Annotated in this window: 56 protein-coding genes, 1 rRNA gene and 2 pseudogenes (2 of these 59 cut by a window edge); 44 read left to right on the forward strand and 15 right to left on the reverse strand. The window is 44.5% G+C overall.

Annotation, left to right across the window (positions count from 1 at the left end):
• On the reverse strand, window positions 1–1000 hold the 5' portion of the coding sequence (gene sstT / locus I872_RS01240; protein ID WP_015604362.1) for a serine/threonine transporter SstT. It extends 218 nt beyond the left edge of the window; the window shows 1000 of its 1218 coding nt (coding positions 1–1000); the start codon lies at window positions 998–1000; its stop codon lies beyond the left edge, outside the window.
• 163 nt (window positions 1001–1163) lie between these two features.
• On the opposite strand from sstT, the gene I872_RS01245 reads away from it, so the two are divergent.
• The 11 genes from I872_RS01245 (at window position 1164) to I872_RS01300 (ending at window position 11721) form a co-directional block, all read left to right on the forward strand.
• The gene (locus tag I872_RS01245; protein WP_015604363.1) at window positions 1164–2036 is read left to right on the forward strand and encodes a mechanosensitive ion channel family protein; all 873 of its coding nucleotides are present in this window, start codon (window positions 1164–1166) and stop codon (window positions 2034–2036) included.
• Between the two features lie 176 nt (window positions 2037–2212).
• Window positions 2213–3112, forward strand: coding sequence for a helix-turn-helix transcriptional regulator (locus I872_RS01255; protein WP_041826771.1), 900 nt, complete (start codon window positions 2213–2215; stop codon window positions 3110–3112).
• A gap of 60 nt (window positions 3113–3172) precedes the next feature.
• Complete coding sequence (locus I872_RS01260) at window positions 3173–3787, forward strand: GyrI-like domain-containing protein (protein ID WP_015604366.1); 615 nt, start codon at window positions 3173–3175, stop codon at window positions 3785–3787.
• A gap of 12 nt (window positions 3788–3799) precedes the next feature.
• Window positions 3800–4351: a ClbS/DfsB family four-helix bundle protein gene (locus I872_RS01265; RefSeq protein ID WP_015604367.1), complete on the forward strand. Its 552-nt coding sequence runs from the start codon at window positions 3800–3802 to the stop codon at window positions 4349–4351.
• A 192-nt stretch (window positions 4352–4543) separates the two neighbouring features.
• Window positions 4544–5578 (forward strand): heat-inducible transcriptional repressor HrcA, encoded by a 1035-nt coding sequence (hrcA, locus tag I872_RS01270; RefSeq protein WP_015604368.1) that lies wholly within the window; start codon window positions 4544–4546, stop codon window positions 5576–5578.
• 38 nt (window positions 5579–5616) lie between these two features.
• Window positions 5617–6141 (forward strand): nucleotide exchange factor GrpE, encoded by a 525-nt coding sequence (grpE, locus tag I872_RS01275; RefSeq protein WP_015604369.1) that lies wholly within the window; start codon window positions 5617–5619, stop codon window positions 6139–6141.
• A 260-nt stretch (window positions 6142–6401) separates the two neighbouring features.
• Window positions 6402–8231, forward strand: coding sequence for a molecular chaperone DnaK (gene dnaK, locus I872_RS01280; protein WP_015604370.1), 1830 nt, complete (start codon window positions 6402–6404; stop codon window positions 8229–8231).
• Window positions 8232–8588: 357 nt separating this feature from the next.
• Window positions 8589–9719, forward strand: coding sequence for a molecular chaperone DnaJ (dnaJ, locus tag I872_RS01285; protein WP_015604371.1), 1131 nt, complete (start codon window positions 8589–8591; stop codon window positions 9717–9719).
• A gap of 49 nt (window positions 9720–9768) precedes the next feature.
• Window positions 9769–10173, forward strand: a complete 405-nt coding sequence (locus tag I872_RS01290) for a GNAT family N-acetyltransferase (RefSeq protein ID WP_015604372.1) — start codon at window positions 9769–9771, stop codon at window positions 10171–10173.
• A 215-nt stretch (window positions 10174–10388) separates the two neighbouring features.
• Entirely contained in the window at window positions 10389–10976 is a 588-nt protein-coding gene (locus tag I872_RS01295) for a TetR/AcrR family transcriptional regulator (RefSeq protein WP_015604373.1), read from the forward strand.
• Window positions 10960–11721 carry a DNA alkylation repair protein gene (locus tag I872_RS01300; protein WP_015604374.1) on the forward strand — a complete coding sequence of 254 codons (762 nt, stop codon included), beginning with the start codon at window positions 10960–10962 and terminating at the stop codon, window positions 11719–11721. Before I872_RS01295 ends, I872_RS01300 begins: the two co-directional genes overlap by 17 nt.
• Before the next feature lie 12 nt (window positions 11722–11733).
• On the opposite strand, the gene rnjA is transcribed toward I872_RS01300, so the two are convergent.
• Complete coding sequence (rnjA, locus tag I872_RS01305; protein WP_015604375.1) at window positions 11734–13416, reverse strand: ribonuclease J1; 1683 nt, start codon at window positions 13414–13416, stop codon at window positions 11734–11736.
• Window positions 13417–13418: 2 nt separating this feature from the next.
• On the reverse strand, window positions 13419–13649 hold the full coding sequence (locus tag I872_RS01310; protein WP_015604376.1) for a DNA-dependent RNA polymerase subunit epsilon: 231 nt from the start codon (window positions 13647–13649) through the stop codon (window positions 13419–13421).
• Between the two features lie 286 nt (window positions 13650–13935).
• Here I872_RS01310 and tsaB point away from each other — a divergent pair, with 286 nt between their 5' ends.
• The 7 genes from tsaB (at window position 13936) to I872_RS01345 (ending at window position 18818) form a co-directional block, all read left to right on the forward strand.
• A complete protein-coding gene (gene tsaB, locus I872_RS01315) occupies window positions 13936–14622 on the forward strand; it encodes a tRNA (adenosine(37)-N6)-threonylcarbamoyltransferase complex dimerization subunit type 1 TsaB (RefSeq protein ID WP_015604377.1) in 687 nt (228 codons plus the stop codon).
• A complete protein-coding gene (gene rimI, locus I872_RS01320) occupies window positions 14619–15071 on the forward strand; it encodes a ribosomal protein S18-alanine N-acetyltransferase (RefSeq protein ID WP_041826772.1) in 453 nt (150 codons plus the stop codon). The genes tsaB and rimI overlap by 4 nt, the downstream gene beginning before the upstream one ends.
• Entirely contained in the window at window positions 15061–16071 is a 1011-nt protein-coding gene (gene tsaD / locus I872_RS01325) for a tRNA (adenosine(37)-N6)-threonylcarbamoyltransferase complex transferase subunit TsaD (protein WP_015604379.1), read from the forward strand. Before rimI ends, tsaD begins: the two co-directional genes overlap by 11 nt.
• A 9-nt stretch (window positions 16072–16080) precedes the next feature.
• On the forward strand, window positions 16081–16776 hold the full coding sequence (locus tag I872_RS01330; protein WP_015604380.1) for an AzlC family ABC transporter permease: 696 nt from the start codon (window positions 16081–16083) through the stop codon (window positions 16774–16776).
• A complete protein-coding gene (locus I872_RS01335; RefSeq protein WP_015604381.1) occupies window positions 16766–17104 on the forward strand; it encodes an AzlD domain-containing protein in 339 nt (112 codons plus the stop codon). Before I872_RS01330 ends, I872_RS01335 begins: the two co-directional genes overlap by 11 nt.
• Before the next feature lie 122 nt (window positions 17105–17226).
• On the forward strand, window positions 17227–17973 hold the full coding sequence (locus I872_RS01340) for a class I SAM-dependent methyltransferase (RefSeq protein WP_015604382.1): 747 nt from the start codon (window positions 17227–17229) through the stop codon (window positions 17971–17973).
• A gap of 104 nt (window positions 17974–18077) precedes the next feature.
• Entirely contained in the window at window positions 18078–18818 is a 741-nt protein-coding gene (locus I872_RS01345; protein ID WP_015604383.1) for a MerR family transcriptional regulator, read from the forward strand.
• Window positions 18819–19000: 182 nt separating this feature from the next.
• On the opposite strand, the gene I872_RS01350 is transcribed toward I872_RS01345, so the two are convergent.
• From I872_RS01350 to I872_RS01360, 3 genes are all read right to left on the reverse strand, one after another.
• Window positions 19001–19456: an 8-oxo-dGTP diphosphatase gene (locus I872_RS01350; RefSeq protein ID WP_015604384.1), complete on the reverse strand. Its 456-nt coding sequence runs from the start codon at window positions 19454–19456 to the stop codon at window positions 19001–19003.
• 19 nt (window positions 19457–19475) lie between these two features.
• The gene (gene aao / locus I872_RS01355) at window positions 19476–20651 is read right to left on the reverse strand and encodes an aminoacetone oxidase (protein WP_015604385.1); all 1176 of its coding nucleotides are present in this window, start codon (window positions 20649–20651) and stop codon (window positions 19476–19478) included.
• 161 nt (window positions 20652–20812) lie between these two features.
• Window positions 20813–21739, reverse strand: coding sequence for an aldo/keto reductase (locus I872_RS01360; protein ID WP_015604386.1), 927 nt, complete (start codon window positions 21737–21739; stop codon window positions 20813–20815).
• A 274-nt stretch (window positions 21740–22013) separates the two neighbouring features.
• Between I872_RS01360 and rpsO the strand changes: the two genes are divergently transcribed.
• The 3 genes from rpsO to I872_RS01380 all read left to right on the forward strand — a co-directional run bounded on the left by rpsO (window position 22014) and on the right by I872_RS01380 (window position 27157).
• A complete protein-coding gene (gene rpsO, locus I872_RS01370; protein ID WP_004193424.1) occupies window positions 22014–22283 on the forward strand; it encodes a 30S ribosomal protein S15 in 270 nt (89 codons plus the stop codon).
• A gap of 433 nt (window positions 22284–22716) precedes the next feature.
• Entirely contained in the window at window positions 22717–24528 is a 1812-nt protein-coding gene (gene glmS, locus I872_RS01375; protein ID WP_015604387.1) for a glutamine--fructose-6-phosphate transaminase (isomerizing), read from the forward strand.
• 517 nt (window positions 24529–25045) lie between these two features.
• Complete coding sequence (locus I872_RS01380) at window positions 25046–27157, forward strand: ATP-dependent Clp protease ATP-binding subunit (RefSeq protein WP_015604388.1); 2112 nt, start codon at window positions 25046–25048, stop codon at window positions 27155–27157.
• A gap of 307 nt (window positions 27158–27464) precedes the next feature.
• Here I872_RS01380 and I872_RS01385 read toward each other — a convergent pair whose 3' ends face one another.
• On the reverse strand, window positions 27465–28337 hold the full coding sequence (locus I872_RS01385) for an AraC family transcriptional regulator (RefSeq protein WP_015604389.1): 873 nt from the start codon (window positions 28335–28337) through the stop codon (window positions 27465–27467).
• Window positions 28338–28595: 258 nt separating this feature from the next.
• On the opposite strand from I872_RS01385, the gene I872_RS01390 reads away from it, so the two are divergent.
• On the forward strand, window positions 28596–28982 hold the full coding sequence (locus I872_RS01390) for a VOC family protein (RefSeq protein ID WP_015604390.1): 387 nt from the start codon (window positions 28596–28598) through the stop codon (window positions 28980–28982).
• A 99-nt stretch (window positions 28983–29081) separates the two neighbouring features.
• Here the strand turns inward: I872_RS01390 and I872_RS01395 are convergent, their stop codons facing one another.
• Window positions 29082–29432, reverse strand: a complete 351-nt coding sequence (locus tag I872_RS01395; protein WP_015604391.1) for a hypothetical protein — start codon at window positions 29430–29432, stop codon at window positions 29082–29084.
• A 288-nt stretch (window positions 29433–29720) separates the two neighbouring features.
• On the opposite strand from I872_RS01395, the gene I872_RS01400 reads away from it, so the two are divergent.
• The 9 genes and pseudogenes from I872_RS01400 (at window position 29721) to I872_RS01445 (ending at window position 38168) form a co-directional block, all read left to right on the forward strand.
• Window positions 29721–30179, forward strand: coding sequence for a CtsR family transcriptional regulator (locus I872_RS01400; protein ID WP_015604392.1), 459 nt, complete (start codon window positions 29721–29723; stop codon window positions 30177–30179).
• Between the two features lie 4 nt (window positions 30180–30183).
• Window positions 30184–32612 (forward strand): annotated as a pseudogene (locus I872_RS01410) (ATP-dependent Clp protease ATP-binding subunit).
• 15 nt (window positions 32613–32627) lie between these two features.
• Entirely contained in the window at window positions 32628–33068 is a 441-nt protein-coding gene (locus I872_RS01415) for a GNAT family N-acetyltransferase (protein ID WP_041826863.1), read from the forward strand.
• 85 nt (window positions 33069–33153) lie between these two features.
• Complete coding sequence (locus I872_RS01420; protein WP_015604394.1) at window positions 33154–33636, forward strand: hypothetical protein; 483 nt, start codon at window positions 33154–33156, stop codon at window positions 33634–33636.
• Entirely contained in the window at window positions 33620–34021 is a 402-nt protein-coding gene (locus I872_RS01425; protein ID WP_015604395.1) for a DUF4430 domain-containing protein, read from the forward strand. Before I872_RS01420 ends, I872_RS01425 begins: the two co-directional genes overlap by 17 nt.
• Before the next feature lie 409 nt (window positions 34022–34430).
• Window positions 34431–35489: an AAA family ATPase gene (locus tag I872_RS01430; RefSeq protein WP_015604396.1), complete on the forward strand. Its 1059-nt coding sequence runs from the start codon at window positions 34431–34433 to the stop codon at window positions 35487–35489.
• Window positions 35490–35509: 20 nt separating this feature from the next.
• Window positions 35510–36325 (forward strand): nicotinamide riboside transporter PnuC, encoded by an 816-nt coding sequence (gene pnuC / locus I872_RS01435; protein WP_015604397.1) that lies wholly within the window; start codon window positions 35510–35512, stop codon window positions 36323–36325.
• Window positions 36326–36382: 57 nt separating this feature from the next.
• Window positions 36383–37171 (forward strand): NUDIX domain-containing protein, encoded by a 789-nt coding sequence (locus tag I872_RS01440; protein WP_015604398.1) that lies wholly within the window; start codon window positions 36383–36385, stop codon window positions 37169–37171.
• Window positions 37172–37406: 235 nt separating this feature from the next.
• Entirely contained in the window at window positions 37407–38168 is a 762-nt protein-coding gene (locus tag I872_RS01445; RefSeq protein ID WP_015604399.1) for a hypothetical protein, read from the forward strand.
• 210 nt (window positions 38169–38378) lie between these two features.
• On the opposite strand, the gene dusB is transcribed toward I872_RS01445, so the two are convergent.
• Window positions 38379–39356 (reverse strand): tRNA dihydrouridine synthase DusB, encoded by a 978-nt coding sequence (dusB, locus tag I872_RS01450; protein ID WP_015604400.1) that lies wholly within the window; start codon window positions 39354–39356, stop codon window positions 38379–38381.
• Window positions 39343–40215: an Hsp33 family molecular chaperone HslO gene (hslO, locus tag I872_RS01455; RefSeq protein WP_015604401.1), complete on the reverse strand. Its 873-nt coding sequence runs from the start codon at window positions 40213–40215 to the stop codon at window positions 39343–39345. Before hslO ends, dusB begins: the two co-directional genes overlap by 14 nt.
• A 238-nt stretch (window positions 40216–40453) precedes the next feature.
• On the opposite strand from hslO, the gene I872_RS01460 reads away from it, so the two are divergent.
• Entirely contained in the window at window positions 40454–40675 is a 222-nt protein-coding gene (locus I872_RS01460; RefSeq protein ID WP_015604402.1) for a DUF4649 family protein, read from the forward strand.
• A 14-nt stretch (window positions 40676–40689) separates the two neighbouring features.
• Window positions 40690–41004, forward strand: a complete 315-nt coding sequence (gene trxA, locus I872_RS01465; RefSeq protein ID WP_001029581.1) for a thioredoxin — start codon at window positions 40690–40692, stop codon at window positions 41002–41004.
• A 95-nt stretch (window positions 41005–41099) separates the two neighbouring features.
• Here trxA and I872_RS01470 read toward each other — a convergent pair.
• Window positions 41100–41767, reverse strand: a pseudogene (locus I872_RS01470) (MIP/aquaporin family protein).
• 264 nt (window positions 41768–42031) lie between these two features.
• Between I872_RS01470 and I872_RS01475 the strand changes: the two are divergent.
• Window positions 42032–42376 (forward strand): hypothetical protein, encoded by a 345-nt coding sequence (locus I872_RS01475; RefSeq protein ID WP_080638468.1) that lies wholly within the window; start codon window positions 42032–42034, stop codon window positions 42374–42376.
• A gap of 127 nt (window positions 42377–42503) precedes the next feature.
• Here the strand turns inward: I872_RS01475 and I872_RS10655 are convergent, their stop codons facing one another.
• The 3 genes from I872_RS10655 to pepF all read right to left on the reverse strand — a co-directional run bounded on the left by I872_RS10655 (window position 42504) and on the right by pepF (window position 45323).
• Window positions 42504–42770, reverse strand: coding sequence for a hypothetical protein (locus tag I872_RS10655; RefSeq protein WP_015604406.1), 267 nt, complete (start codon window positions 42768–42770; stop codon window positions 42504–42506).
• 136 nt (window positions 42771–42906) lie between these two features.
• Window positions 42907–43359: a hypothetical protein gene (locus tag I872_RS10660; protein WP_015604407.1), complete on the reverse strand. Its 453-nt coding sequence runs from the start codon at window positions 43357–43359 to the stop codon at window positions 42907–42909.
• Window positions 43360–43526: 167 nt separating this feature from the next.
• Complete coding sequence (pepF, locus tag I872_RS01485) at window positions 43527–45323, reverse strand: oligoendopeptidase F (protein WP_015604408.1); 1797 nt, start codon at window positions 45321–45323, stop codon at window positions 43527–43529.
• 382 nt (window positions 45324–45705) lie between these two features.
• Between pepF and pnp the strand changes: the two genes are divergently transcribed.
• From pnp to I872_RS01520, 7 genes are all read left to right on the forward strand, one after another.
• A complete protein-coding gene (gene pnp, locus I872_RS01490) occupies window positions 45706–47904 on the forward strand; it encodes a polyribonucleotide nucleotidyltransferase (protein WP_015604409.1) in 2199 nt (732 codons plus the stop codon).
• A gap of 87 nt (window positions 47905–47991) precedes the next feature.
• Window positions 47992–48609, forward strand: coding sequence for a serine O-acetyltransferase (cysE, locus tag I872_RS01495; protein ID WP_015604410.1), 618 nt, complete (start codon window positions 47992–47994; stop codon window positions 48607–48609).
• 125 nt (window positions 48610–48734) lie between these two features.
• The gene (locus I872_RS01500) at window positions 48735–49502 is read left to right on the forward strand and encodes a nucleoside phosphorylase (RefSeq protein ID WP_015604411.1); all 768 of its coding nucleotides are present in this window, start codon (window positions 48735–48737) and stop codon (window positions 49500–49502) included.
• 26 nt (window positions 49503–49528) lie between these two features.
• Window positions 49529–50050, forward strand: coding sequence for a dihydrofolate reductase family protein (locus tag I872_RS01505; protein WP_000301974.1), 522 nt, complete (start codon window positions 49529–49531; stop codon window positions 50048–50050).
• Between the two features lie 17 nt (window positions 50051–50067).
• Window positions 50068–51411: a cysteine--tRNA ligase gene (gene cysS / locus I872_RS01510; RefSeq protein WP_015604412.1), complete on the forward strand. Its 1344-nt coding sequence runs from the start codon at window positions 50068–50070 to the stop codon at window positions 51409–51411.
• Window positions 51404–51796 (forward strand): Mini-ribonuclease 3, encoded by a 393-nt coding sequence (locus I872_RS01515; protein ID WP_015604413.1) that lies wholly within the window; start codon window positions 51404–51406, stop codon window positions 51794–51796. The genes cysS and I872_RS01515 overlap by 8 nt, the downstream gene beginning before the upstream one ends.
• A gap of 391 nt (window positions 51797–52187) precedes the next feature.
• Window positions 52188–54035: an APC family permease gene (locus I872_RS01520; protein ID WP_015604414.1), complete on the forward strand. Its 1848-nt coding sequence runs from the start codon at window positions 52188–52190 to the stop codon at window positions 54033–54035.
• 233 nt (window positions 54036–54268) lie between these two features.
• Here the strand turns inward: I872_RS01520 and I872_RS01525 are convergent, their stop codons facing one another.
• Complete coding sequence (locus tag I872_RS01525) at window positions 54269–55234, reverse strand: aromatic acid exporter family protein (protein WP_015604415.1); 966 nt, start codon at window positions 55232–55234, stop codon at window positions 54269–54271.
• Window positions 55235–55490: 256 nt separating this feature from the next.
• Here I872_RS01525 and rpoE point away from each other — a divergent pair, with 256 nt between their 5' ends.
• The 3 genes from rpoE to I872_RS01540 form a co-directional block, all read left to right on the forward strand.
• The gene (gene rpoE / locus I872_RS01530; protein WP_015604416.1) at window positions 55491–56081 is read left to right on the forward strand and encodes a DNA-directed RNA polymerase subunit delta; all 591 of its coding nucleotides are present in this window, start codon (window positions 55491–55493) and stop codon (window positions 56079–56081) included.
• A 189-nt stretch (window positions 56082–56270) separates the two neighbouring features.
• Complete coding sequence (locus I872_RS01535; protein ID WP_015604417.1) at window positions 56271–56753, forward strand: sigma-70 RNA polymerase sigma factor region 4 domain-containing protein; 483 nt, start codon at window positions 56271–56273, stop codon at window positions 56751–56753.
• Between the two features lie 304 nt (window positions 56754–57057).
• A 16S ribosomal RNA gene (locus tag I872_RS01540) occupies window positions 57058–57157 on the forward strand (it continues 1453 nt past the right edge of the window).

Consider the following 57157-nt stretch of genomic DNA (forward strand, 5'->3'; position numbering starts at 1 on the left):
AGGCGGAGATGGCCGCAACGATACTGAGCACAAAGGCTGTTCCGAAGTCCACCTGAATGCCTAGTGTATTGGCCGCTGCGAGGGTAAGCGTATTGATTGTCACCGCTGCTCCTGCCATGTTGATGGTTGAACCGAGTGGGATAGAGACCGAGTAGGTTTCAGGATTGAGGCCCAAATCTCGACAAAGTTTCATATTAACAGGGATATTGGCAGCAGAACTACGGGTGAAAAAGGCAGTGACGCCACTGACTTTTAAGCAGCGCCAAACCAGTGGATAAGGATTTTTTCGAAGAACGATGGAGACGATCAAGGGATTGACGGCCAGAGCGACAAGAGCCATGGAAGCTAATAGTAGGAGCAGGAGCATGCCGTAGCTCTTGAGCGCCTCAAATCCTTTGCCAGAAATGGTCGTGTAAACTAGTCCTAAAATACCAAAGGGAGCCAGATTGATAATCCATTCGACAATCTTTGAAGTAATATCTGCCAGTGTTTTAAAGAGTTCTTTACTTTGCTGACTGGCCTCTCGCATGGCCACCCCAAAAACAACTGCCCAAGACAGAATGCCGATATAATTGGCCTTGTTCAGGGCGTTGATTGGATTATCGACAAGGTTGAGAAGGAGATTGCTCAAAACTTGGCCGATGCCTTTCGGTGGACTAACTTCCGAGCTGGCTGCGGTTAGCTCAATGGTCACAGGATAGATATAGTTGGCGAGGACGGCGACAAGGGCAGCCGCAAAAGTTCCTATTAGATAGAGGATAGTGACGGTTTTCATATTGCTTTTCTGCCCTTTTTGGTGCTGAGAGAGGGCATTGGCAACGAGGGTGAAAACGAGCAATGGTGCGATAGCTTTTAGACCGCCGACAAAGATTTGTCCCAGTAGGCTAATGGCGCTGGCTTGTGGGAATATGAGAGCCAGCAGGGCGCCTGTGATAATCCCGATAGAAATCCGTTTGATAAGATTGGCACGATTCCAAGCAGAAAGAATTCGATGAAACATAGTAGATTCCTTTCTAAAATAAACTGCTTTCCATTACACGCTAGAGGTCGTATAAAATCAATGTTTTTTAGTATTCACTATGCGGAATAGGGATGCTTTAATGCCTATCTGTTGCCCTTTGTGGTATAATGAATAAGATTTTTGTATCTCATAGGAGGAAAGAATGACAGCTAATGGGAATGTTTTTACGCGCTATTTCCAGCAATTTGACTGGTCAGCTATTCTGGATGATGTGTTTTCGAAATTCGTCTCCTTGGTCTTTTTGTGTTTACTATTTTGGGTGGCTAAGAAAATTCTCCATCTCTTTGTGACTAGACTGATTGCGCCATCTTTGAAATTATCTCGGCAGGATGAGGCACGACAAAAGACCATTACACGTCTGATTGAGAATTTGCTCAATTATGCCCTTTATTTTCTTTTGTTCTACTGGATTTTATCCATTTTGGGCATGCCGGTCTCAAGTCTTTTGGCTGGGGCAGGGATTGCTGGTGTAGCCATTGGGATGGGGGCACAGGGCTTTCTGTCCGATCTGGTCAATGGTTTCTTTATTCTCTTAGAGCATCAGTTGGATGTAGGGGACAATGTTCGCTTGACCAATGGTGCTATCAAGATTGCAGGAACCGTTGTCAGTGTTGGGATTCGGACTACGCAGGTACGTGATGCGGACGGAACTCTTCACTTTGTGCCCAACCGAAATATCACCGTCGTCAGCAATCTTTCTCGTGGCGATATGCGAGTTCTGATTGATATTCCTATCTATGCTGAGACGGATTTGGATGAGATTTATCGGATTATCGCCGCTGTCAATCAGGAAGCTGTGCCACAACATCCAGAGATTATGAAGGAGCCTGATATTCTAGGTCCGCAGATGGCCGCTAACGGCCAGTTTAATTTTCGGGTCAGCTTGACAGTAGAGGGCGGCATGCAGACCAGTATCTATCATATTTTTTACAGGCTCTACCATGAAGCCCTGCTAAAAGAAGGAGTGGCGCTGCCAACCTTGGCTCCAGTTACAGGAAATAATGGCAAAGTTTAGCAGTGATCATGGAAACAAAAACAAACAACATCTATTGAAAATAAGATTTCTAATCACTAAAAGGATGAATGCTCAGCATTTATCCTTTTTCCTTTTAGCTTATCCGAGGTCTAATCTGCCTAAATATGACATGCTATGGCAAGTATTGTATAATAGGAAGAGGGGAAGGAGCAAGCATGCAGAATAATAGACTATTTCGGATATTGTACTACATTTTGGAGAGAGGGAAAGTGACTGCAACGGACCTAGCCGAGAAATTCGAAGTTTCGGTTCGGACCATTTATCGAGATGTAGACTCTCTAAGTAGCGCTGGGATTCCGATTTATACCACACAAGGAAAGGGTGGTGGCATAGAAATCGCAAAGGATTATGTCTTGCGAAAGTCCCTGCTGACAGCGGAGGAGAAAGAGCAGATCATGGCGGCCCTGCAAGGTCTGGAGAGCACCAGTCAGCTTTACCAGAGTGACCTACTTACAAAGCTTTCGGCGCTATTTCAAGTCAAAAATTCCAACTGGATCGAAATCGATTTTAATCACTGGCAAAATGATAAAGCATATGAAGAAACCTTTCATCAATTAAAAACTGCGATTCTAGGCAAGCACCTTGTTTCTTTTTCTTACTTGGCTAGCGATGGACAGGAGACAAATCGCTGTGTCAAGCCTGTACGTTTGTTCTTTAAAAGTCAGAATTGGTATCTCTATGCTTTCTGCCTCTTGCGACAGGAATTCAGGTATTTTAAGCTATCTCGGATGAAAAATCTAGAGCAGCTGGAGAAAAGGTTTGAGGACAGCTTTGAAGATGTCGTCTTGGAAAAAGAGCTGACCTACGAAAATACCATTAAGCTGGTAGTCAAGTTTGATCGCAAAGCGGCCTTCAGGGTTTATGACGAATTAGGCGGAGACATTCGGACAGATGCCGAAGGAAATTTATATACAGAAATTGAAATTCCCAATGACCAGCGTCTATATAGTTACATCCTGTCCTTTGGAGACGCTGTGGAGGTCTTAGATCCGCCCGAAATCCGAGTGAAAATGAAAGAAATGATTCATCAGCTGGCAGAAAAATATAAAACTTGACATAGGGTGTCAGGTATCTTCTTGTATACTAATGGTAAGAAGAGAAAAGGAGGCAGTAAGATGAAATATGAATGGAGAAAGAGTGAGAAAGGCCTTTATGGAGCCAAGCAAAAGCCAGAGCTGGTAGAGGTGCCAAGTCAACAGTTCATTGTGATCGAAGGAGAGGGCGACCCCAATGAAGCAGATTTCTCTGAGCGGGTATCTGCCCTTTATTCACTGGCCTATTCCATAAAAATGCTCTTTAAATCCATGATGAAAGATGAGGCGGAGGACAAGGTGACGGATTTCACAGTTTATCCTTTAGAAGGTATCTGGGAAAAAGCTGCTGGGGAAGGCTTCGATAAAAGTCAGCTGCGCTATCAGCTCATGATTCAGCAGCCCAATGTCATCACTCAGGATATGTTTGCGGCGGCGCTTGAGAATGTTCGCAAGAAAAAGCCCAATCCCCTCTACGATGACATCCGTTGGCAAAGCCTGCCAGAGGAGCGAGCCATTCAGGTCTTACACATAGGAAGTTATGACAGTGAGCCGGCCTCTTTTAAGAAAATGGACGAGCTGGCAAGCAGCTTGGGACTGGAGAGATGCGACCAAGTCCACAGAGAGATTTACTTGAGCAACAAAAATAGGACAGCTGAAGAAAAGTTGAAAACCATCTTAAGGTATTCCGTCAGATAGGAGGAATGTAACATGCCAAGACCTGCAACAAAAAACGATTTACTGGCTGCAGCTACAGAAAATTTCGAAAAACTCAATCTGCTCATTTCGAACATGACAGCAGAAGAGTTGGCAAGGCCCTTTGATTTTTCAAAGGATGAGAAAAAGAAAGAAGCTCACTGGAAGCGCGATCGGAATCTGAGGGATGTCTTAATACATCTTTATGAGTGGCACCAGCTGCTGCTCAACTGGGTGCAGGCCAATCAAAGGGGAGAAGAGAAGTCCTTCCTGCCTGCTCCCTACAATTGGAGAACTTATGGTGAGATGAATATCGCATTTTGGGAAAAGCACCAGCAAACCTCTCTTGAGGAGGCAAGTTCTTTGCTGGCTAGTTCATATAGAGCTGTCCTAGACCTAGCCGCAACCTTGACCAATGAAGAATTATTTTCTAAAGGAGTTTATAAATGGACGGGTGGAACGACCTTGGGCTCCTATTTTGTCAGCGCCACATCCAGCCACTATGATTGGGCTATGAAAAAGCTTAAAGCTCACCAAAAGAATTGTAAAGGGAATTCCGTCCAATAAAGTTTTCTAGGACTTGAGACTGATTTTTAGCACTCTTGCAAAAAGAGTGCTAATTTTTTGAGTTTTTGTCTTGACTTTCATTTTCAAGAGTGTATAATAGAATCATGGTTTAGCACTCGAGGTGTTAGAGTGCTAAATATAAAAAATAAAATCTCGCCAGTGGCTGGAATTTTCTAAAGAGAGGTGAAGTCCTTGGTAACAGAACGCCAAAATGAGATTTTAAATCTAATTATTGATATCTTTACCAAGACGCAGGAGCCTGTCGGTTCTAAAGCTTTACAAGAGTCTATCCAGTCTTCGAGTGCCACCATCCGTAATGACATGGCGGCCTTGGAAAAGGAAGGACTGCTGGAAAAGGCCCATACATCGAGTGGTCGCAAGCCCAGTGTCGCTGGTTTCCAGTATTTCGTCCGGAATTCCTTGTCCTTTGACCAGCTGGCGGAAAATGAGCTCTACGAGGTCGTCAAGGCCTTCGATCAAGAGTTTTTCAAGCTGGAGGATATCCTACAGCGGGCGGCAGATGTCTTGGCAGAGTTGAGTGATTGCACGGTTGTAGCCCTTGATGTCGAGCCTAGTCGGCAGCGACTGACAGCTTTTGATATCGTGGTTCTCAGTCAGCATGCAGCTTTAGCTGTCTTTACTTTGGATGAGTCCAATACCCTGACCAGTCAGTTCATGATTCCTAGGAATTTTCTCCAGGAAGACCTACTGCGCTTGAGGGATATGATTCAGGAGCGCTTTCTGGGACAGACGGTATTAGATATTCACTATAAGATTCGGACGGAGATCCCGCAGATTATCCAGCGTTACTTTACGACGACAGACAATGTTCTCGATCTCTTTGAGCATATTTTTGCTCAGATGTTTTCGGAAAAAGTAACTGTAGCTGGTAAGGTCCAGTTGTTACGTTTTGCGGATCTTGAGGCCTATCAGTTCTTTGATGATCGACAGAAGGTAGCCTTTGAAATCCGTGACAGCTTAGCTGAGGATCAAATGCAAAATGTCCGAGTCGCAGCTAGCCAAGAGGACTGTCTGGCTAATCTAACCTTGATTTCCAGCAAATTCCTGATTCCCTATCGGGGCTTTGGGATGTTGGCAGTGGTTGGTCCAGTTAATCTGGATTACCAAAAGGTGGTTAGTCAACTCAATGTTGTCAATCGGGTCCTAACTATGAAACTCATCGATTTCTACCGATATTTGAGTAGTAATCATTATGAGGTGAGTTGAACATGAAATTACATAAATTCCTAAAAAGGAGGCGAAAAATGTCTGAGGAAATAAAAAACGAAGAAGTAAAAGAAGAGGAAGTAGTAGAAACTGCTGAAGAGGCTGTTGAAACTGCTCCTGAAAAATCAGAATTAGAATTAGCCAATGAGCGGGCAGAAGATTTTGAAAATAAATACCTTCGCGCTCATGCGGAAATGCAAAACATCCAACGTCGTGCCAACGAAGAACGCCAACTCTTGCAACGTTATCGAAGCCAAGATTTAGGGAAAGCTATTTTACCTTCCTTGGACAACCTTGAGCGTGCGCTTGCCGTTGAAGGCTTGACAGATGATGTTAAAAAAGGTCTGGAAATGGTACAAGAAAGCTTGATTCATGCCCTTAAAGAAGAAGGAATTGAAGAAATCGCGGCGGACGGAGCATTTGACCATAACTATCACATGGCCATCCAAACCGTTCCAGCAGATGACGAGCACCCAGCTGATACCATCGCACAAGTCTTCCAAAAAGGCTATAAACTCCATGATCGCATCCTAAGACCAGCAATGGTGGTGGTTTATAACTAGGCTAGAGAACTTAAAAAACTTGTCCGAAACGACAATAAACTATGAAGAAAGATAAGAGGCAAGCCGGAGGCTTGCAAGGAAGATATTTCCCGCCGTGGTGAAAGTTTCAGTAGCTTATGCTACTGAAGCAGGGGATTTTTGAGACAATAGGCTCAAAAATAAGTGATGAAATCCCGTAGGGAGTTGCTCACGTCCCCACCACTTAAGGGGAATATCAAGAAAAATCAAAATTAGAATTAAAATAATAAGGAGAAAAACACATGTCTAAAATTATCGGTATTGACTTAGGTACAACAAACTCAGCAGTTGCAGTTCTTGAAGGAACTGAAAGCAAAATCATCGCAAATCCAGAAGGAAACCGTACAACTCCATCTGTAGTGTCATTCAAAAATGGTGAAATCATTGTTGGTGACGCTGCAAAACGTCAAGCAGTCACAAACCCAGATACAGTTATCTCTATCAAGTCTAAGATGGGTACTTCTGAAAAGGTTTCTGCTAACGGTAAAGAGTACACTCCACAAGAAATCTCAGCTATGATTCTTCAATACTTGAAAGGTTACGCTGAAGAATACCTTGGTGAAAAAGTAACTAAGGCTGTTATCACAGTTCCAGCTTACTTTAACGATGCCCAACGTCAAGCAACAAAAGACGCTGGTAAAATCGCTGGTCTTGAAGTAGAACGTATTGTCAATGAACCAACTGCAGCAGCCCTTGCTTACGGTTTGGATAAGACTGACAAAGAAGAAAAAATCTTGGTATTCGACCTTGGTGGTGGTACATTTGACGTATCTATCCTTGAACTCGGTGACGGTGTCTTCGATGTATTGGCGACTGCAGGGGACAACAAACTCGGTGGTGACGACTTTGACCAAAAGATTATCGACCACTTGGTAGCAGAATTCAAGAAAGAAAACGGTATTGACTTGTCTACTGACAAGATGGCAATGCAACGTTTGAAGGATGCGGCTGAAAAAGCTAAGAAAGACCTTTCAGGTGTAACTTCAACTCAAATTAGCTTACCATTCATCACTGCGGGTGAGGCTGGACCTCTTCACTTGGAAATGACTCTGACTCGTGCGAAATTTGATGATTTGACTCGTGATCTTGTAGAACGTACAAAAACTCCAGTTCGTCAAGCTCTTTCTGATGCAGGCTTGAGCTTGTCAGAAATCGATGAAGTGATCCTTGTTGGTGGTTCAACTCGTATCCCAGCCGTTGTAGAAGCTGTTAAGGCTGAAACTGGTAAAGAACCAAACAAATCAGTAAACCCTGACGAAGTGGTTGCTATGGGTGCAGCTATCCAAGGTGGTGTCATCACTGGTGATGTCAAAGACGTTGTCCTTCTTGACGTAACACCATTGTCACTTGGTATTGAAACAATGGGTGGAGTATTTACAAAACTCATCGAGCGCAACACAACAATTCCAACATCTAAATCACAAGTCTTCTCAACAGCAGCAGACAACCAACCAGCCGTTGATATCCACGTTCTTCAAGGTGAACGCCCAATGGCAGCAGACAACAAGACTCTTGGACGTTTCCAATTGACTGACATTCCAGCTGCACCTCGTGGAATTCCTCAAATTGAAGTAACATTTGATATTGACAAGAACGGTATCGTATCTGTTAAAGCTAAAGATCTTGGAACTCAAAAAGAGCAAACAATCGTCATCCAATCTAACTCAGGTTTGACTGATGAAGAAATCGACCGCATGATGAAAGATGCCGAAGCGAACGCTGAAGCAGATAAGAAACGTAAAGAAGAAGTAGACCTACGTAACGAAGTAGACCAAGCAATCTTTGCGACTGAAAAGACTATCAAGGAAACTGAAGGTAAAGGCTTTGACGCAGAACGTGATGCTGCTCAAGCTGCCCTTGATGACCTTAAGAAAGCCCAAGAAGACAATAACTTGGACGACATGAAAGCAAAACTCGAAGCTCTCAACGAAAAAGCGCAAGCTTTGGCAGTGAAACTCTACGAACAAGCCGCAGCAGCCCAACAAGCTCAAGCACAAGCAGGAGCAGAAGGCGCACAAGCAACAGGAAACGCAGGCGATGACGTCGTAGACGGAGAGTTTACTGAAAAGTAAGATGTTGAGGCGTTAAGAAAACGAAAGAAAAATAGGAAGCCATCGCCTTGTGCGATGCACAAAAGATGGCTTATCTTTTTTCCGAAGTTTTTAGCCGAAACTCAGTTAAGCATTGCTAGTTTGATTTTTAAAACTCGAACTAGTAAGTATAAGAAGAAATCCAGAGGTTGCAACCCAGCCTCTGTTTTTCGGTAAGAAAAGAGTTGGAACGTAAATTTTTGGTTTTTCTTTAAACTAAGTTAGAAAGGAACTGAACCCGACCTAAATTCTAGGAAAAAAGAGAAATCAGTCTGGGAGCATCACTCCGTCGCCTGATTTCCTATTTTTCAGTCGAATTTTACGGTCTTGGTATCTTAAATGAACAATACAGAATTTTATGATCGTTTAGGTGTCTCTAAGAATGCTTCTCAGGATGAGATCAAGAGAGCCTATCGGAAATTATCTAAAAAATATCACCCAGATATCAATAAGGAGCCTGGGGCGGAAGATAAATACAAAGAAGTCCAAGAGGCTTATGAAACGCTGAGCGATGAGCAAAAGCGGGCTGCCTATGACCAATATGGCGCAGCGGGTGCCAATGGTGGCTTTGGTGGTGCAGGCGGCTTCGGTGGCTTTGATGGCTCTGGTTTTGGCGGCTTCGAAGACATCTTTTCTAGCTTCTTTGGTGGTGGCGCAACTCGTAATCCAAACGCTCCACGCCAAGGGGATGATCTCCAGTATCGGGTAAATCTCCGCTTTGAAGAGGCTATTTTCGGGGCAGAAAAAGAAGTGAAATACAATCGTGAGGCGAGTTGCCATACTTGTCACGGTTCAGGTGCCAAGCCAGGAACTAGCCCAGTAACTTGTGGCCGCTGTCATGGTTCTGGTGTTATCAATGTTGATACGCAGACACCGCTGGGCATGATGCGTCGACAAGTGACTTGTGATGTCTGTCACGGTCGCGGACAAGAAATCAAAAGTCCATGCGAAACCTGCCATGGAACAGGACATGAAAAGCAAGCGCATAGCGTTCATGTAAAAATCCCTGCTGGTGTGGAAACAGGTCAACGAGTTCGCTTGGCGGGTCAAGGTGAGGCAGGCTTTAATGGCGGTCCTTACGGTGACTTGTATGTAGTGGTGAACGTTGAGCCAAGCGATAAATTTGAGCGAGACGGTTCTACCATTTACTACAAGCTCAACCTCAACTTTGTGCAAGCAGCTCTGGGTGACAGTGTGGAAATTCCGACTGTCCATGGAAATGTTGAATTGACAATCCCAGAAGGAACTCAGACTGGCAAACGTTTCCGCCTGCGTGGTAAAGGAGCACCAAATCTACGCGATGGAAGTGTCGGTGACCAATATGTCACTGTCAATGTCGTAACGCCGACAGGACTCAATGATCGTCAAAAGGCAGCTCTTAAGGATTTTGCGGCGGCTGGAGACATCACAGTGAGCCCTAAAAAGAAAGGCTTCTTTGATAAGATGAAAGATGTCTTTGAAGGGGAATAAAGAAGGAAGAGGCAGAGTTAGTATTCTGCTTTTTCGTTAGGAGAAAAAAATGACAGAATTTCAAGACTTTATCGAGCAAGTTTTCAAGGAGCAATATGAGGCTTCTTTTGGTCCAGATATGCTTGAAGAACTTGAGCCCAAGGATTATTATCTGATACGGGAAGAGGAAGGAAACTTGATCGCCGTGCTCCATGCCCAGCAGGTGTTGGAAAACATCCATATCAAGGCCTTAGTGGTAGATAAGGGACACCAGAAAAAGGGCTTGGGAGCTAGTCTGCTGGCAGAATTAGAAGAAAGGGCTGAGAAAGCGGGAGTCAGCAGCATCACCTTGTCCACCAAATCTTACCAAGCCAAGGATTTTTACATCAAGCAAGGCTATAAAATCTATGCCAGTCTGGAAGACGTGCCTCAAAAAGGTGCGACCAAATATCATTTTATCAAGCGACTGGGCTGAATTGTTTTTAGAATAGAAGTCAAGTTGGCTTCTATTTCTTAAATCATTTTACATACATACAGCGTGTATGTTATAATTAAGACTGAAAAGTTTTTTTGGGAATTAAGACATTATTTTAATAAACAAAGATGTGCTGGCTCAGTACAAGGGGCTATTTCTGATTTTCAGAAAGACTTGCTTTAGAGTGTTAGAGCAGTTTAAAATGGAGAGTGAGAATGAATAAAAAACAGCAGGCTTCACTAGAGACAAGTAGCAAAATATTAGCCATCGCCCGGAAACATTTTTCTTTAAAGGGTTATGCAGAAACTTCCTTGGAAGAAATTGTAGATGAGCTGGGAATGACAAGAGGCGCACTTTATCATCATTTCGGGAATAAGAAAACTTTATTTACCGCCGTACTGGCACAAATTCAGTCCGAACTGGGATCTTATGTAGAAAAAAACGCTCTGGAAGCACACGATTCTTGGGAGCAGTTGGTGGAAGGCTGTGTTGCTTTTGTTCGTTTTGCGACCTTGACCGAAAATAAACGTATTCTCCTGCTTGATGGTCCCAATGTCGTTGAGTGGAAAGAGTGGTGTCGTCAGGACGAGGCTAATTCTTTCTTTCATTTGAGAGAGCAATTAGACATTTTATATAAAGAAGGAAGACTTATCTCTATTGATCTGGGTATGGCGGCTCATATGATTTCAGGTGCCTTGAATGAATTGTCCCTCTATCTGGCAGAGAAAGAGGAAGAAGCAGACATTAGAGGAGCAGTGAGCAGTCTTTTGAAAGGATTTAAAAATCATGGCGAAAAAGGTTAAGGATTATTATGATTTGGTTTATGCCGAGGATCTGAGTCGTCGTCTGCAAGAAGTAACAGATAAATTTGATGCTCAGCATTTTATGTCTCTAGTTGAAAGCGACTTAGAAGCCTTGGAATTTACTCAGCGTCAAGAGCTGCTGGCAAAGAGTATCAAAGAATGTTTGCCGCTTTCTTATGCGGATTCTCTGAAGGTTTTTGAGCAGATACTTGGTCCGGAGTTAGAGGGCGGCTTGGGGATGTTCTCAGAAGGATACTGGTTGTGGCCGATTGGCAAATACCTAGAACTTTACGGAGGTCAGGAATTCGAGCTGAGTGCAGCCTTCAGTAAGGAATTAACCAAGCGATTTACTGGAGAATTTTCCATGCGGCCTTTGCTGGCTAATTATCCCAAAGCTACGATGGATTTACTGTTAGAGTGGAGCCGAGATGAGAATATGCGTGTCCGCAGGTTAGCCAGCGAGTGTATGCGGATCCGACTGCCTTGGGCTAAGAAGCAGACTGTGGTCTTAGATTATTTTGATGAATTTACCGCTATTTTAAGAAATCTAAAGGATGATGCGGATAAATCAATCCAAAAAAGCGTCGCGAATAATCTGAATGATTTATATAAAGAAGATCCTGAGAAATTTGAGCGTATCATTCAGACTTGGCAAGCGGAAGAATTGAGTCCGAGTTGCGCTTGGATTATCAAGCATGCTTCGCGAACAAAAAATAAAGCAGAAAAACAAGCTTTGCTAGTCTAGCAAAGCTTGTTTTTAGTTATCTTCGTCTGGTGTAAGCACCATCGGAATAATAATAGGTTCGCGCTCGGTACTTTCGTAGAGGAAAGGACGCAAGGCGTTGACGATAGCGCCGCTGACAGATTGGACGCTGGCATCTTTATTCTTGAGTGCAATGCGAATTGCATTGAAGAGGATGCGTTGGCTTTGGCGAATGAGGTCACCTGATTCGCGCATGTAGATAAAGCCGCGGCTGAGAATATCTGGACCGGCCAAAATCATCTGGGACTCAAAGTCAACGGTTGCAACAGCCAGGACAACACCGTCCTCAGATAGTTCTTTACGGTCGCGCAGGACAGCAGCTCCGATCTCACCAATGCGGCTCCCATCGACATAGATATCCTGAGCGTTGAAACTACCAGCAATACGGGCTGAGTTAGCTGTCAGAGCCAGCACATCACCATTGCTCATAATGAAGATATTATCTTTTGGCACTCCAGTATCAACGGCCAGGCCTGCATGGATTTTCTGCATGCGGTATTCCCCATGGACTGGCATGAAATATTTAGGCTTAATCAAGCGGAGCATGAGTTTCTGCTCCTGCTGGCCACCGTGTCCAGAGGTGTGGATGTTGTTAATCTTACCGTGGATAACCTCTACACCGGCTTCGGAAATGATGTTAATCAATTTGTTAACACTGGTCGTATTACCAGGGATAGGACTGGATGAGAAGATGACTGTATCTCCAGGCTGCAGCTGAACTTGACGGTGGGTGCCATTGGCAATCCGAGACAGTGCTGCCATAGGCTCACCCTGGCTTCCGGTACACATAATCAGCACTTCGCCAGCTGGATAGTCCTTGAGTTCATTTGGCTCGATGAAGGTATCTTTAGGAACCTTGATATAGCCCAGCTCAATCCCGTTGACAATAGCCTTTTCCATGGAACGGCCAAAGACCGCAATCTTGCGACCGGTCTTGACAGCAGCCTCAGCAGCCTGCTGGAGGCGGAAGATGTTAGAGGCAAAGGAAGCGAAAATAATCCGTCCATGAATGCCTTCGATAATCTTCATGATAGATTGCCCGACCACTTTTTCGGAATTGGTAAAGGTCGGAACTTCAGCATTGGTCGAGTCAGATAGGAGACAGAGTACGCCTTCTTCGCCTAGAGCGGCCATACGGTGTAAGTCTGCTGGCTCACCGACTGGTGTAAAGTCAAACTTGAAGTCACCGGTACAGACAATCTTACCTTGCGGCGTATGAATGACAATCCCCAAGGGCTCTGGAATAGAGTGGGTTGTCCGGAAGAAAGTCGCCTTCAGATTTTTAAAGGTCAGCTCTGTGTTTTGATTGATTTCATAGAGCTTGGCATCCCGCAAAAGTCCATGCTCTTCTAGCTTGCCCCGAATGAGGGCTAGCGCCAAAGGGCCGGCATAGATAGGTACATTGGCTTGCTTGAGCAGGAAAGGAATGCCGCCTATATGATCCTCGTGCCCGTGGGTGATGAGGACAGCTTTTACGCGGTCAATATTTTCGACGATATAAGAGTAGTCGGGGATAACATAGTCGATACCCAAGAGATCGTCTTCTGGGAATTTAATCCCAGCATCGATGATGATAATCTCATCTTGATACTCAATTCCGTAGGTATTTTTACCGATTTCGCCCAGACCGCCAATGGCGAAAACACCAACTTCTTCTTTCTTTAAGTTATATGCCATAGTTATAACTCCGTCAATTCGAAGGCGCCTGACTCTTTTTCGTATTCAAGGTGTTTGTCAGACAAGAGTTCGATAAATTCGATATTGTATGGAGTCTTTTCTTCGACCAATTTGCGGGCTTTGATACGGCCTTCTAATTCATTGGCAGCTTCTACTTCTAAGTAAAGGACACGTGTTTTTTCACGGCGTGGGCTGCGTTCTTTTGTTTCTTGATAAAAAACTTTGTAAATCATTTTATTTCCTTCCATTTTTCATGATCAAGCTACAGAAAACGACAGCTAATCAGCTGTTTTCTTTTATTCAGTTTTATGAGTAGTAGATTGACCTTGATTCGATATAATTCTAACCAATTATATCATAAAACCAGCTTTTAGTAAAAGACATAGCCGAGAAAATATTGTGGAGATTTTCAGAAAAGCTTTTAAGAGGTAATCTGGATAATCAAATGACTGCTTCTCTACCCTTGTGGTCACTTTTATAGTATAATAAGAAGCAAACACTCGAGTAAGGAAGAGAATGATGAAAATTTTAGCGATGGATACGTCAAATAAGGCTCTGTCTCTAGCGATTTTAGAGAATGAGGAGACCTTGGGGCAGGTGACGCTCAATATCAAGAAAAATCATAGTATTACCCTTATGCCGGCTATCGATTTTCTGATGAATAGTCTGGATATGAAACCGACGGATTTGGATCGGATCGCGGTGGCGCAGGGGCCGGGCAGCTACACAGGCCTGAGAATTGCGGTGGCGACAGCCAAGACCCTGGCGCATACCCTCAAGATTGAGCTGGTCGGTGTGTCTAGTCTGCTGGCTTTAGTACCAGAGCAGGTAGAAGACTTTGTCATTCCTATCATGGATGCTCGCCGCAATAATGTTTATGCTGGCTTTTACCAATCTGGTCAAGCTGTGCGACCGGAGGCTCATCTGCCTTTGGTAGAGGTTTTGGAAATAGCTGGCGCTGCTAACCAGCCAGTCACTTTTGTCGGAGAAACGACAGCTTTTGCGGAGCAGATCAAAGTTGCTCTTCCTCAGGCTGCCATTCAGCCGACCTTGCCAGATGCAGCAGTTGTTGGTCGTCTCGGTTTAGACCTGCCAGCCCAGTCCATTCATGACTTTGTCCCTAACTATCTCAAGCGGGTAGAGGCTGAGGAAAATTGGCTCAAGACCCATCAGGAATCCAGCGATTCTTACATTCAGCGCCTATGATTGAGATGAGAAAATGGAGCGACAACTCGGATGTGGATGCGGCAGTTCTGGCAGAAAAGCTGGAACAGCTCTTAATTGCAGTCTATGAGGTCAGCCCATGGACTGCGGATCAAGTGGAAGAAGTGCTGCGCTCGGATGTGAATAGTTGTGCGCTAGCAGAAGATGGGAGTCAGCTTGTCGGCTTTTTAGTCTGGCAGGAGACCGACTTTGAAGCAGAAGTCCTGCAGATTGCTGTATTGCCTAGCTATCAGGGGCAGAAAATCGCGACAGCCTTGTTTGACTTTTTGCCAGCAGACAAAGAAATTTTCCTCGAAGTAAGGGAGTCCAACAAGCCAGCTCTGCTATTTTACAAAAAAGAAAAATTTGAAGAAATCGCGCGGCGGAAGGCCTACTACCATGCACCAGTGGAAGACGCGATTGTTATGAAAAGAGAGAACCATGAAAGATAGATATATTTTAGCTTTTGAGACGTCTTGTGACGAGACTAGTGTGGCGGTTCTGAAGAATGAGACGGAGCTTTTGAGCAATGTCATTGCTAGCCAGATTGAGAGCCACAAGCGTTTTGGCGGAGTGGTACCGGAAGTGGCCAGCCGTCATCATGTAGAGGTCATTACGGTTTGCATTGAGGAGGCCTTGGCAGAAGCAGGGATTACTGAGGAGCAAGTGACAGCAGTGGCCGTCACCTACGGTCCTGGTCTAGTTGGGGCGCTTTTAGTCGGCTTGGCAGCGGCCAAGTCTTTTGCCTGGGCTCATGATATTCCCTTGATTCCAGTCAATCACATGGCTGGACACCTGATGGCAGCCCAGAGCGTGGAGCCCTTGGAATTTCCCTTGCTGGCTCTCTTGGTCAGTGGCGGCCATACTGAGCTGGTCTATGTCAGTCAGGCTGGCGATTATAAAATTGTGGGGGAGACCCGCGATGATGCGGTCGGTGAAGCCTATGACAAAGTCGGTCGCGTTATGGGACTGACCTATCCAGCAGGACGGGAGATTGATCAGCTGGCTCATGAGGGACAGGATATCTATGATTTTCCGCGGGCCATGATCAAGGAAGACAATCTGGAATTTTCTTTTTCTGGTCTCAAGTCGGCCTTTATCAACCTGCACCACAATGCTCAGCAAAAGGGAGAAGTCTTGTCTAACCAAGGCTTGTCAGCAAGTTTTCAGGCAGCGGTCATGGATATTCTCATGGCCAAGACTAAGAAAGCGCTGGAAAAATATCCAGTCAAGACTCTGGTCGTAGCGGGCGGTGTTGCGGCCAATCAAGGCCTGAGAGAACGCTTGGCAGCTGAGATTCAGGATGTGAAAGTAATCATTCCGCCATTGCGCCTCTGCGGTGACAATGCTGGTATGATTGCCTATGCCAGCGTCAGTGAGTGGAATAAGGGCAATTTTGCCAGTTTGGACCTCAATGCGAAGCCGAGTCTGGCTTTTGAAACGATGGAGTAAAGGAGAAGAATGCGCGGACAGACATTTAAACAGGGTGCACAAGCAGCAGTGCCAACGGCTCTAGGCTATGTCGGAATCGGTCTAGCCTGTGGCATTATGGCGGCGCCTTATATGAATCCTCTGGGAATGGGGCTGATGAGTATTCTGGTTTATGCTGGCAGTGCCCAGTTTGCTATGATAGGTTTGATTGCGCAAGGTGCTCCGATTTTGGCCATTGCCTTGACTGTCTTTTTGATCAATCTGCGTTTTTTCTTGCTAGGGTTGCATGCCTCTAGCATTTTTAGAGACTTCAGCCTGTGGCAAAATATTGCGATGGGGAGCCTCCTTACCGATGAGTCCTACGGTGTTTTGATGGGAGAGCAGATTCACTCGAAGAGGATTTTGCCACAGTGGATGCATGGAAATAATCTGCTGAGCTATGGTGCTTGGTTCCTTGGAACGGTGCTGGGAACGATTTTAGGTGCCCTTCTGCCCAATCCTGAGAGCTTTGGCCTGGATTTTGCCCTAGTCGCCATGTTTATTGGCATTTTTTCTTCTCAGTTTACAATCATGCTGCGACGGGTCAAGATAAAGAAGCTCTTTTTGGTCTTAGGTGTGGTGGGCCTTGCCTACTTGATCCTGACCATGCTGCTTCAAAATTCGCTGGCGGTGCTTTTTGCAACCTTACTAGGCTGTACGGTGGGGGTGATTCTAGATGATAAGTAAGTATATTTTGCTGGCTATTCTTTTGTCAGCCTTGGTCACTTGGATACCGCGGGTTTTGCCCTTTATCCTAGTCAAGTACAAGGTACTTCCGCCTATGGTAGAGCGTTTCCTCAAATATCTGCCAGTTTCCATCATCTTTGCCCTCATCCTGTCCAGTGTCACCAATGCTAAAATGGGTCAGTTGCCGAGTTTTAAATGGCTGGATTTGCTGGCTGTTTTTCCGACGACTTATGTGGCTTTTAAGTATAAAAACTTAATTGCAACTGTTGTATTGGGTGTAGTCTTGGTGGCCTTGCTGCGCTTTCTAGCTGGATTTCTTGGCTTGTAAAGAAAGTACAAGACAGATTGAATCAGTCGATTCGGTCTGTTTTTCTGCTAAATTCTAAGAATTGTCTGAAAATATAATATTTTATGCTATAATGGAACCAATCAAAATTATGGAGGTTCGAAATGGCAGAAGCAGGTCATAAATTTTTAGCAAAATTAGGAAAGAAACGTCTTCGTCCCGGTGGCAAGCTGGCAACAGACTGGCTGATTGAGCAGGGGCAGTTTTCCAGCGAAAAGAAGGTTCTAGAAGTTGCCTGCAATATGGGAACCACAACAATCGAGCTGGCTAAAAGATATGGTTGCCAGATTACTGCAGTTGATTTGGATAAGGCTGCGCTAAATCAGGCTCGGCTTGATGGAGACAAGGCTGGTGTTGGTAAGCTAGTTACCTTTGAGCAGGCTAATGCCATGAAGCTGCCTTATGATGACAATTCTTTTGATATCGTTATCAATGAAGCCCTGCTGACCATGCAGACAGATAAGGGGAAGGACAAATGTATGGATGAGTACTACCGGGTGCTGAAGCCAGGCGGAGTACTCCTCACCCACGATGTTATGCTCAAACAAAAAGATGAGAATGTTCGGGAAGAGCTATCTCGTGCGATTAATGTCAATGTTGGTCCTCTGACAGAGGGCTCTTGGATTCAGTTGGCGCGATCTCACTCGTTTGATCGTGTAGACACCTTTGTCGGAGAAATGACCTTGATGAGTTTTCGAGGCATGATATATGACGAAGGATTGGGTGGCACTCTGAAAATCTGCTTCAATGCTCTTAAGAAAGAGAACTACAGCCAATTTATGAAGATGTTTAAGATGTTCCAAAAGAATCAAGAAAAACTGGGCTTTATTGCCATGGTTTCTCGCAAATAAATACTAGCTACTTTGGAAAATTTAAAGTGATTAAAAAAATTTCATAAAAAGCTTGACTCTGCCCTAAGGTCAGGGCTTATACTGTAAGGGCAAGGAGGTTTTTTATGTACCATATCAAAGAAGCTGCGCAGCTTTCGGGAGTCTCTGTCAAAACCCTGCATCATTACGATAAAATCGGACTTTTAGTACCCGCTAAATCAGAAAATGGCTATCGGACATACAGCCAAGCTGATTTAGAGCGGTTGCAGGTCATCCTTTACTATAAGTATTTGGGCTTTTCTTTGGAGAAAATAGCAGAGCTGCTGAGCCAGGACGAACAGGCCTTACTGCCGCATCTGGTTAGGCAGTTAGAGTATTTGCAGCAGGAAAGAGACCGCTTGGATACCTTGATTTCCACCTTGCAAAAAACCATCCAAGAAGAAAAAGGAGAAAGAAAGATGACAATGAAAGAAAAATTCGCAGGCTTTACCTACGAAGATAATCAAAAATATCAGCAAAAAGCTGTAGAAGAATACGGTCAAGAAGTCATGGCGGAAGCACTAGCTCGTCAAAATGGACGGGAAGAAGAATCTGTTGCAGCCTTCAATCAAGTTTTTCAAAGTCTGGCAGAGAATATGCAGCAAGGCTTGTCAATTGACGCAGTAGAAAATCAAGAACAGGCAGCGCATCTCTTACAAGCCATCCGCACTTATGGCTTTGACTGCTCTATTGAGGTATTCGGCTATATCGGTAAAGGCTATGTCTATAACCCAGAGTTTAAGGAAAACATTGACAAATTTGGGGCAGGAACTGCCCAGTACACAGCAGATGTCATTGCAGCTTATGTTCGGACAAATACAGAATAAAAGAGGCTGGGACAAAAGTCCTAGCCTCTCAATTGTCTTTGGATTGTCGAGCAAGACGCAGTGGTTGAGTGGGCTCTATTACGCTGATTTCATCAGCTTTTACAGCCCTACTCAACTGTGCGGAGGTGGGACGACGAAATCGAATTCTAACGAATTACCGATTTCTGTCCCACTCTCATTTTTTACTTCAAGTCATAAAGCCAATCGTCGCCGTCTTTATAGTAAAAGAATTCACTTAAATCGTCCTCTAAAAAAACACGCAGCATATCTGACATATCTTCGGTTGCAAGTTTCAGATGAGACAGATTTTGGAAATCTTCCCACCAAACCTTTCCTTCGTCTGAGGATTGTAGTACACCGGAATAGTACTCTGTCTTGTAGAGCAGGACGACATAACGAAAATCCTTGTCATCATACCAATCCTTGATGCCGCAAAGTTGGGGTTTGGATATGGTTAGTCCAGTTTCTTCCTTGACTTCTCTGATAACGGCATCGGTAAAAGACTCCCCGCGCTCTACATGCCCACCGGGAAAGGTGATGCCAGGCCAGTCGGGACTAACTCGATCCTGGACAAGAACTTTTTCTCCGTCATAAATCATGCACATGTTGACAAATTCAACGGTTTCGCGTCTGTTCATCTTGTTCTCCCTTTAAATTTTAATCATAATGCAAACTTCCTGCCACCCAGCCGGTGCAAAGGGCGGAGGTGATATTGAAGCCGCCCGTGTGGGCATTGATGTCTAGGACCTCACCGGCAAAGTGGAGACCGGGAACCAGTTTACTTTCCAGAGTTTTAGGGTTGATTTCTTTGAGACTGACGCCGCCCTTTGTTACAAAGGACTTAGCCAGAGACATTTTGCCAGTGACAGAGATGGGCAGTTCTTTGATTTGCTTGATGAGGGCCTCTTTTTCACTGAGATTGAGTTGTTTGACTTTCTCGGGAAAGGGCTGGGTAAAAAAGTCTGCTATTCGCTCGGGTAGGAGGATTTTCAGGCAGTTCTTCAGCGATTTTTCCCGATGTTCTTCTAAAAAGTCTGCCAAATCCTGCTGACTCATCTGAGGCAAGACATCCAGATAAATGGTTTCGCCACCCTTGACAAAGCTAGACAAGCGCAGGGCTGCTGGCCCTGACAGACCAAAGTGGGTAAAGAGCAGGTCGTGGGTAATTATATGCTTGCCGTAGCTTAGGGTCACATCATCCAGCGAAATCCCCTGAAGCGCTTTGTGAGGAAAGTCAGTCAAAAGAGGACTTTCAGCAGCTTCTAGGTCAGTCACCGTGTGCTTGAAGTGTCGGGCAATATCATGACCGAAGCCAGTCGAGCCAGTTGAAGGGTAGGACTTGCCACCAGTCGTCACAATCAATTTCTGACAGGTCCAAGCCTGGTCGCTGGATCTGACAGTAAAAAGCTCATCAGTTTTTTTGACGGAGACGATTTCAGTATTGGTGATGACAGTGCCGCCCAGCTCTGCAATTTTCTTTTCCAAAGCTTCGATAATGGTGCGGGATTTGTCTGTCACTGGGAAAACACGGCCGTGGTCTTCGACCTTGAGTTTGACGCCATTCTCTGTAAAGAAGTTGATGATGTCATGGTTGTCAAACTGGGAAAAAACGCTATAAAGAAAGCGCCCGTTGCCTGGAATGCCGGCCATGAGGTCATCTAGGTTTCCGTTGTTGGTCACATTGCAGCGACCGCCGCCTGTACCGGCAAGTTTCTTGCCCAGTCGTTTATTTTTCTCAAGGAGCAGGGTCTTCTGTCCGTAGAAAGAACTGGAAATGGTAGCCATCATGCCAGCTGGTCCTCCGCCAATGATGATTGTGTCGAAATGGTTCATGTATCTTTTCCTTTCGTGAAATAGGAATTTTATGTGCTAGTTCATCTTGTGCAAGATGATTTTGCCCTTTAAGCCTTACAGTGGACATGCTCTGGACAGTTTTTCTGCCAGTCCTTCAGCCAGCATCTTGGTAGAAAACTAATTGGATTTTAGGCTCATTTTTAAGGAAGATCTTTTCCAGAGGCCCAATAGATTTCGTACCATTCTTTTCTAGTCAGTTCAATATCTGCTGCCTTGGCTGATTCGATGATGCGGCTAGCCTTGGTCGTGCCGATGACCGCTTGCATGTGAGCTGGATAGCGTAGCACCCAAGCAATAGCCACTGTGGATGCTGATATTTGATATTTGTCGGCCAGTCGGTTGAGGACGGTATTGAGCTTGGGGTATTTATCCGAACCGACAAAAACGCCTTCAAAATAGCTATGTTGGAGGACAGACCAGGCTTGAATCACGACGTCGTTCAGGCGGCAGTATTCGAAAATGCTACCGTCGCGCATATTTGCGGCTGCTCCCTCCATGTTAACGTGGAAGCCAGCTTCAAAAGCAGGTGAGAAAGCTGCGCTTAGTTGGAGCTGATTTGCTACCAAGGGCTGCTTGACCTCTGTTTTTAGTAGCTCCATCATCATAGGATTCTGGTTGGACACTCCAAAATCAAGAACCTTCCCTTGAGATTTAAGCAGATCAAAAGCTTCAGCGATTTCACTGGGCTCCATCAGGGCATCAGGGCGATGCAAGAGCAGAGAGTCCAGATGGTCTACACCTAGACGCTGTAAAATACCATCCGTTGCTTCGAGGATATGGTCTTTGGAAAAGTCGAAGTAGGTGAATTCTTCTATGCGGATTCCCACCTTGGACTGAATCCACATCTTAGCCCGCAGGTCAGGTCGATTTTTGAGCACTTGTCCCAGAATTTCTTCGCACTTGCCTCCACCGTAGATATCGGCGAGATCGAAAGCATTGATCCCGACTGACAAGGCTGTTTCGATCAGTTCTTCCACCTCTTTGGGTGTCATTTGGGCAATTCGCATCAGCCCTATGATAATCTGGGAAATTTCTCGCTTGCTTTCTCCAAATTCAAGGTATTTCATAAGCTCTTCTCCTCGTATCATTTTAATCTCAGTATAAGCTAAAGCCGCTCCAAAGTCAAAAAGCGACTAGCTAGATCGAGCCTTGGAGCAAATGTGTAGAAAATTTTTGTTTTGGCTAGTGAAATTTGGCTGACTTTGTTGGAAAAGTAGAAGATTTGACAAAAACTTGGCTTCCTGATAGAATAAGAATGTCTTAAAGACAAATAACTTCTTCTTGGTTGCAGGAATTGCCAAGCCTGCCACTCGGATGAAGCGTAAAGAAAAGGAGCTTATCATGGCAATCTCAAAAGAGAAAAAAAATGAAATCATTGCACAATACGCACGTCACGAAGGTGACACTGGTTCAGTAGAGGTTCAAGTTGCTGTCCTTACTTGGGAAATCAACCACCTTAACGACCACATCAAACAACACAAAAAAGACCACGCTACTTACCGTGGTTTGATGAAGAAAATCGGTCGCCGTCGTAACTTGCTTGCATACTTGCGTAAAAACGACGTTAACCGTTACCGTGAGTTAATCAACTCTCTAGGACTTCGTCGCTAATCTTGCGTCTAAAACGTTTTTATACTTCGTTGGCTTCGGCTCGATGTACCATTAGTACAATCTTCGTCTCGTCGCCTAGTCTATAAACGTTTTATCCAGCAAGACTGGAGCTCTCTGATTTCAGAGGGCTTTTTTACTTTTGTCACCGTACCTCTATATACTCAAGTATTATCTTCGGTTACGGTTCCTAGCATTGTAAGGTAAAATAAACCAGTTCTTATCCCTTCGGGGAGATTTTTTTGTTTTCACTAATATTTTAGGTCGAGTTCAGATTAGCTTTCTTCTTTGCTCGACTATACCAATTTTATGTTGACAAATATCAAATCGTTGTGTATAATGTTTTCGTCTCTCGATAAAAAGATAAATAAGACTATACCAATTTTGAATGAAGGAGGAACTAGCTTTTTGCCAGCAAAAGGCTAGAAGTAAAACTATGTGTGGAATCGTCGGAGTTGTGGGAAACCGCAATGCAACAGATATTTTAATGCAAGGACTTGAAAAGTTAGAATACCGAGGCTATGATTCGGCTGGAATTTTTGTGACAACAGGAGAAAAATCTAGCCTGATCAAGTCTGTTGGCCGAATTGCAGATCTTCGTGCCAAGATTGGCATGGATGTAGCGGGTTCAACAGGTATTGGACATACCCGCTGGGCAACCCACGGAAAACCAAGTGAGAATAACGCCCATCCTCACACTTCTCAGACAGGTCGTTTTGTTTTGGTTCACAATGGTGTGATTGAAAATTACCTGGATATCAAAAATAACTATCTTTCTGGTCATGATTTTAAAGGGCAGACAGATACAGAAATTACAGTTCATTTGATTGGGAAATTCGCGGAAGAAGACGGTCTCTCTGTTCTTGACGCTTTCCGCAAGGCTCTTCACATTATCGAAGGTTCTTACGCTTTTGCCTTGGTAGACGCTCAGGATCCTTCTACGATCTACGTTGCCAAAAACAAATCTCCGCTTTTGATCGGCTTGGGCGAAGGCTACAATATGGTCTGCTCCGATGCCATGGCTATGATTCGTGAGACCAGCGAATACATGGAAATCCATGATAAAGAGCTGGTTATCGTGACGGCTAATAGCGTAGAAGTGCAGGACTACGAAGGCAATGTTCTTGAACGTGGTAGCTATACAGCTGAGCTGGACCTGTCTGATATCGGCAAAGGCACTTATCCTTACTACATGCTGAAGGAAATTGACGAGCAGCCGACCGTGATGCGGAAGCTGATCAGCACCTATGCGGATGAAAATAATCAGATGCTGATTGATCCTGCGATCATCAAGACAGTTCAAGAAGCTGATCGTATTTATATCATTGCTGCTGGAACTTCTTATCATGCTGGTTACGCTTCTAAACGAATGCTGGAAGAGTTGACGGATACGCCAGTTGAGCTGGGCATTTCTTCAGAATGGGGCTATGCTATGCCGCTTCTGAGCAAGAAGCCACTCTTTATCTTCATCAGCCAATCTGGTGAGACAGCTGATAGCCGCCAAGTCTTGGTCAAGGCTAATGAGCTGGGTATTCCTAGTCTGACAGTGACCAATGTGCCAGGCTCAACCTTGTCTCGTGAAGCCAAGCATACTCTGCTTCTCCATGCTGGACCAGAAATTGCCGTGGCTTCAACCAAAGCCTATACCGCGCAAATCGCTGCCCTAGCTTTCTTGGCCAAGGCAGTCGGTGATGCCAATGGCAACGAAAAAGCTAAGAAGTTTGATTTGGTTCATGAGCTGTCTATCGTAGCCCAGTCTATCGAGTCTACCCTTTCTGAGAAAGAATTGATCGAAAGCAAGGTTCGTGACTTGTTGGCAGAAACTCGCAGCGCCTTTTATATCGGTCGTGGTCAGGACTATTATGTGGCGATGGAAGCCAGCCTTAAGCTTAAGGAAATTTCCTACATTCAGTGTGAAGGCTTTGCGGCAGGAGAACTCAAGCATGGTACTATTTCTCTGATTGAAGAGGGAACACCTGTTCTAGCTCTGCTTTCAGACGAAGTCTTGGCTAGCCATACTCGCGGAAATGTTTCTGAAGTTGTGGCGCGTGGAGCCAAGGTGTTGACCATTGCGGAGGAAAATGTGGCTAAGGATGGAGACGATATTGTCCTGAGCCAAGTTCACCCTTACCTGTCACCAATTTCGATGGTGGTACCGACTCAATTGATTGCTTATTTTGCAACCTTGCACCGCGGTTTGGATGTAGATAAACCACGCAACCTCGCTAAGTCTGTAACGGTAGAATAAAAACAGTAGTTGCTTATCTAGTAGAATCTTGAAATTTTAGATATTGAAGATCCCCTATTTTAGTTTAGGGGATTCTTTGTTTTTACTCATTATTTTATCAAGTAAATGAATCTTTCTAAATTAATGTGGAGGAAGTTTTTTGATTTTTAAAAAATTATGTAAATTTTTACTCAAACCTATTGACAAGCGGGAAAGAAGAGTGTATAATTACAACTGTAAACAAAAAGTTTACACAGAATTTATTCAGAAGATGAGGAAATAGCCGGAAGGCGATTATTTTTGGGAGGATTAAAAATTATGTAAAATTATCTTCTTTTGAATGAGATTTGATTCACTCATAAAAACAGAGACTGACTCAGTCTTGATTTTTGGAAATCGAATAAGTTATGTAAAGTAATAGATAGGAGAAGATCTCCCAAATGAATATTTATAGTGGATAAGGAAGAGATTTCTTATCTGAAATTTTGGTAAAAATAAAAATTATGTAAAGAAAAATATATAAAAGTGAGGCAATGCTATGAACAACAATTACAACAATTTTAACAGTATGGATGACCTTTTCAACCAACTCATGGGGCGTATGGGTGGCTACAATAGCGAACACCGGCGTTACTTGATCAATGGTAGAGAGGTCACACCGGAAGAGTTTGCTCAGTACCGAGCTACTGGAAAGCTCCCTGGTCAAATGGCTAGCGAACAGGATTTGCAAGCTGGAGCGCATGGGCCTAAGCAAGACGGCATTCTGGCTAAGCTAGGTCGCAATCTGACCCAAGAAGCGCGTGAAGGCAAGCTGGATCCAGTCATTGGACGCAATAAGGAAATCCAAGAAACAGCGGAAATCCTTTCCCGCCGGACCAAGAATAATCCAGTTCTGGTCGGAGATGCAGGTGTCGGAAAGACCGCTGTCGTAGAAGGATTGGCTCAGGCTATCGTCAATGGTGACGTGCCAGCGGCCATCAAGAACAAAGAAATTATTTCTGTTGATATTTCTGGCTTGGAAGCTGGTACTCAATATCGTGGTAGCTTTGAAGAAAATATCCAAAACTTGGTCAATGAAGTCAAGGAAGCCGGGAATGTTATCCTCTTCTTTGACGAAATCCATCAAATTCTGGGTGCAGGATCTACTGGCGGAGACAGTGGTTCTAAGGGACTGGCAGATATTCTCAAACCAGCGCTTTCGCGTGGTGAACTGACTGTTATCGGGGCTACTACTCAGGACGAGTACCGCAATACTATTCTCAAAAATGCAGCTTTAGCTCGTCGTTTCAATGAAGTTAAGGTCAATGCACCGTCTGCTGAGGATACTTATCAGATCCTTCGAGGTATTCGGGACCTGTATGAAAAGCACCACAATGTCATCCTGCCGGATGAAGTGCTGAAAGCGGCTGTGGATTACTCTGTTCAGTATATTCCACAACGGAGCCTGCCAGACAAGGCCATTGACCTGGTCGACGTGACTGCTGCCCACCTGGCAGCCCAGCATCCAGTAACCGATGTCCATGCGGTTGAACATGAGATTGCTGAGCAAAAAGACAAACAGGAAGCAGCTGTTGAGAAAGAAGATTATGAAGCAGCTCTGAATGCCAAGACCCGCATCGAAGAGCTGGAAAAGAAAATTCAAAACCACACCGAGGATATGAAGGTAACGGCGACAGTCAACGATGTAGCTGAGTCTGTTGAGCGGATGACGGGAGTGCCGGTATCTCAGATGGGTGCCAGCGACATTGAGCGCCTCAAGGGCATGAATGACCGCCTCAAAGCCAAAGTTATTGGCCAAGACAAGGCTGTAGAAGCTGTGGCTAGAGCCATCCGCCGTAACCGTGCAGGCTTTGACGAAGGTAACCGTCCGATCGGCAGCTTCCTCTTCGTTGGTCCGACAGGGGTTGGTAAGACTGAGTTGGCTAAGCAACTGGCTCTGGATATGTTCGGTACCAAGGATGCTATCATCCGTCTGGACATGTCTGAGTACTCTGACCGCACCGCTGTTTCCAAGCTGATTGGTACGACTGCTGGTTATGTCGGCTATGATGACAACAACAACACTCTGACCGAGCGCGTGCGCCGCAATCCATACTCTATCATTCTCTTGGATGAGATTGAAAAGGCTGATCCACAAGTGATTACCCTTCTCCTTCAAGTTCTGGATGATGGACGTTTGACGGATGGTCAAGGGAATACAGTCAACTTCAAGAACACGGTTATCATTGCAACTTCTAATGCTGGCTTTGGCTATGAAGCAGGCTTGGAAGAGGATGCAGAAAAGCCTGAGCTGATGGATCGACTCAAACATTATTTCCGCCCAGAGTTCCTCAATCGTTTCAATGCAGTGATCGAGTTCTCTCATCTCAAGAAAGAAGATTTGATGGAAATTGTGAATCTCATGCTGGTTGAAGTAAATCAAACTTTGAGCAAGAAGGAAATTGATCTGGCTGTATCTGATGCAGCTAAGGAGTTCCTGCGTGATGCTGGTTATGACCAAGTCATGGGTGTTCGTCCACTCCGCCGTGTCATCGAGCAGCAAATTCGTGACAAGGTGACTGACTTCCACTTGGATAACCTAGATGCTAAGCACCTGACTGCAGATATGGAAGATGGAACTTTGGTGATCCGTGCAAAATCAGCAGAATAAGGATCGAGCAATCTCAAAATTTCGTAAAGCGAGGCTAGGACTTTTGTCCTAGCCTCTTAATTGTCTTTGGATTGTCGAGTAAGACGCAGTGGTTGAGTGGGCCCTACTCCGCTGATTTCATCGGCTTTTACAGCCCTACTCAACTGTGCGGAGGTGAGACGACGAAATCGAATTCTAACGAATTACCGATTTCTGTCCCACTCTCTTTTTTAGTCAATCCTGTCAAAGTCATTTCCTTGCCTCGCAGGAGCATTTTTGGTCTTGGTGTCCAGATAAAAAATCTCCAATCATCTGGCTGGAGATTGTCTTATTTTCTTCTATATTGACTTGGTGTCATTCGATAGTATTTTTTAAATTGCCGATTGAAATTAGAAAGGTTATTAAAACCAGACTGGCTTGAGATTTCTAGAACGGACAGAGTGGAGTGCTGGAGGAGCTCGGCAGCCCTGCGAAGGCGAAATTGAATCAGGTACTCAATGCAGGAAACGCCCAGATGCTTTTTGAAGAAATTCATGAAGTGCGTCGGACTGTAGCCGCAGATGCCAGACAGCTGATTAATAGAGAGTTCTTCCTGATAATGTTCATTGATATAGTCGATGATGGAGCGGATTTTCTCTTCCTTGCGGTAGCCCTCGGCAGACAGCTCCTTAGAAACGATATAGTCGTTCTCAAAGAGCAAGTAGAAGAGCTGGTTGAGCTGGGCTTTGAGCTGAAATTCATAGTATTTCTTTTGACAATAACCTGTTTCCATAGTAGCCAGCAGGCATTGACGAATTTCCTCATAGGCTTGATCAGTCGGCTTGATGACATGGACAAAGTCCAGTTGTCCGTTGTAGAGAGGTTGTAGGTAGTGGATACCAGCTTGATCCATGGCCGAATAGCCCATTAAGTCCAAATGAAAGTTAATGGCATCCATATAGTGGCGCTGCTGCTCAATCGGATGAATGGAGTGGAGGGCATTGGGACGAATCAGGACAATATCGCCTTTATTACTATTAAAATAATGATAGTCGATATGAAATTGGGCGCTTCCTTCGTGGACATAAATGATTTCAACATCTGTGTGCCAGTGGAAGAGGATGTCAGGTTGACCGTTTTCCGTAATGGTCCGCGTCAGGGAATAGGGGGTCCCTTGATTCTTATATTCAGTAGTTTTGTGCAACTGCCCCAAATCCATCATGGCAGCCTCCTTCGTAGAATACTATCATTTTTTAAGATAATGATAGTAGAAAATGTGTTTGCCAACTATTATAATATAACTAAAAAGAAAATGAAAGTGGGAAAACAAATTTCTGAAAGCTCGGTTTGGCACGGACCGAGAGTGCTGGGAAATTTTGAGTAAGTAGGTGAAAAAGAGAGATCAGTATTGTATTTATGCACTATAAGAAATATTCATTTGGGTAAGAAGAAGTCATTGTGACGAATGGAGGAAATATTTATGAAGATTGAGCATATAGGTCTTTATGTTCGAGATTTGGAAGCGGCTCGGCATTTTTTCGAAACATATTTTGCAGCCACAAGCAGTGTTTTCTATCATAATCAGAAAACAGGTTTTCAGTCTTATTTTTTGACCTTTGCTGAGGGGGCGCGCTTGGAGATTATGACACGGGCTGATGATTTAGCAGATGGCAGTCGGGAGTTGCTTTTTACAGGCTACCATCATCTAGCTTTCAGTTTAGGTAGTCCGGAAGCAGTTGATGAGCTGACGGCTCGCTTGGAGAAGGATGGCTATCTTGTTTTGAGTGGTCCTAGAGTGACGGGGGACGGCTATTATGAAAGCAATATCCAAGCTTTTGAAGGCAATCAGATTGAACTGACCGTTTAAACATTTTTAGCTATCACCAGTTCCTTATAAAATAAAAAAAGTGTGGAATCCATGGCTCTTTTGAGCTCATGTTGCTTCCACACTTTTTATTGTGCTGTTCTATCTAGCGGCCTTCTGTTCTTTATTTTTGTGAAGGATAAAGGAGTTTGAAAAACTCAGGCTCGCTAGTACAAAAAGAAGAAGGGTTGTTGCTGGATAGCTAAGGGAGATATGATTGGTTTTGATGATAAAGAGAAGGGCAAAGGCAAGAATGGCAAAGAAAATGCTGAGGCTCCAAGTCATACGGCGACTTAATAAATGCTGCTCAAAGAGCAGAGGAATGAGGAGACAGCCTAGAAGAAGGCTCGTTGGGAAAACGACATACTCGGCAGAAAAAATCGTCAAGATGCTCAGGGTGACAAAAAGGCAGCTAAGCACGTGATGGGTATAGTTGAGCCAATTTATTTTCATTGGAAAACCTCCTTTTGATGATGATTGTTTGGATACGGTTGATGGTGTAAAAACCACACTTTCACATCTTTATTATAAGTCTTTAAAAGCAAAAAGCAAGCGTTTACACTCTTTTTTATCCAGTCCATCAATCTTTTTCATTACTCTGAATTATCAGATATTTTCAAGCTTTCTGTTACTTCTTTTTCTTTCAAAAAATAGATTTTTTCGGTATAATAGTCAAAGATAGTCAATGTTAGAGAAGACTTGAATGCTTATTCTTAGATATAACAGATAGAAAGGTATATCATGGGCATCAAAAATACCTCGGATAGTATAGAAGAATATATCAAAAGAATTTTGGCGCAGGCAGGCATGGTCGAGCTGAAGCGCAGTGAGTTAGCTGATGTTTTTCAGGTAGTTCCGAGTCAGATCAATTATGTGATTAAGACACGCTTTACAGAGAGTCGGGGCTATATCGTGGAGAGCAAGCGCGGTGGCGGTGGCTATATCAGGATTGGTAAGATTGAATTTTCCGATCGGCACCAGATGCTGTCTGATTTGTTGACCAATGTTGGTGAGTCGCTCAGCCAGCCAATTTTTTCAGATATTTTGCAGCTGCTCTTTGATGAAAAAATTATCAGCCAGCGTGAAGGAGATTTGCTCCTAGCGAGTGCCAGCGATGCTGTCTTGGGGACAGATGCTCCGAGGATTCGAGCCAGAATGTTACGGAAAATTTTGCAGCAATTAGATAGAAAAGGAAATTAAGGATATGAATTATTCAAAAGCTTTAGTAGAAAGCTTGGAGGCGGCTCAGCTCTTAGCTGGTCATTTTGCTACAGATTATTTAGAATCGTGGCAGGTGCTGATGGCTCTGGCTAATAATCCCTACAGCGTGGCAGGCTCGGCTCTAAATGAATTCCCTATTGAAGTGGATAAACTAGAAGAAGCGGCCTTTGACATTACTGGAAAAGAGTACCGAAAAAGGGTGGTTTTGACTTATTGCCTTTCTCTCACCGTTTGGAGGAGCTCTTTGCTCAAGCAGGGCAGATTGCGGAAGCTGTCCATGCTAAAAGCTTAGGAACAGAGCACCTGCTCCTAGCTATGCTATTTGACCGTGGCACCTTGGCAGCTCGTGTGTTAGAAGCCGCAGGTTTTAGCTATGATGATAAGAGTATAGTCCCTCGATTTAGCGATTTGCGAAAGGCTTTAGAGCAGCGTGCTGGCTGGGGCAGAGAGGAAATCAAGTCGATTCGCTCGCTAAATAAAAACACGGCCTCTGCCAAACAAACCATGGCAAATATGATGGGCATGCCTCCTTCAACTAGCGGTGGTCTGGAAGACTATACTAGAGATTTGACAGAGCTGGCTCGGGCTGGTCGTCTGGAACCAGTCATCGGGCGGGATGAGGAAATTTCTCGGATGATTCAGATTCTTAGTCGCAAGACCAAGAATAATCCCGTTTTAGTCGGTGATGCGGGGGTCGGTAAAACGGCTTTGGCTCTGGGCTTGGCTCAGCGCGTGGCAGCTGGCCAGGTTCCGGCAGAACTTGCTAAGATGCGCGTCTTGGAATTAGACTTGATGAATGTTGTCGCTGGGACTCGTTTCCGCGGAGACTTTGAAGAGCGGATGAACAACATTATCAATGACATCGAAGAAGACGGCCATGTCATCCTCTTTATCGATGAGCTGCATACTATTATGGGCTCTGGTAGCGGGATTGACTCGACCTTGGATGCGGCCAATATCCTGAAACCTGCTCTGGCTCGTGGAACCTTGCGAACAGTTGGAGCTACGACGCAGGAAGAATATCAGAAACATATCGAAAAAGATGCAGCTCTGTCTCGGCGTTTTGCCAAGGTAACCATTGAAGAGCCTACTGTAGCCGACAGCATTGCTATTTTGCAGGGTTTGAGAAAGAGTTATGAGGATCACCACAAGGTGCAGATTAGTGATCAGGCTATTGAAACAGCGGTCAAGTATGCTCATCGCTATCTGACCAGCAAGCATTTGCCAGACTCTGCCATTGACCTTTTGGATGAGGCTAGTGCAACTGTGCAGAATAAAGGACCGCAGAATTATAAACAGTCGGATTTGACGCCTGTGGATCAGGCTTTGATGGCTGGAAAGCTGAAAAAAGTCAGCCAGTTACTAGCCAAAGAGCAGGAACCAGCTGTTTACAAGCTGAAGGTGGAAGAAGGAGATATCCTAGAGACTCTCAGTCGCTTGTCTGGTATTCCTGTGCAGAAATTAACTCAGACAGATGCCAAAAAATATCTCAATTTGGAAAAAGAACTGCACAAGCGAGTTATTGGACAGGATGCGGCAGTTTCGGCTGTCAGCCGAGCTATTCGTCGCAATCAGTCAGGTATCCGCACCGGCAAACGCCCAATAGGTTCCTTTATGTTCCTAGGGCCAACGGGTGTCGGAAAGACAGAGCTGGCTAAGGCCCTGGCAGAAGTTCTCTTTGATGATGAATCAGCCCTGATTCGCTTCGACATGAGTGAATATATGGAGAAATTCGCGGCGAGTCGTCTCAACGGGGCGCCTCCGGGCTATGTAGGCTATGAGGAAGGCGGCGAATTGACGGAAAAGGTGCGCAACCGACCTTATTCTGTCTTGCTCTTTGACGAGGTGGAAAAGGCTCACCCAGATATCTTCAATGTCCTCTTGCAGGTTTTAGATGATGGCCAGCTGACCGACAGCAAAGGGCGTAAAGTGGACTTCTCCAATACCATCATTATCATGACCAGCAATCTGGGGGCAACGGCCCTGCGGGATGATAAGACGGTTGGTTTTGGGGCGCGGGATATCCGCTTTGATCAGGCCAATATGGAAAAACGCATTCTGGAAGAATTGAAAAAGACCTACCGGCCTGAATTTATCAATCGGATTGATGAAAAGGTGGTCTTCCACAGTCTGTCTGCTGAGGATATGCAGGAAGTGGTCAAGATTATGGTGCAACCGTTGATTAGGAGTCTGGCAGAGCAAGGCATCGTGCTTAAATTCCAAGCTAGTGCCCTGAAACTACTGGCTCAGGAAGGCTATGATCCAGAAATGGGAGCACGTCCGCTGCGTCGCACTCTGCAGACGCAGGTGGAGGACAAGCTGTCTGAGTTGCTCCTGACTGGAGATTTAGCAGCTGGTCAAACGCTCAAGGTTGGCGTCAAAGGCGGTCAACTCAAATTTGAAATGACTTAGGAAAGGATGTTTGCAATGGAAATTCGTGTGATGGCAGAAAAGGATTATGCCTTTGTTTACCAGCTGTGGCTCTCTTGCAGTGGTGTAGGAATCAATAGTTTAGATAACTCTGAGGAAGGGATTGCCCGTTTTCTGAAGCGAAATCCTGAGACCTGTCTGGTTGCCTTGGAGAACAATAGCTTGATTGGTGCTATTCTGATTGGAACGGATGGCTACCGAGCTTACATTTATCATATCGCTGTTCATCCATATTTTCGTAGAAAAGGAGTGGGCAAGGCCCTGGTTGAACAGGCCTTGTCAGCAGTGAAAAAGCTTGGCATCCATAAAGTATCATTAGTCGGTTTTGAAAAAAATCAGCAGACCAACCTTTTTTGGGAGAAAATGGGATTTTCGGCCAGAAATGATCGCCTTTACCAAAATCAGGGACGGACGGAGATGATTCGACAGGATACGTAAGTAAGCTGATTTACTTACCATTCTTGCTAGGCTGATCAGAGTCGCGTTATAATACTAGAGAATATCGTTTAGAAAGGCAGTAGTTGTGTCTCTTCGTTACCTTACTCGAATCGCTCTTCTGGCGGCTGTCTGCGTCGTGCTTCGTTATACCTTTGCTGGCCTACCCAATATCAAGCCGATTACAGCGCTGTATTTTCTCTTGGTGGATTTTGAGGACTTGAAGGGCTCGCTTCTAATCATGTCTATCAGTATCTTTGTATCTTCTTTCCTCTTTGGAATGGGGCCTTGGGTCCTTTTCCAGATCTTGTCCTTTGCGGTGGTCATTTGCTTATGGTACCTGCTGTATCGGCGACTGGGCTTGTTTGGCCAGAGTATGTTGGCCTTGCTTTTAGCCTTTAGCTATGGTCTTGTGATTGATGGTATCACAGCCTTGATTTATCAAATGCCTTGGTGGACCTATGTGGTGGCAGGGGCAGGTTTCAATCTAGCTCATGCCTGTTCAACCATGCTCTTTTATCCTATCTTGTATTTTATTTTAAGGAGACTTTATCATGAAAAAAATCTTTAGCTTGCTTACGCTTACCTTTGCTCTCTTTTTGGTGGGCTGTAGTAATAACCAAACAACAACAGATACCAACTCTAGTTCAGCAGCTTCTTCTGTCAAAAAGGAATTGAACATCAGCATCAGTATTGCACCAGAGGGACAGGAGAAGAGCGAAAAGACAGTGGCTGTCGAAGAAGGCAAGACAGCGATGGATGCTTTGAAGAAAGCCTACAAGGTCGAAGAAAAAGAAGGTTTTATCACTTCCATTGACGGTCATGCTCAGGATGAAGCGAAAGGTCTCTACTGGATGTTTAAGGTTAATGGAGAAATGGCTTCTAAGGGAGCCAATCAAATCACGCTCAAGGATGGAGACAAGCTGGAATTCTACCAAGAAGTCTATCAGCAATAAATCTTATAAAAAAGCGGTGGGCAGAACCAAATGATCAAAAATCTAGTTTCGGCTCAGTTGTTTCTAGACTCAATAGCCGTTGACTCTTGAGCAATCAGTTGCCGCGCCAATAGTTTCTGAATATGATAAACGCGAGGCTGGGACAAAAGTCCTAGCCTCTCAATTGTCTTTGGATTGTCGGGCAAGACGCAGTGGTTGAGTGGGCTCTACTAACTGTGCGGAGGTGGGACGACGAAATCGAATTCTAACGAATTACCGATTTCTGTCCCACTCTCTTTTTTGTGCTCTGAATGTATTTTTTAGATGTTTGAAAATATTTTTATATTTTTTATAAAAAACTATTGACAGAAGGAAAATATAGTATATAATAAAAACATAGAAAGAGAAAAAATAACAAAAAGGTAGAATCATGAAAAAACAAATTGCAATCGTCTTTGGAACCTTTGCTCCCTTGCATCAGGGGCATATCGATTTGATTCAGAAGGCTAAGCGTTCTTATGACAAAGTGCGCGTGGTGGTTTCTGGCTATCAGGGAGACCGTGGCGAGGAAGTAGGTCTATCTCTGCAGAAGCGATTCCGTTATACGCGTGAGACATTCGCCGATGATGAATTGACTCAGGTTTATAAACTAGACGAAACGTCTTTTCCCCGCTATCCTCTGGGTTGGGACAAGTGGCTGTCGACTTTATTAGAGTTGGTGGGCTATGATGCAGAACGGGAGAAACTGATTTTCTTTGTCGGAGAATCAGACTATCAAGCGGAGCTGACAAAGCGTGGTTTTGAAACCTGCTTGGAGGAGCGACAGTTTGGGATTTCAGCTACGATGATTCGGGAAAATCCTAGCCTTTATTGGAAATATATCGCCCAACCTTTCCGCCGTCACTTTACCAAGAAAGTGCTGATTATGGGCAGCGCCAGCAATGGTAAAACGACCTTGGCCAAGGACTTAGCTCGTTACTATGATGCTCCGGTTAGTATGGAATATGCTCGAGAATACCAGATTCAAAATAACGTGCGAGATGATGAGCTGACCTCTAAAGACTATTATTATTTGCTCTTAGGACAATATGCTCAGACTTCCCGCTTGATTGACAGCAGCGCCAACCGTGGTCTGGTCGTGGCCGATACAAATTCCTTGGTAACCAAGGCTTACTATGATTACTATCTGAAAGAAAGTCCCGTTCAAAACGAGGAGACAGACACCTTTGACAACCTCTTTGCTAGCATTTTGGCCAAGGAGAAATGGGATTTGATTCTCTTTGCTGAGCCGATTGGAGCCTATGTCAACGACGGCTTTCGTGATATGAGCATGGCAGACGAGGCTATCCGCAGTGATTTTTCAAGCTATCTGAAAAAGCTGAAAGAGCAGTGTTTAGCTCATATTCCGACGGTTTATCTAGCTGGCAGTTATTTAGACAATTATCAGGCGGCTAAAGAAGCGATTAACAAGATTTATCAAGCAGATTAAAAAGAAAGTGGTAAAATAGAATGGTAGTAAAAAATCAAAAACTCTCTCCTGCAGCTCTCTACGCAGGACTAAAACAAAAATCTCAAACCTTTGCTCGGAATTTCCAGAATGTCTGTGCAGCAGCAAAAGAACAGGGCCTTAGCGGTATCGCCAAATTGCTCTGGCAGGATTTATTCGGCGGGCGCAGCTTGTCGCAATGGCTCTACTTGATCGCTCTTTCCAGTCTGCCCTTCATTCTGGAGTTCACCAGTGGGCAAGAGCAACATGACTGGTTGGGACTCTTTGCTTCCTGGACAGGCATCGTCTGCGTCATCCTAGTAGCTGAGGGGCGGGCCAGCAATTATCTCTTTGGAGCTGTTAATTCGGCCATTTATCTCATCTTGTCCTTCCAGGCTAGCTTTTATGGAGAAGTACTGACAACCATCTACTTCTTTATCATGCAGCCGATTGGCCTTTATACTTGGCTGTCCAACCGGGTCAATGAACAAGATAAGGCAGAACCCTCTCATTTTGAGGCTAAGAAGTTAGACTGGCGTGGCTGGCTTAAATATTTGGCCTTGACTGCTCTGATTTGGATTGGTATGGGCTTTGCTTATAAGAGCATTCACAGTCACCGGCCTTTCCGTGATAGTGTGACAGATGCGACCAATGGTATCGGCCAGCTTCTCATGACGGGTCTCTACCGCGAGCAGTGGATTTTCTGGATTGCGACCAATCTCTTCAGTATCTACCTCTGGTGGGGCAGCAACCTTCATATCCAGGCCATGTACTGGGTTTATACCCTCAATAGTATCGTCGGCTGGTATCAGTGGACCAAGGCAGTGAAGAAAGCTTAGAGCAAGATTTGGAGGATTTTTGATAGAAAAGATAGCTTAGGAAAGGAAGAAAAATTCATGACCAAACAGGATATCCCAGCGGGAATGTCGGAAAAAGAATATTACGAAACAATGGCGGATGAGTCCGCCTTTTTGGCATGGTACAAAACACAGGATTTGCCCAAGTATGAGACGCCCAGCGTAACAGCGGATATGGTGGCCTACTGCTTCGTAGAAGGCCAGTTGAAACTCTTGGTTATCAAGCGCAAGGCCCACCCCTATCAGAATAAATATGCTCTGGTCGGAGGCTTTGTGGACAAAAATGAGGATGCCTATCAAGCCTGCATTCGCGAGGTCAAGGAAGAAGTAGACCTCGAGATACCGCTAGAAAAAGTGGAGCAGCTGATGACGGTCTCCACTCCAGGACGTGATCCGCGTGGTTGGGTCATCACCATTGCCCATTTGGTCTATCTGCCGGCAATCGCTATCAACCAAGTCAAGGCTGGTGATGATGCTAAGGAAGTCACTTTCCTTGATGTGGACTTTAAGACAAGGAGTTTTAGGGATGGCGAGCGCCTTCTAACAGCAGAGGACTTTGCCTTTGACCACTACCAAATCCTGCTGGAATCTATCAAGCGCATTCAAGGACGACTGGACTGGAATCCAACTTTTCTCCATTTACTGGAATCGCCCTTTACTGTCTATGAAGGGACTGAGCTGGTCAATCTCATCTCGCCTAGACGACCGATCGTCAGCAATAATTTTCTCGTAAAATTTGGAGAATACTTGGAAGAGGCTGGTGTCAAGCGCGTGCCTAAGAAGAAACCGAGAAAAGTGTATCGGCTGAAGACAGGAAAATCGGATTGAAAGAAAATTGATGCTTTATTTTACTTGCAGAACAAAAATGTTCTGCTTTTTTATTTTCATTACGAATATAAAAGTAAGAACATATCTGCTGAGGAAGAGAGGAGGACTAATCTCTGGATACTGTTTGCTTCAAAACTTTTTGAAAAATCCCATATATCTAGTTGACAGGCTTTATTGCAAGTGTTACAATAATATTACAAAAAAGTTTCCGAATGTTACAAAAGGAGGAGAAAAAATGAAAACAAAGACTTATACAAAATTGATGGCTGCTACTGTTCTAGCTTCTAGCTTGCTTTTAGGAGCTTGTGGTCACAAAGAAGAAACCAAGCCTAGTGCAAATTCTAGCAAGACAGTGCAAGCTTCTTCTAGCTCTAAAGTTGCCTCATCTAGTAAGGCTAGCAGCGCTCCAAAAGCCAGCAGCAATGCTTCTTCAAACAGAACAGTTGGCCAAGCAGAACAAGTACAGCAAGCTGTGGAATCTGTTCAGCCTTCACAAAATCAAACACAACAAGGAGTAGACCAGCAGGTTCAAAGTCAACAAAATACACAGGCTCAATCAAGCCAATCTCAACAAGCTCCTAGCCAACAAACTACGCCGACTCAACCAACTAAACCAAATCAAGCGACTCAGCCAGCCCAACCGAGTCAACCAGCTCAAAATCCAGCCACTGATCGTCAGCTTCAAAACAAGCAAGCAGAAACAAATGCTCGCTATAAAGGCGTTTTGAATATGGTGGATGGAGATTTCTCTGCGGCTGCTGGTAGTTGGACGGATGCAGGAGGCAGTACAGTGACTGTTTCAGCAGGCGGACAATTTAGTGTCAAGTCAGCGAATGGAACTGTCAATACTTACCATGTTGCTTCATATGCCTATACTTTGGATGATGGTCGCTATACAGCTCAGCTGGGTTCTGCTGAACCATCTGCTCCTAAATTGGGCATCCAAATCACCACTGGCGCTGATGGTAAAGTAGCTAGTGTTCAATTGATCAAATAAGCGAGAAAGAATTGCAAAACAAAGAGGCTGGGACAAAAGTCCTAGCCTCTCAATTGTTTTTGGATTGTCGAGCAAGACGCAGTGGTTGAGTGGGCTCTACTAGGCTGATTTCATCATCTTTTACAACCCTACTCAACTGTGCGGAGGTGGGACGACGAAATCGAATTCTAACGAATTACCGATTTCTGTCCCACTCTTATTTTTATTTCTTTAATGTTGGAGTTGCAAGAGTTCCTCGATCTCTGCCAATGTGCTGGCCTGTGAAATGGCACCGCGAAGTTTAGCTGCACCAGATGTTCCACGAAGGTAGTGGGGTGCTAGACCACGGAATTCTCGGACAGCAATGTGTTCGCCTTTAAGGTTAATCAAGCGTTTGAGGTGCTCATAAGCAATCTTCATCTTGTCTTCAAAGGTCAAGTCTGGCAGGATTTCACCCGTTTCAAAATAGTGGTTGATTTGGTTGAAGAGGTAGGGATTTCCCATGGCAGCTCGTCCAATCATGACAGCGTCAGCGCCGACTTCTTCGATACGTTGTTTGGCTTCTTGCACGCTGCGGATATCACCGTTGGCGATGAAAGGAATCTTTGTCAGGGCTTGGGCTACGTCATGCAAGGTTTCGAGGTCAGCATGCCCTGTGTACATTTGCTCGCGGGTGCGGCCGTGCATAGCCAAGGCTGAAACGCCAGCTGCTTCGGCTGCCAGAGCATTTTCTACAGCCAGTGAGCTGTCGGACCAACCCGTCCGCATCTTGACTGTCAGAGGGATATCCAAAACAGACTGAACCTTGTTGATGATTTTATAGATTTTCTCAGGATCCTTGAGCCACATAGCGCCAGCTTCGTTTTTGACGATTTTGTTGACCGGGCAGCCCATGTTGATATCAACGATATCTGTCTTGGTATTTTCTTGGATAAATTCCGCTGCGCGTGCGAGGCTGTCTTCATCGCTACCGAAAAGTTGGATAGAAACCGGGTTTTCGCCTTCATCGATATGAAGCATGTGCAGGGTTTTTTCGTTGTTGTATTGGATGCCCTTGTCAGAGACCATTTCCATCACGACGAGACCTGCTCCCAGCTCTTTGGCAATAGTTCGGAAAGCAGAGTTGGTTACACCAGCCATAGGTGCCAGAACCGTACGGTTAGGAATTTCAACATTTCCAATCATAAAAGGGGTATTAAGATTTGTCACGAATCAGTTCCTCCAAGTCATTTTGGTCAAAGTGGTAGGCTGTCTGGCAGAATTGACAGATGATTTCAGCCCCGTGGTCTTGATCATGCATCTCTTCTAAGTCAGCCTTTGGCAGAGTAGCCAAGGCATTCATGAAGCGCTCTTTGCTGCAATCACACTGGAAGCGAATTTCCTCTTCAGACAGGCGTTTGTAGGGCTCATCTCCATAGATGGCAGCCAGTAGAGCTTCGATATGGTCATCGGATTCTAACAGCGTAGAAATGGCAGGCATTTCTTGGATCCGCTTCTCGAAGCGGGCGATATCAGCTTCTTTAGCACCAGGCAGAGCTTGTACCAAGAAACCACCAGCAACCTTGACTTTATCGTTCTCATCCAAGAGAACATTGAGACCAACTGCGGAAGGTGTTTGCTGGCTTTCAGTCAGATAGAAGGCTAGGTCTTCGCCGATTTCTCCAGAGATGAGAGGAGTCATGGAGTTGTAAGGATTGCCAGTGCCGTAGTCCGTGATAACCAAAAATTGACCAGAGCCGACAAAAGGGCCAACCAGAACTTCGCCAGTGGCTGTCTTTTTAATATCGACACCGGGATTTTGCACATAGCCCTTGACATTGCCTTCGGTATCTGCCACGGTGATGATTGCGCCTAGCGAGCTGGTGCCAAGAACTTTGACGGTAATCTTAGTCTGGCCTTTTTCATTTGCAGCCAGAATCTGGCTGGCAATCAGTGTGCGGCCAAGTGCCACGGTAGAACTTGCTTGAGTTCGATGTTTTTCTTGAGCGGTCCGAACGGTCTCCGTGCTGTCCAGCACATAGGCCCGAAAAGAACCGTTTTCTGAGATAGTTTTGATAATTTTGTCCATACCTTTTATTTTAACACAAAAATAAAAACAAACGTAGCCTTTGTGCTTGTTTTTCTTTCAGATTTCTTCTTGCATTGTACTTTGCTCAAGTCAAACAAAAAGGAGAAGATTGATAAATGATGATTTTAAAGTGACTATCTGGGATCTGACAGTGGTAGATGCGTTTGACTTGAAAATTGTAACGAAATTGATTACAATAAAGGCATAAAATTACGAATGGAATCAAAAAGGAGAGCTTATGATTGAAATTACCTATCTAGACGCAGCTAAAGCTGAACGGAAGATGACTTTCGAGTCTTATGAAGACTTTGAACTATCCCAGCAAGCTTGCTTGATCGGGGTGGCGGATTATCATCCAGTTAAAAAGTTAGTTTATAATGGTCATGATTTGAACTACCAAGGGACTTATGGGGATGTGTACTTTTTCCTGATGAAACAGGATTTGAGCCAATATAACTAAAAAGGAGAAATACAATGGCAAAAGCAATTACAGATGCAACATTTGAACAAGAAACAAAAGACGGTTTGGTCTTGGTAGACTTCTGGGCAACTTGGTGTGGTCCATGTCGTATGCAAGGTCCAATCTTGGATAAATTGTCTGAAGAACTTTCAGAAGATGTCTTGAAAATCGTTAAAATGGACGTTGATGAAAATCCAAACACAGCCCGTGCCTTTGGAATCATGTCCATCCCAACCCTTCTCTTCAAAAAAGACGGCCAAGTGGTCAAGCAAGTTGCAGGTGTTCACACAGCAGAGCAAATCAAGGCCATCGTTGCTGAATTGAGTTAAAAGCAAAGCACTCCCCATTCAAAAAGGGAGCGCTTTTTTGTTTGCATAGAAAAAGCCCTGTTCCTCAAATTGAGGAGCAAGGCTCTTTTTATTTATTATTCTTCTGTGCCAAGGCAGTTTTTTGCAACAAGAGCTGCAAGAACGCCACCAACGATTGGAGCAAGGATGAAAATCCAAACTTGTTGAAGGGCTTCACCACCTACCAAGACAGCTGGGGCCAAGCTACGAGCTGGGTTTACTGAAAGTCCAGTGATATTCAATCCCACAAGGATCATAGCCATCAAGGACAAACCGATTACCAAACCAGCAATCGCGCCATTACCTTTGCTTGCTGAAGTGACAGTCATGATAACTAGGACAAACAAGAAAGTTGCAATGACTTCAAACAAGAAACCACCAAAGACAGTTACACCGTTTGCCAAGGCATTTTCACCAAGACTAGCAGTTGACATTCCTGAGTTAGCCAAGAGGAAGAAGACCGCACCTGACGCAAGGAAAGCTCCAACCACTTGTCCAAGGATGTAGTTTACAAGCTCTTTTGATGACAAGCGTTTGTTTACAAACATAGCGATTGAAACAGCTGGGTTCAAGTGCGCACCTGAAACAGTTCCGATTGAGAAAGCTGCAACCACGATTGCCAAACCAAAGGCAAAAGCAATTCCAAGGTGTCCAAGACCCTCTGTACCATTTCCAAAACAACGGCTCCTGTTCCGATGAACACAAGCATGAAAGTACCGATTAATTCAGCGACAAATTTTTTCATTTTCTATCTCCTTTTTTTAAAACTATGTATCAGTTTACCAAAACAAATGAGCGGATTCAAGAAAAGTGCTTTGAAAATAGATCTGCCCTCTTACTCAAACGGTAGCTGGTGTCTATCAGGCCCCTAGCTTGCCTTATTAGTTCTCTATTGATTTAAGAAAAATGATATATTCCAGTTTTTTTGTTTGAAAATAAAATTTTTAGGTTATAATAGGAAGAAGGTAAATCAGCTGTGTTTTACAAAATTTAGAAAAGGGCGCTGTTTATGTTTGAGTCATTATCGCAGTTTTGCTTTATTTTAATGGTTTTTACGCCGTTTATCGCGGTGCCGATTTTCTGTTTCTTTTTGGGCTGGATGATTCCTCGGTCGCAGATAACAGAAAAAAGTATCATGCTTGTACTCAGTTTTGTCCTTTTTAGTCTAGTTTTGATTTCTTACTATGCTCCTCAATTGCTGGGAATGTTTTTTTGGGGGCTTATCTGGTTCTTTATCGGCCTCTTGCGTGCTAAAAATTATAGCAAGTCACAGTTCTGGATCAGGTGGCTCGTATTTATCGTCTGCTTTACGATTTATATTTTGGTTTATTTACATTTCTTCAAGCCTTTTTAAAAATAGAACGGTGGCAGGGCAAGAAACTAATCTTTAAAAATTTAGGTTCGCTCACTTGTTTCTAGGAGCAGGTTTAATTGAATCATAAAAAAACAAGACTGGAAATTTTTCTCCCAGTCTTGTTTTTTCATTCCTTGCTAGTATGCCGCTTTCCTGAAGCAATAGCATCTGCTTCAGTCATGGCTACGACTCGATCAAAACGTGTATTGGATGGCATATTCTCCATGCTATACCAATAGACATCTGCTTTCCCAGAACGAGCGACATAAACCGTTCTTGTTTGTTGCTGTTCCGCTGCCAGTCTCTCCGCTTCTTGGCGTGCTTCCTCTGCAAGGTGAGCCTCTTCAGCCCGTTGATTAATTGCATTTTGAATTTGTCCGATTCGATCCGTCAAGTTAGATTTTGTAGTTGGATCCGCAACGCGTTCGACAGCAGCTTGTGCTGAAGAAATATTTTCTTGAATCGGATTGTTTTCGAGTTGTTGGACAGCCTGATTGGCTTCCTCAACAATTTTCTTAGTCTCCGCTTCCTTACGCGCTTGTTCCTCGCGAGCTTTTTTCTCCTCTTCCTGCTTTTGTTTCTGCGCTTCTTGTAGCTCTTTTTCTTTGCGTTCTTTCTCCTGCTTTTTCTTTTTCCTTTTCTTTTTTACTGCTAGATGCTATAGGGCTGCTAGTTTGTGATGATGAGCTAGTCGAGGAACTATTAGATGTAAATTTTGTTACCTGGCTTTGTTCTGTCTGCTCTTTAATAACATTAGGAGTTAGTTTACCTACTGCATAGCTTCCTAGTATTCCGATAATAGTAACAGCAATAGCGATATTGCGCTTTCTAATATTCGGCTTTCGTTTTGTGAATCGCCAAATACCAAAGCATCCTCCTAGGAACATCAATGGCATAGTGATTGGTGCAAGAATGATGATGAAGAGAACTGCCAGAACAAACAGTATTTTCTTCAAGGTCGGCTTTTCAAAAAATTTTTTCATATTAAAACTCCCTTCAGATATTTATCCAAGCGTATCATATCACAAAAGGGAAGCGTTCTCAACAAATGATTTGTAGTATTTGAAAATATAGATTTGATTTTGTTCTTTAAAAGAATAAAGAATCAGACTCAGATGATTCATCTGAGTCCGATTCTAAAGATATGAGTTTATTCCCCCAACTCCTCGCTGTAGGCAATAATCTGATCAACTGTGTCAGATAAGAATTGAATCGTATCGCGGAGTGGCTTGTCTGTCGAAATATCTGCTCCGATAATCATAGCTGACTCAAGCGGAGTCTTGCTGCCGCCAGATTTGAGCAGCTCAAGCCAGTCACGGGCACCATTTTCGTCATTCTTCAGGTGGAGGTATCCGGCGGTAGAAATGACCAAGCCTGCGGAGTAAGTGTAGCTGTAAAGCCCCATGTAGTAATGTGCTTGGCGCATCCAAGTCAGGGCAGCGTCGTCGTCAATCTCAACGGCATCGCCCCAGAATTCTGTCAAGACTTCTTTCATGATAGCGTTGAGTTTACTTGCGCCGAAGGTTCCGCCTTCTTCAATCAAAGTATAGACCTTGCGTTGGAAGGCAGCTTCCAGCAAGTGAGTAATGAAATTGTGGAAGTAAGTATCCGTCAGACGGTGAGCCAGGGCAAAGCGTTTCTGGCGTGGGTTATCAAATTGGCGCTCCAAATAATCACTGAGCAGGAGCTCGTTAAAGGTAGATGGAGCTTCCACATAGTAGGTGGACATGTGGGCGTTGAAATAGCTTTGGTGATTGTCAGAGAAGATAAACTGACCAGAATGACCAATCTCGTGAATCAGAGTGTAGACATCGCTCATACGGCCAGTCCAGCTCATGAGGACATAAGGGTGGACCCGATAAGGATCCGCAGCATAGCCTCCAGAGTCTTTCCCAGCATTGGCCGCAAAGTCGACCCAGCGTTCTTCCTTGTAGCGGGCAACTTCTTGACAATACTCTTGTCCGAGCGGCTCAACTGACTTCATGACGAGATCGTAGGCATCATCAATGCTGACTTCAGGATTGAGCTCGCTGTCCAAGTCCAGCTTCCAGTCGGCAAAGGTCATTTTTTCAAGTCCGTTTACCTTAGCGACATGCTTGAGGTATTTCTGGGCTACTGGGGCAAATTCGCTCATAATCAAGTCAATCTGTCGGTCAAACATAGAGCGATCAACTTCTTGCTCAGCTAGTAAGTAGTCAAAGACAGAGTCATAGCCCTTCATGTCAGCCAGTAGTTTTTCAGACTTGACCTGAGCCAGATAGGCAGCAGCAGCGGCGTTTTGATGCTGACGAAGCCCTTCAGAGAAAGAGCGGAAAGATTTTTCGCGGATTTCTGCATTTTCATGGTTTTGATAGAAATTCTCATAGGTGACAAAGCTGTTTTTGTAAACTTTGCCGTCTACTTCGAAGTCAGCCATAGCAAAGTCGCCGGCCCGCATCTTGGTGTAAATATCCTGTGGACTGTAAAAGACCTCGCCTAGATTTGTCAAGGCTTTTTCGACATCCGCTCCCAGATAGTGGGCTTTTTTGATTTTAGCTTGGCGAATGGCTGAGGTCAAATGGGGCTCTTGGCCTAGTCTCTCTAAGACAGCCTCGTCTGCACCGACCAGGGCGTCGTCAAAGAAGCTGAGTGCAACATTGGCTTCGGTCTCAAACTCCATGGCTGCTTGGGCAATCTGCGCAAAACTCTCGTCACCAAAATCAGTGGTCTGTGGCATAAAGCCGTAGTTGCCGATGTGGCTGATTTGGATATAAATCTGCTCTAACTCAGCAAATGCCCGTTCAAAATCTTCGAAAGTACTAAGCTTGCCTTGGTAATCACGGACGAATTTCTGGATGTCCTCTCTGGCCTTCTCAATTGCCCGCAGGAAGTCCTCTTGGTCTTGGTAAAGGGCGGTTAGGTCCCAGAGTTCATTTTCTGGAAATTCAGAACGATGTTTTTGTTCCATAGTTTACTCCTTTTGATTAAATAACTATATTCAGTATAGCAAAAAATCCTTCAGAATACCTTGCTCATAGGAAAAAATTAAGGAAATATGACTTCAGCCGTCTGCTTAGAAAAAAGAAAAATAAATTTTCAGTATTTTTATAGAAAAAGCCATTTCCGGTCTTTTTCTTTTGGCTGAAATTGTGGTAAAATAGGGTCTGTACGTGCTTGATACAAAGATGAGGATATAATAAACTACTAAGACCATGATATCAAAGCTAAAATGCTGAGAAGGTTAGTTGTCAGCTGTGATTATGCTATGAGCTTTTGACGGTCTTAATATCTTGATCTTTGTAGCCAAGGCGTATGAAAAAATTTGAGCATGTGCTCGGCAAGGAGTCTTTATGACAAAACAAGTTTTTAAAACCGTTTTTGCAGGTCGTGAGCTGGTAGTTGAAACCGGTCAGGTTGCAAAACAGGCAAATGGCAGCGCCGTTGTTCGATATGGAGAAAGTACCGTTTTAACTGCGGCAACCATGTCCAAAAAGATGGCTACTGGTGACTTTTTCCCATTGCAGGTCAACTATGAGGAAAAAATGTATGCGGCTGGGAAATACCCTGGTGGCTTTATGAAACGGGAAGGCCGTCCGTCAACAGATGCGACTTTGACTGCCCGCTTGATTGACCGCCCGATTCGTCCTATGTTTGCGGAAGGTTTCCGCAATGAAGTTCAGGTTATCAATACTGTTCTTTCTTATGACGAAGATGCTTCGCCTCAAATGGCTGCTATGTTCGGTAGTTCTCTGGCTCTTTCTATTTCAGATATTCCTTTTAACGGCCCTATCGCAGGAGTTCAGGTCGGCTATGTAGATGGTGAATTCATCATCAACCCTAGCAAGGAACAAAAAGAAGTTTCACTTTTGGAACTAACTGTAGCTGGTACCAAAGAGGCTATCAACATGGTAGAATCCGGAGCTAAGGAGCTGTCTGAAGATATCATGCTGGAAGCTCTTCTCAAAGGGCATGAAGCGGTCAAAGAATTGATTGCCTTCCAAGAAGAAATCGTTGCGGCATTTGGTAAGGAAAAAGCAGAAGTCGAATTGCTGCATGTTGATAAAGAGCTACAGGCAGAGATTGTCGCAGCCTACAACAGCGACCTCCAAAAGGCTGTTCAGGTAGAAGAAAAGCTGGCGCGTGAAGCCGCGACTCAGGCTGTCAAAGACCAAGTCACAGCGGTTTATGAAGAGAAATACGCGAACCACGAAGAATTCGACCGTATCATGCGTGATGTGGCTGAAATCTTGGAGCAAATGGAGCATGCAGAAGTGCGCCGTTTGATTACTGAAGATAAGGTCCGTCCTGACGGTCGTAAGGTTGATGAAATCCGTCCGCTGGATGCGGAAGTGGATTACCTGCCGCGCGTGCATGGTTCTGGTCTCTTTACTCGTGGTCAAACCCAAGCCTTGTCTGTTCTGACTCTGGCACCAATGGGCGAAACGCAGATTGTGGACGGATTGGATCCGGAATACAAGAAACGCTTCATGCACCACTATAATTTCCCGCAATACTCTGTTGGTGAGACAGGCCGTTATGGTGCTCCTGGTCGTCGTGAAATTGGACACGGTGCTCTTGGGGAACGTGCCTTGGAGCAAGTCTTGCCTAGTTTAGAAGAGTTTCCTTACGCTATCCGTCTGGTAGCAGAAGTCTTGGAGTCAAACGGTTCATCCTCCCAAGCCTCTATCTGTGCAGGTACTTTGGCTCTGATGGCCGGTGGTGTGCCGATTAAGGCACCGGTTGCTGGTATTGCCATGGGCTTGATTTCAGATGGTAGCAACTACACGGTTCTGACGGACATTCAAGGTTTGGAAGACCATTTTGGCGACATGGACTTTAAAGTGGCTGGTACTCGCGAAGGGATTACAGCTCTTCAAATGGATATCAAGATTGAAGGAATTACAGCGGAAATCTTGACTGAGGCTCTGGCTCAGGCTAAGAAAGCCCGCTTTGAAATTCTGGACTTGATTGAAGCGACGATTCCAGCTCCGCGTCCTGAGTTGGCTCCAACTGCTCCGAAAATCGATACCATCAAGATTGATGTGGACAAAATTAAGATTGTCATCGGTAAAGGTGGCGAAACCATTGACAAGATTATCGCTGAAACAGGTGTTAAGATTGATATCGACGAAGAAGGAAATGTATCAATCTACTCTAGCGATCAAGCGGCCATTAACCGTGCCAAGGAAATCATTGCTGGCTTGGTTCGCGAAGCTAAAGTGGATGAAGTTTACCATGCCAAGGTTGTTCGGATTGAGAAATTCGGTGCCTTTGTCAACCTCTTTGACAAGACCGATGCCCTCGTTCACATCTCTGAAATGGCTTGGACTCGAACCAACAATGTCGAAGACTTGGTACAAATTGGTGATTTTGTCGATGTTAAGGTCATTAAAATTGACGAAAAAGGCCGCGTAGATGCGTCTATGAAAGCTCTCTTGCCACGTCCGCCTAAGCCAGACAAGCCAAAGAGAGACCACGATAAACATCAGGAAAAAGGGCATTTTCATAAGAAACATGAAGAAGCCCCTAAAGCTAAATCAGAAGAATAATGAAAAGGGAGTGATCAGGCTCAATTACCTTGCAAAGTTCTTTGTATGGAGCCTACTCCCTTATTTACCTAATGAAAGGAGAAGAAGATGGGCTGGTGGAAAGAAGCCATTGAGATTGTAAAAGAAAATGATCCAGCTGCTCGTACTTCGCTGGAGGTTATCCTGACCTATCCAGGTGTCAAGGCCTTGGCAGCCCACCGTCTTTCTCATTTCCTCTGGAAGAGAGGCTTTAAGCTGCTGGCACGCATGCACAGCCAATTTTGGCGCTTTTGGACTCAGATTGAGATTCATCCTGGCGCTCAGATTGAGTCTGGAGTCTTCATTGACCACGGTGGCGGGCTGGTTATAGGTGAAACGGCGATCGTGGAAAAGGGAGTGCTCTTGTATCATGGGGTGACCCTAGGAGGGACTGGCAAAGATACTGGGAAACGCCACCCGACTGTCCGTCGAGGAGCTCTTATCTCTGCTCATGCTCAAGTTATTGGCCCAGTGGAAATTGGCGAAAATGCCAAAGTTGGAGCGGGTGCAGTCGTCGTGGCGGATGTGCCTAGTGATGTAACTGTAGTTGGAATCCCGGCTAAGATCGTGCGTGTTCATGGTCAGAAAGATGAGCCGACCATCCACGAGGTGGAAGAACAGCGAGAATATTATTTGGACAAGCTGGAGCATGCCCGCGAAGCCAGCCACCATTCGTCGGAGCTTTAAGAAAGGCCAATTTTGGACAGTTAACAAGATACTTTAGGAGGTCTTGCCAAGGAGTAATTTGGCAAACTGTAACTCAATAGAAAAGATGAAAGAGGCTTTGCTGAAGCCTTAAAGAAAGAGGAGCTATGCTCTTAGAAGAGTTTGAAGATGTAGCTGGGGTTATTGAGCCAACAGATAGGCAGATTATGGACAAGGGTGAGGTTTGTGAAACTATCATCCTGTCCTTTAATGGAGAAATTCTGCAACGTTTGATTGAGTCAGAAGAAGTCTATCAAGGAGGCTATTTAAAAAATCTTAACGCTCAATTCCCTTGGTATGTATATAATTATGATGGAAATCAAGTTGCGATCATGACTGCGCTTATTGGAGCTCCGATGGTAGTCGGCCAGCTGGAGGAGTTGGCGGCCAGAGGCTTCAAGAATTTCATCGTTCTAGGTTCTTGTGGCGTTTTGGATCGTTCAATTGAGGCGGACAAGATTATCCTGCCGGCTGCTGCTTTGCGAGATGAAGGAACTAGTTATCACTATGCCCCACCGGGTGATGAAGTCGCTTATGACGAGTCTCTGTTAGTTAAGCTTGAAGCTATCTTTGACAAGTACGATATTGAGCATATCCGCACCAAGTCTTGGACGACTGATGCTTTTTACCGAGAAACTCCTGAGAAAGTCAAGCGTCGCTTAGCTGCTGGTGCCCAAGTGGTGGACATGGAAGCATCGGCGATCATGGCTTGGAGTCAATTCCGCAAGACCAAGGTCTATCAGTTCTTCTACACAGCTGACTATGTGGATCACCATAACAGAATCTGGGATGCCCGCCATGAAGAGCGGACAGCTGATGCCATGACTTTTTTCATTATCGCTTTGACAATAGCAAAGGAACTAGAAAGGAACTGAGCAGAACTAGAAAGGAAACTACAAGAATGGCAGTATATTTTTACGGCTGTATCACCATGGATGGCTACTTGGCAGACAGCCAGCACAGGATAGACTGGCTGCATCAGCTTGGTTCTGTAGAGGATACAGGCTATGATGACTTTTACAGGCAAATGGATATCACCATCATGGGCAAGCGGACCTTTGAGGAAATCCAAGATTTGCAAGATGTAGAAAGTTTTTATCAAGCTACGGAAAACTATGTCTTTACGCATGATAGGCACCTGCCTGTCAGCAATTACCAGCCAGTAGCTGGGGATGTGGTGGACTTTGTTCACCAGATTGACAAAGGCAAAAATGTCTTTGTGATTGGTGGTAATTCCTTGGTAGGACCGCTCTTGGATGCGGATCTTTTCGACCACCTCATTATTCAGATAGCGCCCCTTATCCTGGGAAAGGGGGTTCCCCTCTTTACCCAAGAGGAAGGGCAGCGCTTTTACCAACTGGATAGCCTCAGACAATTTGGCCCTTTTGCAGAGCTGGTTTTCAGCCGAAAAAGTCAGAAATAGAGAAAGGAGTGGACCGCATGATTAAAATTTACGACACTATGACCCGCAGCCTACGTGAATTTGTGCCCATTGAGGAGGGCAAGGTTCGCATGTATGTCTGTGGTCCGACGGTTTATAACTATATCCATGTCGGCAATGCCCGCTCAACAGTAGCTTTTGACACAGTTCGTCGCTATTTTGAGTATCGGGGATTTGAAGTCAACTATATTTCCAATTTTACTGATGTAGATGATAAAATTATCAATCGCGCCAAGGAAGAAGGCATCACACCCCAAGAAGTGGCTGATAAGTACATCGCAGCTTTTCGTGAGGATGTATCAGCTCTGGGTGTAAAACCTGCGACTCGTCATCCGAGGGTGGTAGAGTTTATGGGAGACATCATCCGCTTTGTGGAGGACTTAATTGACAAAGGCTACGCCTATGAGTCAGAGGGTGATGTCTATTTCCGAGTGGAAAAGTCGCACAATTATGCTAAACTAGCTAACAAAACTTTGGCAGACTTGGAGCTAGGTGCTTCTGGTCGGACAGACGAGGAGACCGCTCGTAAGGAAAATCCGGTAGATTTTGCTCTCTGGAAGGCAGCCAAGCCGGGTGAGATTTCCTGGGACAGTCCTTGGGGAGCAGGTCGTCCGGGCTGGCACATCGAGTGCTCAGTCATGTCAACGGAGATTTTGGGTGATACCATTGATATCCACGGTGGAGGAGCAGACTTAGAATTTCCTCACCATACTAATGAAATCGCCCAGTCAGAGGCCAAGACTGGTCAGACTTTTGCCAACTACTGGATGCACAATGGCTTTGTCAACATCGACGACGTCAAGATGTCCAAATCTCTAGGCAATTTTATCACTGTTCATGATGCCCTCAAGACCATTGATGGTCAGGTGCTGCGTTTCTTCTTTGCGACCCAGCATTATCGCAAGCCGATTAATTTCACGGAAAAAGCCGTTCATGATGCAGCGACCAATCTTAAGTATTTGAAGAATACCTATGAGCAGCCATTTACTGGTCAGGCGGATTCTGCTCAGCTTCAGGCCTTTCTAGACAAGTTCACCGCCGCTATGGACGAAGACTTCAATGCGGCTAACGGCATCACGGTTGTCTTCGAGTTAGCCAAGTGGATTAACTCTAGCAACTACACCGCTGAAGTTAAGGAAGCTTTTGCCAAGCTCTTAGAAGTTTTTGGTATCGTCTTTGTAGAAGAAGTCTTGGATGCGGACATTGAGCGCTTGATTGAGGAACGCCAAGAAGCGCGTGCTAATCGGGACTTTGCGACCGCAGACCGTATTCGGGATGAATTGGCCGCTCAAGGCATCAAGCTTTTGGATGCTAAGGACGGAGTGAGGTGGACCCGTGACTGATGTCAACCTGATTAACGGTATTGCCCTCGCCTTTGAGGGAGATGCTGTCTACTCCATGTATATCCGCCGGCACTTGATTTTTCAAGGGCTGACCAAGCCCAATCAGCTACACAGGGAAGCGACCAAGTACGTTTCTGCCAAGGCACAGGCAAATCTCATCTCGCTCATGCTGGAAGAAGGGATTCTGACGGAGAAGGAAGAGGATATCTATAAGCGTGGCCGCAATGCCAACAGCCACACCAAAGCTAAGAATACGGACATCGTCACCTACCGTATGTCTACTGGCTTTGAGGCGGTCATGGGCTACCTGCATATGACCGAATCTATTGAGCGACTGGAAGACCTGATTGACTGGTGTATTCGGAAGATAGAGGATTCGTTCTGATTCATTGTCATCTTGTTTATTCTGAGATAGATCTCTTTTATGAACAATCACTAAAATTCAAATATCAAAAACGAGCTTGACATAAAGCTCGCTTTTTTATAAACAAGCATGCTGTTTCCAGAAAAAATGGAAGATTTTGTAGGAGAGTGTGTTTGAAACTTTAAATAGATTGTTTGAGTACTTTTTGGCTCTCCTGCTTGCGATTTCTATCCTCTTCACCTTCAATTTTTAGTGAGGTTGGAGAATGATCTTGATATCTACTGAGATGGTTTTCATCAAGCATTTGGATAAAAATCAGGAAGTTTAAATTCATGAAAACTTATTTCCAGAAAAGTATTGACATGTTTTCTGAAAAGAGGTAGAATGGCTCATGTTTTTAAAGGAGGAACTTATGTTTTCCAAGTTAAAAGGATTTTTTATTGGACGCCCATTAAAATCTGGGAAAGAGGGCGAGGATGGTCATTTACTGACCAAGATGCAAGCCTTGGCTATGCTCTCCAGTGACGCTTTATCTTCGATTGCTTATGGACCAGAGCAGGTTGTTTTGGTCTTGACTTCTGTTTCTATTGGCGCCATTTGGTGGTCGCTTCCCATAGGAATTGTCGTATTGGTTTTATTAGCGAGTTTAACGATTTCTTACCGTCAGGTTATCCATGCTTACCCTCAAGGAGGAGGAGCTTATATGGTGACGACAGAAAATCTATCTCCAACGGCAGGTTTGATTGCTGGCGGAAGCTTGCTGGTAGATTACATGTTGACAGTAGCCGTTTCAGTCGCTTCTGGAGCGGACGCAATTACCTCTGCAATTCCTGTCTTACATCCTTACAATTTACATATTTCCATTTTCCTAGTTCTCTTGTTGATGCTAATGAATCTCCGAGGATTAAAAGAATCGGCCACTTCCTTGATGATTCCTGTCTATCTTTTTATTGTCAGCACCTTATTGTTGATTGGTTTTGGTTTTGTGAAAATCCTGACAGGAAATTTAGACTATCACGCAACTGCGCGGATTGGTAGTCCGATTGCTGGAGTAAGTTTGATCTTACTGCTTCGTGCTTTCACCAGCGGCTCTGCTTCCTTGACAGGAGTGGAAGCTATTTCCAATTCGGTTCCCTTTTTCAAGAAACCAAAAGCCCATAATGCCGCAGCTACCCTCTCGATTATGGCTTTCATCCTAGGTATCATGTTTGCGGGCATTACCTTCTTGAATTATTGGATTGGCATCGTGCCTGTCAAAGGTGTAACGACCTTGGCTCAGATGGCGCAAGCAATTTTGGGGACTTCTCCTCTTGGTCTTATCTTGTTCTATGTTTTCCAATTGTCGACTGCTTTGATCTTAGCAGTGGCAGCCAATACAGGCTTTTCAGCCTTTCCGATGCTCTCCTACAATATGGCTAAGAATAAATACATGCCTCATATGTACATGGAAAAAGGAGATCGTCTCAGCTATTCTAATGGTATTTTCACTTTGGCTTTTGGGGCCATTGCTCTTTTGTTCATCTTTAAGGGAAATACAGAACGCTTGATTCCCCTGTACACGATTGGCGTGTTCGTACCTTTTGCTCTCTCCCAGACGGGTATGGTTGTCCATTGGAAGAAAAAATATGGAAATAATTTCTTGAAGCATTCGATTGCGAATATCCTTGGAGCGATCATTTGTTACGGGATTGTCCTTATCTTGCTCTTGTTCCGTCTTCAAGATATTTGGCCTTTCTTCCCTATTATCATTGTCTTGACTTGGCTGTTTTTATCTATCAAGCAGCACTATAATAGAGTCGCTAAACAGTTGAGATTGCATGACCATATTGAGCGTCAGAACTATACTGGTAATACAGTAATTGTCCTGGTCGGGAATGTCACCCGAGTCAGTGTTGGTGCGATGAGCTATGCTCGCAGTATCGGAGATGAGGTCGTGGCGATGCACGTTTCAACAGCAGAAACTGCTGAAAAAGATGCTGAAGTCGCCGAGGAATTTGCGAACTACTTCCCTGATATTCGCTTTGAGACAGTTACGACTAGCTACCGCAATATCATTAGTCCGACAGTTCAGTATGTGATTAAAGTGGCCAAGCGAGCCAAAAAAGAAGGCCGAACAGTGACGGTCCTAGTACCTCAGTTTATACCTAAAAAGAGATGGCAAAATGTCCTGCATAACCAGATGAGCTTGAAATTGAAATACTATCTGAAATGGTATGAGGATGTCGTGGTTGCAAGCTATTCTTATCACTTAAAAGAATGAGCGATTGCCTTTGATTAATGAGAAAAAGAGCGTGGGACAGAAATCGGTAATTCGTTAGAATTCGATTTCGTCGTCCCACCTCCGCACAGTTGAGTAGGGCTGTAAAAGCTGATGAAATCAGCGTAGTAGAGCCCACTCAACCACTGCGTCTTGCTCGACAATCCAAAGACAATTGAGAGGCTAGGACTTTTGTCCCAGCCTCCTTTTTATTATTTATTGGAAATGGCACAGAGCTAATTTGCTTGCACCTTTTGGTAATTTTGATAAAATTCTACCTTGATCTTAATAAAAGTCTCCAAGTCTCGTAAAAGTTGTAGGAGCGTGGCACGAGTTTCAAATTCTTGCCGGGTCTTAGGGAGAGGGCGTTCGCGAAAAACAGTTAAGCAGGTTTCGATTTCTTCAACCAGCTCGTGAGCAGGATTTTCTTGACTGAGCTGTTGGGCTGTCTTGGAGAACAGACGGGCCAAAATCAAGCTCTCACTGGCTGCCAACTGGCAGTTGTTGATGTTGCCTGCCATGTCTTCTAGAATGCGATTTTGGGCCTGCCGCATTTCAAAATAGTGAATGTGGTAGTTGGTCTGATGAAAGAGATGGTTGGAATGGTCCAGATAAACTAGTTGTAAGGCTCCTTGAAGGATAGTATCTAGTTCCTTGATTAGAGTCGCATCGTTTCGGCCGTCTCCAGCTTTCAAAAAATATTCAAAACGCAACAGAATTTTCTTCAGTTGCTTTTCGACTTGAACACGATAGTTCTCGATATCTTGCTGGTTCGAAGTCATATAAAAGTTGGCTAGGAGAGCGAATCCTGTTCCGATAAGGAAAACAGCCATTTCATTGGCCAAAAGAGACCAAGAAACGGAATGGGCCAGCAGCAGATGGGTGACCAAAACTGTGCTGGGGGTGATGCCTATTTCCCAGCCAAAGAGATAAGCCAAGGGAACGTAGAGTAGGATATAAATCCCTAAGCTCCAAAGGTTAAACCCCAAAAGGATGAAAGCTAAGCTCCCGATGGCTAGTGCTAAAATAGTAGACAAGAGGCGGTTGCGGGCTAGTTTGATAGTGCTTCTGCGGGTGTCGGAAACGCTGAGGATGGCAATGATACCGGCTGATATAGCATTGCTTAGACCTAAAAAAGCAGCTAGAGCCGCAGCAAGACATGTTGCAAGAGCTAGTTTGATGGTACGTTGGAGGAGAGGCATAAGCTTCTTTCTATTAAATAAAGTTTTTTCTATTATATCATGATTAGTCGAAGACTTGTGAGAACAAATATGTCAATGTGTAAATTGAAGGAAGCTGCTGTTTTATAGATGGTCAAAAGCATAGTAGGAAGGCTGGACTTGAAAAGTCGGGTTGCCTAGGTGAAATTTTTTGACTAGACGGCAAATTTATCGTACAATAGAAAGTAGCGAAAAAAATGCCTGGCTAAATGCCTGTGTAATCTTAAGGAGAATAACTTTGGAATTAGAAGTATTTGCAGGACAAGAAAAAAGTGAGCTTTCGATGATTGAGGTAGCACGTGCCATCTTAGAATTGCGCGGGCGTGACCATGAAATGTATTTCGATGAGCTTGTTAATGAAATTCAAAATTATCTGGAGAAATCAAATAGCGAAATCCGAGAAGCACTGCCTCTATTTTATACAGAACTGAATGTAGATGGCAGTTTCATCCCACTTGGTGACAATAAATGGGGTCTTCGTTCTTGGTATGCGATTGACGAAGTCGATGAAGAAATCATCGCTTTGGAAGAAACAGACGAGGAAGATGAGCCTAAGAAACGCAAGAAAAAACGTGTTAATGCCTTTATGGATGGCGACGAAGATGCGATTGATTACAGCGATGATGATCCTGAAGATGAGGACTCTTATGAAGAGGATCCAGCTCTTTCATATGATGAAGATAACCCAGATGATGAAAAGAGTGAGGTTGAAGCCTACGATGCTGAAATCAATGAAATAGCTCCAGATGATCTCGGCGAAGAAGTTGAGTTAAATGAAGAAGACGATGAATATTCTGACGATGATCAGGATGTTGAAGACGAAGAATAATAATCAAGAAACAACTGCTTTTTGAAGCAGTTGTTTTTGCGTTCTAACATGTCATAAAAAGTCCCTGAGATGTCTCAAATTTTTTTGTTAGGAACCAGTTAGGGTATAAAATAGACAGGATAGGGAGAGGGTCACTAAAGAAGAAGCTTTTCTTGTAGAATCATATTATCAAGGAATAAAGGAGAAAAAATGAACTTCAAGGAACGCTATGAGAAAGTGCAGTGGATTGTTCGGCGCTGTGCACGGGATTATTATGTACATTTATGGGAGAATAGTGATTGGGAACAAGAAGGGATGTTGATCTATCACCAGCTGGAAGAAAGCCATCCAGATATCAGTCAAGACGAAAGTCGCCTCTATCGCTACTTCAAGACAAAATTCCGCAATCATATTCATGACATCCTTCGCAAGCAAGAGAGTCAAAAACGGTGCTTTGATCGCCAGTCCTATGAGGAAGTCAGCACCATTAGTCATAGACTGAGTCAGCGAGAACTAGCTTTAGATGATTTGGTTGCTCTTCGCAGCTTGCTAGCAGCCTACACCTCGGGCTTAAATGAAGAACAATTAGATCTATACCACCGCTTGTTAGGCGACGAACGCTTCAAGGGCCGGAAAAGTCTGTTGCTCGAATTGAGGGACTACTTATCAGATTTTTCTGGGACGCTTTTATAGAGGTTAAAGACAAAAGGGAGAGGCGAGTATAGGTAACCTTTCCTTTTTGAATGTTGATTTATCAATGATTTTGTGGGTGTTAGGGAATAAAATTGCAAAAAAAGATAAAAAAGTTTCAAAAAAGTGTTGACAAGATATTGGATAGGTGATATACTGATATAGTTGTCGCTTGAGAGGGCGACAAAGACCTTTGAAAACTGAACAAGACGAACCAATGTGCAGGGCACTACAACTTTAGTTGTAGTACTGAACAATGAAAAAACAATAAATCTGTCAGTGACAGAAATGAGTGAGAACTCAAACTTTTAATGAGAGTTTGATCCTGGCTCAGGACGAACGCTGGCGGCGTGCCTAATACATGCAAGTAGAACGCTGAAGGAAGGAGCTTGCTCTTTCCGGAAGAG

It is taken from the genome of Streptococcus cristatus AS 1.3089, assembly GCF_000385925.1.
GTDB classification, from domain to species: domain Bacteria; phylum Bacillota; class Bacilli; order Lactobacillales; family Streptococcaceae; genus Streptococcus; species Streptococcus cristatus_B.

Excerpts from the sequence above, each read along its gene's own strand:
- glmS (WP_015604387.1), top strand. The coding sequence starts at position 22,717 with ATGTGTGGAATCGTCGGAGTTGTGGGAAACCGCAATGCAACAGATATT.
- I872_RS01330 (WP_015604380.1), top strand. The coding sequence starts at position 16,081 with ATGCGCGGACAGACATTTAAACAGGGTGCACAAGCAGCAGTGCCAACG.
- I872_RS01430 (WP_015604396.1), top strand. The coding sequence starts at position 34,431 with ATGAAAAAACAAATTGCAATCGTCTTTGGAACCTTTGCTCCCTTGCAT.
- I872_RS01340 (WP_015604382.1), top strand. The coding sequence starts at position 17,227 with ATGGCAGAAGCAGGTCATAAATTTTTAGCAAAATTAGGAAAGAAACGT.
- cysE (WP_015604410.1), top strand. The coding sequence starts at position 47,992 with ATGGGCTGGTGGAAAGAAGCCATTGAGATTGTAAAAGAAAATGATCCA.
- dnaJ (WP_015604371.1), top strand. The coding sequence starts at position 8,589 with ATGAACAATACAGAATTTTATGATCGTTTAGGTGTCTCTAAGAATGCT.
- I872_RS01350 (WP_015604384.1), bottom strand. The coding sequence starts at position 19,456 with ATGAACAGACGCGAAACCGTTGAATTTGTCAACATGTGCATGATTTAT.
- I872_RS01310 (WP_015604376.1), bottom strand. The coding sequence starts at position 13,649 with ATGATTTACAAAGTTTTTTATCAAGAAACAAAAGAACGCAGCCCACGC.
- I872_RS01245 (WP_015604363.1), top strand. The coding sequence starts at position 1,164 with ATGACAGCTAATGGGAATGTTTTTACGCGCTATTTCCAGCAATTTGAC.
- hslO (WP_015604401.1), bottom strand. The coding sequence starts at position 40,215 with ATGGACAAAATTATCAAAACTATCTCAGAAAACGGTTCTTTTCGGGCC.
- I872_RS01520 (WP_015604414.1), top strand. The coding sequence starts at position 52,188 with ATGTTTTCCAAGTTAAAAGGATTTTTTATTGGACGCCCATTAAAATCT.
- pnp (WP_015604409.1), top strand. The coding sequence starts at position 45,706 with ATGACAAAACAAGTTTTTAAAACCGTTTTTGCAGGTCGTGAGCTGGTA.
- tsaB (WP_015604377.1), top strand. The coding sequence starts at position 13,936 with ATGAAAATTTTAGCGATGGATACGTCAAATAAGGCTCTGTCTCTAGCG.
- I872_RS01360 (WP_015604386.1), bottom strand. The coding sequence starts at position 21,739 with ATGAAATACCTTGAATTTGGAGAAAGCAAGCGAGAAATTTCCCAGATT.
- dnaK (WP_015604370.1), top strand. The coding sequence starts at position 6,402 with ATGTCTAAAATTATCGGTATTGACTTAGGTACAACAAACTCAGCAGTT.
- I872_RS01385 (WP_015604389.1), bottom strand. The coding sequence starts at position 28,337 with ATGATGGATTTGGGGCAGTTGCACAAAACTACTGAATATAAGAATCAA.
- trxA (WP_001029581.1), top strand. The coding sequence starts at position 40,690 with ATGGCAAAAGCAATTACAGATGCAACATTTGAACAAGAAACAAAAGAC.
- I872_RS01265 (WP_015604367.1), top strand. The coding sequence starts at position 3,800 with ATGCCAAGACCTGCAACAAAAAACGATTTACTGGCTGCAGCTACAGAA.
- I872_RS01400 (WP_015604392.1), top strand. The coding sequence starts at position 29,721 with ATGGGCATCAAAAATACCTCGGATAGTATAGAAGAATATATCAAAAGA.
- aao (WP_015604385.1), bottom strand. The coding sequence starts at position 20,651 with ATGAACCATTTCGACACAATCATCATTGGCGGAGGACCAGCTGGCATG.
- I872_RS01335 (WP_015604381.1), top strand. The coding sequence starts at position 16,766 with ATGATAAGTAAGTATATTTTGCTGGCTATTCTTTTGTCAGCCTTGGTC.
- I872_RS01445 (WP_015604399.1), top strand. The coding sequence starts at position 37,407 with ATGAAAACAAAGACTTATACAAAATTGATGGCTGCTACTGTTCTAGCT.
- I872_RS10660 (WP_015604407.1), bottom strand. The coding sequence starts at position 43,359 with ATGAAAAAATTTTTTGAAAAGCCGACCTTGAAGAAAATACTGTTTGTT.
- grpE (WP_015604369.1), top strand. The coding sequence starts at position 5,617 with ATGTCTGAGGAAATAAAAAACGAAGAAGTAAAAGAAGAGGAAGTAGTA.
- I872_RS01535 (WP_015604417.1), top strand. The coding sequence starts at position 56,271 with ATGAACTTCAAGGAACGCTATGAGAAAGTGCAGTGGATTGTTCGGCGC.
- I872_RS01390 (WP_015604390.1), top strand. The coding sequence starts at position 28,596 with ATGAAGATTGAGCATATAGGTCTTTATGTTCGAGATTTGGAAGCGGCT.
- I872_RS01255 (WP_041826771.1), top strand. The coding sequence starts at position 2,213 with ATGCAGAATAATAGACTATTTCGGATATTGTACTACATTTTGGAGAGA.
- I872_RS01260 (WP_015604366.1), top strand. The coding sequence starts at position 3,173 with ATGAAATATGAATGGAGAAAGAGTGAGAAAGGCCTTTATGGAGCCAAG.
- I872_RS01500 (WP_015604411.1), top strand. The coding sequence starts at position 48,735 with ATGCTCTTAGAAGAGTTTGAAGATGTAGCTGGGGTTATTGAGCCAACA.
- I872_RS01290 (WP_015604372.1), top strand. The coding sequence starts at position 9,769 with ATGACAGAATTTCAAGACTTTATCGAGCAAGTTTTCAAGGAGCAATAT.
- rnjA (WP_015604375.1), bottom strand. The coding sequence starts at position 13,416 with ATGGCATATAACTTAAAGAAAGAAGAAGTTGGTGTTTTCGCCATTGGC.
- cysS (WP_015604412.1), top strand. The coding sequence starts at position 50,068 with ATGATTAAAATTTACGACACTATGACCCGCAGCCTACGTGAATTTGTG.
- pepF (WP_015604408.1), bottom strand. The coding sequence starts at position 45,323 with ATGGAACAAAAACATCGTTCTGAATTTCCAGAAAATGAACTCTGGGAC.
- rimI (WP_041826772.1), top strand. The coding sequence starts at position 14,619 with ATGATTGAGATGAGAAAATGGAGCGACAACTCGGATGTGGATGCGGCA.
- pnuC (WP_015604397.1), top strand. The coding sequence starts at position 35,510 with ATGGTAGTAAAAAATCAAAAACTCTCTCCTGCAGCTCTCTACGCAGGA.
- I872_RS01425 (WP_015604395.1), top strand. The coding sequence starts at position 33,620 with ATGAAAAAAATCTTTAGCTTGCTTACGCTTACCTTTGCTCTCTTTTTG.
- tsaD (WP_015604379.1), top strand. The coding sequence starts at position 15,061 with ATGAAAGATAGATATATTTTAGCTTTTGAGACGTCTTGTGACGAGACT.
- I872_RS01475 (WP_080638468.1), top strand. The coding sequence starts at position 42,032 with ATGTTTGAGTCATTATCGCAGTTTTGCTTTATTTTAATGGTTTTTACG.
- I872_RS01505 (WP_000301974.1), top strand. The coding sequence starts at position 49,529 with ATGGCAGTATATTTTTACGGCTGTATCACCATGGATGGCTACTTGGCA.
- I872_RS01460 (WP_015604402.1), top strand. The coding sequence starts at position 40,454 with ATGATTGAAATTACCTATCTAGACGCAGCTAAAGCTGAACGGAAGATG.
- I872_RS01380 (WP_015604388.1), top strand. The coding sequence starts at position 25,046 with ATGAACAACAATTACAACAATTTTAACAGTATGGATGACCTTTTCAAC.
- rpsO (WP_004193424.1), top strand. The coding sequence starts at position 22,014 with ATGGCAATCTCAAAAGAGAAAAAAAATGAAATCATTGCACAATACGCA.
- I872_RS01415 (WP_041826863.1), top strand. The coding sequence starts at position 32,628 with ATGGAAATTCGTGTGATGGCAGAAAAGGATTATGCCTTTGTTTACCAG.
- I872_RS01345 (WP_015604383.1), top strand. The coding sequence starts at position 18,078 with ATGTACCATATCAAAGAAGCTGCGCAGCTTTCGGGAGTCTCTGTCAAA.
- I872_RS01440 (WP_015604398.1), top strand. The coding sequence starts at position 36,383 with ATGACCAAACAGGATATCCCAGCGGGAATGTCGGAAAAAGAATATTAC.
- I872_RS01525 (WP_015604415.1), bottom strand. The coding sequence starts at position 55,234 with ATGCCTCTCCTCCAACGTACCATCAAACTAGCTCTTGCAACATGTCTT.
- I872_RS01295 (WP_015604373.1), top strand. The coding sequence starts at position 10,389 with ATGAATAAAAAACAGCAGGCTTCACTAGAGACAAGTAGCAAAATATTA.
- I872_RS01300 (WP_015604374.1), top strand. The coding sequence starts at position 10,960 with ATGGCGAAAAAGGTTAAGGATTATTATGATTTGGTTTATGCCGAGGAT.
- I872_RS01395 (WP_015604391.1), bottom strand. The coding sequence starts at position 29,432 with ATGAAAATAAATTGGCTCAACTATACCCATCACGTGCTTAGCTGCCTT.